Consider the following 40,411-nt stretch of genomic DNA (forward strand, 5'->3'; position numbering starts at 1 on the left):
TGGACAAAGCATTTCAAATAATAAAAATAAAAAAATACAAGATGACAATACTCAAAAATCTTTTAAACCCATCCAAGCAGAAAGTAAAAACAAAGAAACTTATAAAGATGATAATATAAGAAATGAACTCATAAAAAAACTTCTCGAAAACAAATTTGATTTAGCAAAAGAATTAGAAATTCTTTTTAAAGTAAAAATAGATAATGACAATACAAATAACAATTCTAATAGCAATGATAATTCCAACTCTAATCATCTTAGTAAATTAAGTTCTAAAACTAAAACTAAACATAGAAGTGTGAATATTAAGGTTTAGAAGTTTGTTGAGTTTTTTGCTTAATAATAAAGTCTTATTAAGTTTTATTCCAAGTATTTATTTTTTTGTTTTTAAAGATTAAATATTTAAATTATAGGAGTTGTTTTAACTCCTATAAATAATCTTTTTAATATAAGCTAAAAGGATTAAAATCGAAATTCAAAGATTTAGGTATATTAAGCTTATATTCTTTTAATTTCTTTTTAGGAGCAATGATTAAAGCATATCCTCCTTTTTTATATCTATCTCATACACTAAAAAATTGTCTTTTAGAACTGATATATTCTCCATAACTTGGATCAAGTACTTGTAAAAAATCACCCCTATGATTTATAATCACCACAAAATGTGGAAAACGTGGATCATCTTCAATCTTTACTAAAATAGGAATTCCTGCAAGTTTTTCTAAACTCTTTCTATCTATCCTATAAGATTTGCTTTCATAGCCTAGTTTTTTAACCGCATCATTTAAGTCTGCAAAACTTACCATATCTGTATATAGTTTTTGCCCACTCATGGTTTTTAAAAGATCTAGTTCGCTTAATTTTTTATCATCAAGTATATTGATAAGTGTTGCTAAAGATGAAGCACCGCAAGATTCTTCATAGCTTTGTCTTATGACGTTTTTATTTTTAATTTCAGAATAGGATTTAACTATAAAGTCTGCCTTTAAAAATAAAGGCAAAATAATGAGTATTGATAATAATTTTAGAATTTTTTCCATAGGCTTAATCCAAAAATTGCATCAGGTGCGGCTGAACTTCCTCCTAAACTAGCACTTACGGATACTGCCGTATCAGAGTCTATGCTATAAGTTGATCCTGCACTGATTGTAGGGATTGATCTGATTTCTGAATTTTTGATCCCATTGATTTTTTGTTCAGTTTGAAATCTTTGTTCAGCTCCTAGATCTAAAGTGATTTTAGGACTTAAAATTATAGATAAATTACCCCCAATATAAATGCTATGTCCATATTCTATATTAGCAATTTTAAATTTTCTTTTTGCATTATAACCAAATCCTGTATAAATGCTATATACCACAGGATCGCTATACCCTCTTAAACTAGCTTGCAAGCTTTGTGATTTTAAATAAAAGTTTTTTGTTTGATTGATCGCTTTTTCTCTTTGAACAATAGCGGTTTGAAAAGTGATTTGTGGAACAAAATCTGCTATGCTATCGCCTGTATAAATAAAACCTAACCATAAATTATCAAAACCTATACGATTTTTAGCTGAATATTCGTTTGTAAAAAATTTGTATATTCTTGTCTGGCATAACTTCCTCCTCCTGAAATTAATATGTCGAATTTAGGAGTTAAAGTATAGATAAAAGTTTGAGTTAGAAAAACTTGTTTTGTGTCATTCCATACTGTAGGATCTCCGCCTATGGTAATATTGGGGTAAAGTGAGTATGAATTTGCATTACCTGTGCTAAGAAGTGAAAAGCTTGTAATACTTCTTAATCCGATTTGCTTTTTAAAGAGTGTATCAATATTTAACTCATCATTAGCAAACAAAGAGCTTATTAAAACTGCCAAAATAAGAAAAATTTTTCTCATTACTATCCCTTTCAAAATTTATTGCTTAGAAAAAGATTAAGCAAAGAGTGTTCCAAGTTTTGAATGAGTAAAAATTTTTTAGTTATTTTTTTTGGATATAACCTCTTTTTATCTTTGATTTTATTTAGAAGAGATAAAGCTTCATCATAATGAAGAAATTCATTACATCTTTTTCCTGTGCAGGCTTGAAATCTTATATTACCATATACTCTTTCAACAATGAATTTATTAAATAAAGTGGGTATAGTTTCTATGGAATAATATCTTGCGTTGCCATTATTAGTTGTTTTGTGAAGTAATACAAGACACTCTGATATTAAAACTACTACTATATATTCTAAAGCAACAAATGATACTATAAAAGCAGCATTGCTTCCTGGAGAATAAATTTTGTGCACCAGAGCAGACTCTAAATAAAGTCTACTCTGATATTTTGCTTACTTTATTTCAGTTAGCAAAAATTTAGGTTCTCCTCCAAGAGTTTTTATAAACTTTGCTATTCTTGATAAAACCAGTTCTGTAGGAAATGTAAAAATATTTGCAAGTAGAAAATATAAATCTTCAAGAATGTCTTCTTCTTTGTATTCAATATCTTCAATATCAAAAGTAGAATCTTTCTTGTATTTATTAATTTCTTTGTAAATTTGAATTAGAATTTGAATTTTTCGTTCATTTTTGTCTGTTTTTGAGAACAAATATAACTTTTCAATTAATTCCTCGATTAATTTATTTCTATTCTTTTGCTCATTAAAAAACTCAAAAAACTCAATCCTATCCCATATTTTTTTACTATTCATAATATTCCTTTTAATTGATCGATATAATCACTTCACCATTGCATTAAAAACTTCCTATCGTTTAATCTTAAGCTTCTATTATTAGGTAGCTTTTACTTTGTTTCTTTCTCTATGATTTAAGCATAATTCTATGACTCCACTATTTTACTTATGTAAATTTTTAAGAGTTGAAGCCGTTATTCTAAAACCATTAGCTTGATTAATGTGTTTTCACTCATGGTTTTAGATTTGCTTATATCGCTCAGAAAAACATATTTTGAATGATGAAATGAAAAAGGGTTTGATAAATTCAAACAATTTTATAACGTTTCTACTTAATAATATGATAAAATCTTCACCTCCTTTCATTTTATTTATTTTTGAGTTTTTAAAATCAATTTCACTCCATTCTAAATTTCTAATATTGGCGCTTCTTAAAAACAAATATGGACTGATTTGTAAAGCTACTTTTGTAAATATATTTCCATTGTAATTTTCTATCGCTAATAATAATTTTTTAAATTTTTCTTCATTAACAATAGCTCTAAGATTTTGCTTTTTGTGAGAACCATAAATAGCTTTCATATCTAAATTCATAATATTATTATATTCTGTATATTCTCTATTTATTGTATATAAAATAATTCTTTTAAAAGCTTCTCATCAAAAGCATTCTGCAAAGTAATAATATGAGTTTGCGTTTTTGTTAGAGATTTTTTTGGATCTTCTAAAACCAACATAGAACTAAAATTTATTTGCTCGTTCTCTTGCGTCTTTAATAAAGGTATGTGCAAAATTAAAAAATATTTTTTACACACATTATTACACATATTTTTTAAATTGTCAAAAGGTTCTAATAGATTCTAATCAATATCCTTTCAAAAACTGATTTATCGGATTTCGTTTGTTAGTTTAGGTAATTTGTGCTAAATTTAATCAATAAAAAGGACTTCATTTGTTTTTAGGTATGCTTTTAGCTATAAGAATTCTAAGGCATGCGAATTTAAATACAATAAACTATATATACAAAAGTAATAAATGATACAATCAAAGCTACATTATTAAATAATTGAAAAAAGAATTTTCTATGATAAGTGAAAGTATTAAAAGCAATATAATCTAACATAACAAGAATTAAATTAAATTGTAAATGCAGAACAAAAAAAACAAAAAAACAATACTTTTTATATAAAATCAAGCAAAACAAAATCTTTTAATTTTGGGCATATTTCGCACAAATAATCACTATACCATTGTATTAAATCTTTTCTCTCTTTTAGGTTTTGAGCAAAATTATACGAAGCTTTAACTTTGTTTTTTTCTGTATGAGCTAGACACATTTCTATGATATTACTATTAAATTGATGATTTTGAATATTCTCATGAGCTAGGGCGCTAAACATAGATCTGAAGCCATGTGGAGTAAATTCTTCATTTGAATATCCCATTCTCCTAGATACCATTCTTATTGTATTGTCGCTTAAAATCTCATTTAGCGGAATACCTCTCTTTTTTGTTCTAATAGACTTAAATAAAAATTCGTGATGGCTTATTTGTCTATATTCTTTTAATAATCGCACCACAAGATCACTTAGATGTATGCAATGTGCTTTTTTTCATTTTCATTTTTGAGGCAGGTATATTCCATACACCATTTTCTAAATCAATGTCATTCCAAGTAGCACTTCTTATAGTAAAACTTCTTTGAGCAGTAAGAAGTGATAATAAAATTGCCATTTTTGTATTTATATCACATTGAACAATATTTTCAATTAGTTCTTTAACCTTTGAAATTTCTGTGATAGTTACAAAATGTTTTGTTTTTTTTATTATAAATAAGATCTTTTCTTTTTATACCAAGCATAACATTATTTTCAATTATTTCTCTATTAACCGCATAGGTTAGTATAGAATCTAGTGTTGTGAATATTTTTTTACCAACTTCAGATTTTTTTGTAATTTAATTTTTCAAGTACGTTTAAAATATCACTTCTTTTGATGGAACTAATAGGAATGTCGCCTATAAGATCATAACAATGATTTTCCATCCTTTTAATAGATTCATTGAGAGTACGTTTTGTTATATCATTTCTTTGAGCAAAATATTGCTCAGCAATATTTCTAAAGCTCGTCGTACATTCTATTCTTTCTTTTATGCTTTCACTGTTTTTTAAAGAAATTTTTATCTCATTTTTTCTATCTCGAGCTTCTTTAATTGACATTTGCGGAAATTGTCCCAAAGTTATTCTTTTCAGTTTTCTTGTTTTTGGATCTTTATAATCAAAAACAAAAGATTTGTTTCCACTAGGATAAACTAAAACAAATAAATTATCACCATCACCAACTAAAAATTTTTTAGCTTTTAGACTAATATTTATTATATCTTTTTGTGTAAGCATTAAAAATTGATTCCTTGAACTGATTTTATCCTAACTTTTTATTTTTAAATCAAAAAGTTAGGAAAAATTTTTCAAAATAGATTTTAACGGAAAAAACTTTAATTTAGGTTTCAAGTAGCTTCAAAGTCCTATTTTATAAATATTTTTTTTGAGTTTGATATTTATAGTAGTTTATATTTGCTTATAGTAAATTATAGTATAAATGGTGCGGTTAGCGAGATTTGAACTCGCACACGCTGAGCGCACCACCCCCTCAAGATGGCGTGTCTACCAGTTCCACCATAACCGCACAGAAGCCCAAAATAGGGCTTAATCTTTTAAGATGCAGCGGGAATAAATTTTATAAAAGGGTTTGCATAAAGTGCTATAAGAGCGATAACAAGTGCATAAATTACTTGCGCTTCAATCATAGCTAAAGCAATAAACATTGTAGTCATTAGTTTTCCTGCAAGTCCAGGGTTTCTAGCTGTTCCTGCTATAGTTGCCGCAGCTGTACTTCCCATACCAATAGCACCACCAAGAGCCGCAACACCTAATCCTAAACCGGCAGCTAAAACAGAAAAAGCTTTAATCCATGTATTCATAGCTTCTTGTTCTACCAAATTATTTGTTTCAGCTGCAAAAGCTACCGCTGCAAAAGCTAAAAGTAGAAAAAATATTTTTTTCATAATAAAATACCTTTATCCTAAATAAAAATTTATTTCAAATCTTTAAGATTAAATACTTTCGGCTTGCGTATCCCTACTTGATATCTATGTTAAAGATTTAAAATTAATTCCGAAATGCTATCATGTTTTATCTTTATTTTTATTGAAATAATTATTAATTTTTATATTCTTTCATAAAAGATTAAAACTTTTTTTGCTTTAATAAGCGTTTTAAAATATATTTTAAGGTTGTATTTTGAGTTCTAAATTTTCAAAAATAGGTTTTATTTTAGCCGTTGCAGGTTCGGCTGTAGGTTTGGGAAATGCATGGAAATTTCCAACTCTTGTAGGACAAAGCGGAGGATCTGCATTTATTTTGCTTTATATTATTTTAACTTTAGGGGTTGGTTTTGTTATTTTTTTAGCTGAATTGAGTATTGGTAAAATCAGCGAAAAAGATCCTGTTAATGCTTATAAGAAATTAGCACCTAAATATAAAAAAGCTTGGTCTTTTGTAGGTTTTACTATGATAGGATCGATTTTAATTGTCTCTTTTTATGCTTTAGTGATCGGATGGGTGGTAAAATATGCATATTTAAGTGTGATTGGACAATTACCAAATAGTTTAGAGCTAAGCAAAATTGAATTCGAAAATCTTACAGCGCATGATTTTTTAAGTCAATTTGTTTGTTTTACTTTAGTATTTTTTGTTATTTTTTATATTGTTTCCAAAGGGATTAAAAACGGCATTGAAAGATTAAATGTATGGATGATGCCTTCTTTGTTTATTTTATTAATTTTAATGCTTATTTATGCGATGAGTAAAGATGGGTTTGTATTGGCTTTAAAATTCCTTTTTATTCCTGATTTCCATAAAATCAATATTTCAAATACTCTTGAAGCTTTAGGACTTGCCTTTTTTAGCTTATCTTTGGGAGTTGGAACTATCATCACTTATTCTGCAAGTTTGCCAGATCGGACTAATTTTATTACAAGCACTTTAAATATTATTTTTATCAATCTTTTAGCAGGTCTTTTAATGGGTCTTGTTGTTTTTACCTTTATTTTTGAATTTGGATATGATCCAAATCAACAAGGCCCAGGTTTTGTTTTCGTTTCTTTAGCTACCTTGTTTGAAAAACTTGGTTTAGTTGGTCATATTTTTGGAGCAGCCTTTTTTATTTCTTTGGTGTTTGCAGGTATTACTTCAGCAGTTTCTATGATAGAACCTTCAGCTTTTTATCTGATCAATACCTTTAAAATGAGTCGCAAAAAAGCTTTGGTTTTAATAGGTATTTTTGTATATATTTTAGGTATTTTATGTATTTTATCTTCTTTGGATACTACGCAGTTTAAAATTTTAGGGATGAGTTTTTTTGAGTTATTAGATAGCTTTTCTAGTAAAATTATTATGCCATTGGGTGGAATTTTAATTGCAATTTTTGTTGGCTTTGTGATCAAAAGAGAAACTTTAGAAATTTTATTTAAACCTTATATGAGGGGTGTATTTTTTAAAATTTGGTATATTTTTGTAAGATTTATATCTCCTTTAGCAGTTTTTGTAGTTTTAATAACAAAACTTATAGGATTTTATATAAAATTTTAATCCAAAATTGGGCAAATTTTGCCCAATTAAAAATTTTTTCTCCAGTTTCTTTTGCTTGATTTTTATATTAAATAATTTTTTATTTGATTATTGTTTATTATGCATGAAATGTTATTATTTTCTTTGTATAATACTTTGATATTAATGCTAAGGAAAAAGCATGGCCAAAAAATTTATAGATGTGATGGATACGAGTTTTAGAGACGGCTTTCAATCGGTTTATGGGGCCAGAATTTCAACAAAGGATTTTTTACCTGCCTTAGAGGCCGCAAAAGAGGCAGGAATTAATCATTTTGAATTTGGCGGAGGAGCTAGATTTCAAAGTCTATATTTTTATCTTAACGAAAATGCCTTTGATATGATGGATAAATTTCGTTCAGTTGTGGGCGAAAGTGCTAATTTGCAAACCTTAGCAAGAGGAGTTAATACTGTTGCTTTAGATACTGGAAGTAGAGAACTTGTGGAATTGCATGCAAAGCTTTTTGCAAAACACGGAACAACAACTATTCGAAATTTTGATGCTTTAAATGATGTTAACAATCTTAAATTTAGCGCAGAATGCATTGTTAAATATGGATTAAAACATGAAATTTGCATTACTTTAATGGATTTACCTCCGCAATGTCACGGAGCTCATGATGTGCTTTTTTATGAGAAGATTTTAAAAGAAATTTTACTTTCAGAAATACCTTTTCACAGCATTTGCTTTAAAGACGCAAGCGGAACTTCAAATCCTAATAAAATCTATGAAACCATTAAGATGGCAAAAAGAATTTTACCTTCAAATACCCATGTAAGACTTCATACTCATGAAACAGCCGGAGTGAGTGTGTCTTGCTATTTGGCAGCTTTAGAAGCAGGTGCTGATGGTATTGATTTAGCTGCAGCTCCTGTTAGCGGAGGTACTTCACAACCTGATATCTTAACTATGATACATGCACTTAAAGGAAAAGATTATGATTTGGGTGGTTTAGATGAGGAGAAAATTTTAAAATATGAAGAAATTTTAAAAGATTGTCTTAAAGATTATTTTTTACCTCCTGAGGCAGGTAAAGTTAGTCCTTTAATTCCTTTTTCGCCTATGCCGGGTGGGGCGTTAACTGCTAATACGCAAATGATGAGAGATAATAATATCTTAGATCGTTTTCCAGAGGTGATTAAAGCAATGCGTGAAGTTGTTGAAAAAGGTGGATTTGGAACATCGGTTACTCCGGTCTCGCAATTTTATTTTCAACAAGCTTTTAATAATGTCATGTTTGGTCCTTGGAAAAAAATTGCCGAAGGATACGGTAAAATGGTTCTTGGTTATTTTGGAAAAACACCGGTTAAACCTGATGATGAAATTGTAAAACTTGCAGCAGAACAACTTAAACTAGAGCCAACAAAAGAATTAGCAATTGATTTAGCAGACAAAGATGAAACAAAAAGAATATTTTATATTAAAAACTTACTAGAAAAAGAAAATATTGAAGTAAATGATGAAAATATTTTTATCGTAGCAACATGCAAAGAAAAAGGGATAAGCTTTTTAAAAGGAGAGGCTAAAATCAATATACGCAAAAATGATTCAGCAACGCTTAAACAAAATGTAGATGAAAATCATTTTACAGTAAAGGTTAATGGAAATAAATACTTTGTTGAAGTGAGCTCTGGGTTTGATGACAAAGTTAAAATTAAAAGCATGGAAAAGGTACAAAATAATATTGAAAACATTAATCCCTCTGAAGGAATTCAAGCTCCAATTTCAGGTGCGCTTTTTAAGATTTATATTGATGAGAATTCTGAGGTTAAGAGTGGTCAGGTCGTGGCTATTTTAGAAGCTATGAAAATGGAAATAGAAGTTAGTGCGCCAAAAGACGGAGTGATTGAAAAGGTAAATATCAAAGTAGGCGATAGTGTTAGCGAAGGTCAAATCATCGCGACTTATAAAAACAATTAAAGGATAAAAAATGAACAAAATAGAAAATTTGGGTTTGAAAAATACGGGAAAAATTTATCATAATTTAAGTTATGAAGAATTGTTTGAACATGAAAATATCAATCAAGAGGGGCAATGTACTCAAAGTGGTGCTTTTAGTGTTGATACGGGTATTTTTACTGGCAGAAGTCCAAAAGATAAATATTTTGTTAAACAAGAGTCTTCAAGTAAATATATAGCTTGGGGTAAGGTAAATCAAGCAATAACTAAAGATTTGTTTGACAAACTTTTAAATAAGGCTAAAAATCAACTCAATGGAAAAGATATTTATGTGCAGGATGTTTTTTGTGGAGCTTCTTTAAAAAGCCGTAAAGCTGTAAGATTTGTAACCGAAGTGGCTTGGCAAGCTCATTTTGTAAAAAATATGTTTATTGAGCCTAATCAAGAGGAATTAGAAAATTTTAATCCCGAATTTATTGTTTATAATGCTTGTAAATGTAGCAATGATGAGTTTAAAAAAGATGGATTAAATTCTGAAGTTTTTGTTTTATTTAATATAGAGGAAAATATCGCTGTTATTGGCGGAACTTGGTATGGTGGAGAAATGAAAAAAGGTATTTTTTCCATGATGAATTATTGGCTACCTCTTGAAAATAAACTTTCAATGCATTGTAGTGCTAATGTTGGAGAAAAAGGAGATGTAGCTTTATTTTTTGGATTAAGTGGAACTGGAAAAACAACTTTATCAACCGATCCTCATAGAAAATTAATCGGAGATGATGAGCATGGATGGGATGATGAGGGTGTGTTTAATTTTGAAGGAGGTTGTTATGCTAAAACTATTAATCTTGACCCTAAAAATGAACCAGAAATCTATGCAGCTATTAAAAGAAATGCACTTTTAGAAAATGTGGTTTTAAAGGAAGATAAGAGTGTTGATTATAGTGATGCAACTAAGACTGAAAATACAAGAGTATCTTACCCAATAAATCATATTAAAAATCATGAACCAACTTTAAAAGCAGGACATCCTAAAAATATCATTTTTCTAAGTGCGGATGCTTTTGGAGTTTTACCTCCTATTAGTAAATTAAGCAAAGAACAAGCAATGTATTATTTCTTAAGCGGATATACTGCAAAGGTGGCTGGAACAGAGCGTGGAGTTACGGAACCTCAGGCTACATTTTCAGCTTGTTTTGGTGAGCCTTTTATGCCGCTTCATCCTACTGTCTATGCGAGATTATTAGGAGAAAAAATCGATCAACATGGAGTGAATGTTTTTCTAGTCAATACTGGTTGGACTGGCGGAAGTTATGGGGTAGGGCAAAGAATGAGTATTAAAGCTACTCGATCTTGTATTAATGCGATTTTAGATGGAAGTATTAATGATTGTGAATTTGAAAATTTTGAAGTATTTAATTTGGCTATCCCTAAAAAAATCACAGGAGTTGAAAGTTTGCTTTTAAATCCTATTAATACTTGGAAAGATAAAGAAGAATACTGTTTAAAAAGAAACGAACTTGCAAAAATGTTTATAGAAAATTTTAAACGTTATGAAGATGTAAAAGAAGGTTTGGAATTTAGCAAATTTGGTCCAAAAATTTAATGTTTAGATGAAAATCTAAACATTAAACCTAAAATGCATCACATCTCCATCATTTACAATATAATCTTTTCCTTCAAGCCTTAATTTACCAGCTTCTTTTGCTTTTGTTTCTCCGCCGTATTCTATATAATCTTGATAAGAAATTACTTCAGCTTTTATAAAGCCTTTTTCGAAATCATTATGGATAACACTTGCCGCTTTTGGAGCCTTCCATCCTTTTTTTATAGTCCAAGAACGTACTTCTACAACTCCGGCTGTAAAATAGCTAATAAGTCCAAGTTTAGAAAAAGCTGTGCGTATAATTTGATCAAGTCCGCTTTCACTAACACCTAAAGAATTTAAGAATTCATGACTTTCTTCATCGCTTAAGCTAACTAATTCTTCTTCGATTTTTGCACAAAGCTTTATAACTTCATGATTATTTTTTTTTGCGTATTCTTTTAAAGCCTTTACATATTGATTATCTTCACTAATTCCTTCTTCATCAACATTGGCTCCATAAATGACTTCTTTTGCAGAAAGCAATCTTAATTCTTTGATTAAATTTTTATAGGATTCATTTTCTCTATCTGGATAGGAACTAGCTGGTAAGCCTTTATCAAGATGTTCCAGTAATAAAGTGGCAAATTCTAAATTTTCTTTAGCGCCTTTTTGATTTGATTTAGCTTCTTTGGTAAGTTTTTCTATTTTTTTATTGAGTTGTTCAATATCTGCCAAAATAAGCTCGGTATTGATAATTTCTATGTCCCTTATAGGATCTACTTTGCCTTCAACATGGGTTATATTTTCTTCATCAAAACAACGCACTATATGCAAAATCATTTCGGTTTCGCGTATATTAGAAAGAAATTTATTTCCTAAGCCTTCTCCTTTACTAGCTCCTTTTACAAGTCCTGCTATATCTACAAATTCAATTAAAGAATGCATAATTCTTTCAGGATTTACAATTTTTGCAAGTTCATTAAGCCTAGCATCTGGAACTTCTACCATTGCTTTATTAGGTTCTATTGTACAAAAAGGATAATTAGCACTTTGGGCATTTTGTGCTTTGGTTAAAGCATTGAAAGTTGTTGATTTTCCAACATTTGGAAGTCCTACTATCCCAACTGAAAGACTCATTTATTTTTCCTTAAAAGATGAATTAAAAAATTAACACACATTCTAACACCAGCACCGCTAGCACCAAAATTTGAATATCCCCAATTTTTTTCCACATAAGCAGGTCCTGCTATATCAAGATGGAGCCATTTATCTTTGTATTCTTGTCGTATAAATTTATCCAAGAAAAGTCCTGCTGTTATCGCACCGCCATAACGGCTTGATGCAACATTGCAAACATCAGCGATGTTGGATTTAATCAGATCTTTAAGATAGGGATTAAAATGTAAAATTGTTGCGTATTCTCCGCTTTTTTTAGAGCTTTGATAAAATTCATTTTGTAAATCTTCATTATTACCCATGATACCGCTAGTAAATTCTCCAAGACCCACCACACATGCACCTGTTAGAGTAGCCATATCAATTAAAAGATCGGGCTTTAGATCTTGTGCATATGAAAGACAATCAGCTAACACCAAACGACCTTCTGCATCAGTGTTTCTTACTTCTATGCTGACTCCTTCTCGAGAAATTAACACATCATCTGGTTTATAAGCATTTCCACCTATCATGTTTTCTGTCGCACCTAGAATACAATGAATTTCCAAATCCAAATTGAGTTCTGATACAGCTTTAATAATTCCCATTGCAGCAGCAGCACCGCTTTTATCAGCTTTCATTGTTACCATATAATCAGAAGGCTTTAAGCTTAAACCACCACTATCATAAGTAAGACCTTTTCCTACAAAGGCAACTCTTTTTTTAGAATTTTTAGCTTTATAGCTTAAGTGAATTAAGCGAGGAGGAAGACTTGAAGCTTTATTTACAGCTAAAAAAGCATTCATCTTTTCTTTCATAAGAAATTTTTCATCGTAAATTTTACAAGAGATATTTTTATGATCTTTGGCTAATTTTTGTGCATCTTCAGCCATTTTTAAAGGTGTATAAATTTCAGGAATTTCATTGACTATATCTTTTGCAAAATTAGTAGCGTGAGCTAAAATTTGCCCCCGTTCTAAACCTATCTTAGCTTCATTTAAATCAAATTTTTTTCCATTTAATTCTTGGCTTGAGATAATAATTTTTTCAAGCGTACTTGTTTGTTTTTCCTTTTTATATTTATTAAAATTATAAGCTCCAAACAACACGCCTTCTACCAAAGAGCAAAAACTTCTTACGGTGCAGTCTCCAATAACACTAGGTAATTTAATACTTTTAATATTTAATTTTTCTAAATTTTTATAAATATTAAAAAAGCACAGTCTGATATCTTCATAAGATAAACCTTTTAATTCTATAAAAAGCTTATAATTTCTTGTATCCAATAGGACACCTTCGCCTTTGAAATTATTTAATTTGAAAAAATTTTTTTCTTCGTTATATGGTTTTAAATTTTTATCTTGAATAAAAATAACTTCAAAATCTGCTTTAATAGAGTTGAGTTTTTTATCTTCAAAAATAAATTGCATTATTTTTTTCTCCTTTCTCTTAATATCGCTTTTTCTATGCGTTTGAAAATAAAAATCATTCCTGATAAAAAGGCAATGACAATAATGACAGCGAGATACCAATATTCTTTAATCCATTCTTTTGACCAGTGAAGAAAGGTTTGAATTAGGCTGCCAAAATACCATGCTAAAAGTATAGTGATACTAGCCCAAACCCACGCACTTAAGAGATTTATAAGGGCAAATTTTTTACTATTGTATCTAGTTATACCAATACTCATAGGAATAATTGTTCTAAATCCATACATATAGCGTTGTATGAAAATAATAGGCCAACCAAAACGTTGCAAAAGAAGGTGTGCTACGGCAAATTTTCTTCTTTGAGATCGAAGTTTCTTTTGAATATATTTTTTATTATATCTTCCAATATAAAAATAAATTTGATCGCCAACAAATCCTCCAAGTCCTGCTACAAAAATAGCCAAAGCCACATTCATTTTTCCATCGTGTGCTGCAATTCCAGCTAAAATAAGTCCAATTTCTCCTTCTAAAATACTCCAGCAAAAAAGTATTAGATAGCCCCAAGTTTCAACATGTTTATCCCATATTTTTATAATAAAATCTTCTAAAGAAAAATCGTTTTTAGTAAAGTTATAAATAACATAAATCGCAATAGCGATTAAAATTGCAAAAGCAAATATTTTAAGCCATTTTTTCATTTTTTTCCTTAAAAATCTAATACACTATAGGCTGTGCAATATTTTTCTAATTTTTTCATTCCGCCTAAGTCTTTTAAGTTGATTAAAAAGCAAGATTCTATACACTTGCCACCCGCTTGTTTTATTAGCTCCAAAGAGGCAATAGCTGTACCTCCAGTAGCAATTAAATCATCCATAAGTAAAACTTTTGCATTTTTTACATCCCTAAAAGCATCTTGATGAATTTGTATTTTATCTGTACCATATTCTAATTCATACTCGCAAGTAAAAACAGATGATGGGAGTTTGTTGGGTTTTCTAATTGGCACAAAAGGTAGATTGAGTTTTGCACAAAGCATTGCTGCAAAGATAAAACCACGACTTTCGGTTCCAGCTATGAAATCTAATTCCATACTTTTATAACGTTCGCTTAAATGATCGAGTAAAAAAGATAAAACTTTTTTATTGTTTAATAAAGTAGTGATATCTCTAAAAATAATTCCCTCTTTTGGAAAATTTGGAACAACTCGTATGCTTTCGGATAAAAATTTTTTTTCTTCTTCTGTAAGTTTTTTCATAATAACGCCTCAATTTTTGCTTCTAGTTCTTTGATTCTTTGTCTTAATTTATCATTTTCTAAACGATATTGAGAGTTTCTCGTCCTTAAAGAGCTTAAGTCAGTTTTGATTTTGTTTAATTCTTCTGTTAAAATATCTATATTTCCCAAGCTACGTTGAAGTTGAACCTGAAGTTTTCTAATGATAATCTCTGTATCATCGAGATTAGTTTTTATAAAATCTTTAGAATTTTTTTCTTTGCTTAATAAGGTTTTATAATAAAGTAGCATTACAACAAGATAAAGTGTTGCACATATGAGAATAGTTAAAACAAACCAATTTGCAAACATTGTTAATTTACCTCGATTTTTTGAATTCTTCTTAAATGTCTGTCTCCATCAAATGGAGTTTGAATAAAATTTTCTACTATATTAATAGCCATTTCTAATCCGATTAATCTCCCACCTAAAGCCAATACATTTGCATCATTATGTTGTCTAGATAATTTTGCACTTAAACCTTCGTGACACAAAGCACAACGAATATTTTTATGTCTATTAGCGGCTATGGAAATACCAATACCTGTTCCACAAATTAAGATTCCAAAGCAGTTTGAGTCTATTTTAGAAGCTAATAAATGTGCAAAGTCTGGATAATCACAACTTTGAGCATTATTTGTTCCTAGATCTTCAAAGCTTATATTTTTTTCTTTAAGATAGGTGCAGATTTTTTGTTTAAGATCAAAACCGGCATGATCACTAGCGATATAAATTTTTTCTTTAAGCATAACACAAACCCGAAACTTTAGTAATATTTATAGCTAATAATATTAGCATAATAAAATATAAAAATAGCTTTTTAAAATAAATTCTTAGACTAAGTTTTTATTTTCTTTGAATATGCTAAAATTATAAAATAAATTTTTTAATCAATTTATAACATATTAAAATTTTTAAGGAAATAGATGAAGCTTATACTTATAGGATCTTCTACAGGTGGTCCTAATCAATTAAAGTTTCTTTTAAATGATGTAGATATAAAAAATACGGCTGTGGTCATAGCACAGCACATGAGCGCTAGTTTTATCCCATCGTTTGTGAATCAATTTGATAAAGAAGCTTTAAGCAAGGTGGCTCCTTTAAATGATAAGGAAGTTTTGGCAAATAAAATTTATATTTGTCAAAAAAATACTACCCTATCGGGAAATTTAAATCTTATAGCAAATTGGAAAGATGTTACTACAAGTTTTAAACCAAGCGTTGATTTATTATTTCACTCTGCAATTCCTTTGGTTAAGACAAATAAAATTCTTGCGATTATTTTAACCGGAATGGGCGATGATGGAGCTAAGGGTTTATTTGAGTTATATAAGGTTGGGGTAAAATGTTTGTGTGAAAATCAAACAGATAGCGTTGTTTATGGTATGCCTAAAAAAGCAAAAGATATGAATCCAAATTTAAGACCTATGAGCTTAAAAGAAATTAAACAAGAAATTATAAATTTTATAGAATAGGGGTGGTTTTTGACTATGGAAGAAAAAATTAATCCTACGGAATTAGAATTAAACGAGTTTATTCAAATCATCAATGAAATTAGCGGTATAGATTTGAATGAAAAAAGAAATATCTTAGCTTTAAAACTATCTAAATTTGTTTCAGGAACTCAGGCAAAAAGTTTTGCTGAATTTTTAAGCAAGCTTAAAATCAATAGGCAACTCAAGCAAGATACCTTAGATTTTGTTACCATAGGTGAAACTTATTTTTTAAGAGAGTTAGCACAACTTAGAGAGATTATTTTTTATGTAAAAAGCCTTGAAAAGCATGTTAATATTTTAAGTGCGCCTTGCTCTAGCGGAGAAGAAGTTTATTCTATGGCGATATTAGCAGCTCAAAATTTTATAAAAGATTTATCCATTACAGGAATTGATATCAATTCAAATGTTATTGAAAAAGCAAAAATGGGTCAATATCAAGGAAGAACATTGCATCGTTTAAGCGAGAGTGAAAAGAGACGGTTTTTCACTAACGATAATCAAGAAATTTTTACCATCAATAAACATGAATTATGCAGATGTAATTTTGAGCTTTGTAATGTTTTTGAGGATAAATTTTTAAGATTGAATAAATTTGATATTATAGTTTCAAGAAATATGATAATTTATTTTGATTATGATTCAAAAATTAAGCTTATGGAGCGTTTTCATAGAATTTTGTCAGATAAAGGGAGATTGTATATTGGAAATGCAGATTTAGTTCCAGAAAATGTTTTTTTTAAGAAAGTTTTTTCATCGCATGGAACTTATTATGAAAAAATCTAAAATTAATTTTTAGAATTTTAAAAATAAAAATATAGTTTTTCTAGTTTATATTAGGATTTTTTAACGTTTGTTTTATTAAAATCAATTTCTTGATTATTATTAAAAATATTAAGGTTATTTTATGAGAGGTTATAAAATTTTTTCAGGTTCAGCGAATGTAGAATTTGCAAGGCAAATTTCAAAATATCTTTCCTTGCCTTTAAGCGATGCAGGTATTAAGCGTTTTAGCGATGGTGAAATTAGTGTGCAAATTGATGAAAGCGTTCGAGGAAAAGATGTTTTTATAATACAAAGCACTTGCGTTCCAACAAATGACAATCTTATGGAACTTTTGATTTTAACTGATGCACTAAAACGCTCAAGTGCAAATTCTATTACAGCTATTGTTCCATATTTTGGTTATGCAAGACAGGATAGAAAAGCTAATCCTAGAGTTCCTATTACTGCTAAATTGGTTGCAAATTTAATTCAAACTGCAGGAATTAACCGTGTGGCAACTATAGACTTGCATGCGGGGCAAATTCAAGGTTTTTTTGACATTCCAGTGGATAATCTTTATGGAAGTATAGTCTTTAATGATTATATTAAAAGCAAAAATTTTAAAAATGCTATCATTGCAAGTCCTGATATTGGTGGTATTGCTAGAGCAAGAAGCGTGGCTAAACACTTAGGCCTTGATATTGTTATAGTGGATAAAAGAAGAGAAAGAGCCAATGAAAGCGAAGTGATGAATATCATCGGTGATGTAAAAGACAAAGAAGTTGTTTTAGTAGATGATATTATAGATACTGCTGGAACTATTGTAAAGGCAGCAGAAGTTTTAAAAGATAAAGGGGCAAAATCAGTAATGGCTTGCTGCACTCACGCGGTTTTAAGTGGCCCTGCTTATGATAGAATCGAAAATGGTGTTTTAGATGAACTTGTGGTAACTGATACTATTCCTTTAAGAAAAGAACTTCCAAATATTAAAGTTTTAAGTGTAGCTCCAATTTTTGCTGAAGTGATACGTCGAGTTTATCATAATGAGAGTGTGAATTCTTTATTTCTTTAAAAATTTTCCTATAGATTTAAATCTATAGGTTTTTCTACAAAACTACTCTCTAAATTTTTATAAAAATATTTTTCATCTCCTTGATAATTTAAAAGAAATTAATATCTTATTTATTATAATTTATTTTTCATTTTAAAAAGGAGTTAGAGTGTTGAAAAAAATTTTATGGTTTTTCGTTGCCTTATTGGGTGGCGCTTGTTTTTGCTATTTGGCTTTGCAAAATGGCGAAAAAGTTTCAGCTATCTATTTGGTTGTTTCAGCCGTCTGTATTTATATGATAGGATATAGACTTTATGGACGTTTTATTGCTTTTAAGGTTGTTGGGCTTGATAAAAATCGAGCTACTCCAGCTAAAATAGAAAACGATGGACAAAATTTTGTTCCAACAAATAAAATTGTTTTATTTAGTCATCAATTTGCTGCCATTGCTGGAGCCGGACCTTTAGTAGGGCCTGTTTTAGCGGCTCAAATGGGTTATTTGCCTTCTATGATTTGGATTTTAGTTGGTGGGGTTTTAGCTGGAGCTGTGCATGATTTCTTAGTTCTTTTTATTTCTATGCGTAGAAAAGGACGCAGCCTTGGAGAAATGATCAAGGATGAAATGGGAGGATTTACTGGCGGCGTTGCTATGCTTGCTATTTTTGGAATTATGATTATTATCATTGCTATTTTGGCTATGGTGGTTGTTAAATCTTTGGCTAATTCTCCTTGGGGATTATTTACTATAGCAATGACTATTCCTATAGCAATATTTATGGGAATTTATATGCGTTTTATTCGCCCAGGAAGAGTAGGGGAAGCTTCGATTATTGGATTTATTTTATTACTTCTTTCTATCCATTATGGACATGATGTATCTCTTAATCCAACTTTAGCACATTTTTTTACTTTCGATCAACCTACATTAGCATTTATGATTATGGGTTATGGTTTTATTTCTTCATTATTGCCAGTTTGGTTTTTCTTAGCGCCAAGAGATTATCTTGCGACTTTTTTAAAAATGGGTGTTATTGTTGTAATGGCTTTGGCAATTTTATTTGTTGCACCTGATTTTTTAATGCCGAAAATTAATTATCAATACCTTGATGGAACTGGTCCTGTTTTTGCGGGTTCTATTTTTCCATTTTTATTTATAACTATAGCGTGTGGAGCTATAAGTGGTTTTCACGCTTTAATTTCAAGTGGTACAAGTCCAAAAATGCTAGAAAATGAAGAACATGCTTTATTTGTAGGATATGGTGCTATGCTTGCTGAAAGTGGCGTGGCTATCATGGCTTTAATTTGTGCTTGTATTTTGCATCCTGGAATTTATTTTGCTGTTAATTCTTCTTCTGCTTTAATTGGTACTGATTTAGCCCATGCGGCTAAGGTAATTAGTGAATGGGGATTTTTAGTGACTCCAGAAGAAATTACACAGCTAACTAAGGATATAGGTGAGCAAACTATATTATCAAGAACAGGTGGAGCTCCAACATTTGCATTAGGAGTAACTTTAATCTTACATAAAATTTTTGGTGGCGTTGAATTTATGGGATTTTGGTACCATTTTGCGATTTTATTTGAAGCTTTATTTATTTTAACAGCCGTTGATGCAGGAACTAGAACTTCTAAATTTATGATTCAAGATATATTGGGCAATGTTTATAAACCTTTAGGAAATATACATAATGTTTGGGCTGGTTTATTAGCTACTATTATCAGTGTTTCTTGCTGGGGATATTTCTTGTATCAAGGGGCTATCGATCCTAATGGAGGAATTTATACCTTATGGCCACTTTTTGGAGTAAGCAATCAAATGCTAGCCGGTATGTCCTTGCTTTTAGTGAGTGCCATTCTTGCGAAAATGGGTAAAAAGAAATTCCTTTGGGTTACTTTGGCTCCAGCAATTTTTGTATTAATTGCCACTCTTTATGGAGGTATCCAAAAGATATTGCCTTATGAAGAAGGAGCAAAAATTCAAAATACCGTTAGTCATATCGCTACAGCTCAAATGAATAAAAAAGCTATTGAAAAATTGGAAAATGAAATCGCATCAATTAAGTCTCAAAAGCAACAATCAAGTCAAGAAGATCAAATAAAATTTGAAAAACAAATACAAGAAAAAGAACAGCAAATTTCTAATTTATCTCATTCTTGGTTTGGAAATGTTTTAGATGCAGTTTTATGTATATTCTTTATGCTTACAACTTTGCTTGTTATCATTTCTTGTATAGGAATTTGTATAGGAAAAATCAAAATTCCATTAAAAGAAAGTCCTTATGTTGATCTTAACTCTCTAAATGTTAAGCAAGTTTAAAAAAATTTATGAAAAAACTGAAAGGTTTTTTCATCCTTTGGTAGGACTTTCAAGTTATGATAAATATTTGGAGCATATGGAAAAATCGCATCCAGAAAAAACTCCCAAAACAAGAGGGGAGTTTTTTAAGGATTGCTTAGAAAAAAAGTATAATAGCGGTGGCTTAAATAAATGCTGATAATCTCTAAGGATAAAGTCTTTATCTTACAAATTAGGCATTTAAAAAGCCATGAATTCTTTTTAGTTCTTCACTTATAGGTTTTTTATTTCCTCGTCTATCAACGCTTACATAAGTAACAGTAGCAGAAGTGACATTTACACATATAGTTGAGCCAAATTCATCCACTCTTTGTGCGATAACTTCAACTTCAACGCGTATTGAAGTTGTTCCAACTTTTACTACTTTTGCATAACAAGAGATTATATCTCCAACAAATACAGGTTGCTTAAAAACAACTTGCTCCATAGAAATGGTTACAACTCTTTCAGGAGAAAGTTCTCTTGCTGCTATTACACCTGCTGTATCAATTTGTGATAAGATCCAACCGCCAAAAATATTACCTGCTGAGTTTGTGTCTTTAGGCATGGCAACGATTTTAAGTTTTGGTTCGCCCATATCTTTCATTTTTTACTCCTTATTTTAAATAATAAATTATAATTCAAGAAAGTAAAGAAAGGAAACTAAAAAAATGAATAATTTTAAAGAAGTAGCAAAACTCGTAAAAAAACGTAAGGAAAACATCAATATTTTTTATGAACTTTTGGATTCGGATTCATGGGATGGATATTTTGAATATTTGCTTAATCTTAGTGAATTAAAAAAGGAAAAAAGTACTTTTGTGGCTATTCTTAGGCGATTAGTTGATTTAAAAGAAGAAAATTTAGTTCAAGAATGGAAGAAGAATTTTTTTAAAGAGGAAAAAATTACAGAATTAAAACATAAATTTTATGAAGAAATTAGAAAATTTTATGAAAAAGAACATCAAGAACTTATTGATGAAATTGTGAGTAGAAAATTATTAAGTGAATTCTATGAAATTTTAATTCAAGGAATTCATGAAATAGGAGTGATTATAAATTCTTATGAAATTTCTTGGACTAAAGAAATTATAGAAAAAAATAATAAAATTTTGGCATCGCAATTTCAAAATCTTGATGATGCTATTAATTTTTTACATAAAAATAAATTATATCAAATCACTCCTCAAGGAGAAATTTGCGAAAGAAGTTATGGGGTGCTTGTAAGAATAGGAAATTTATGGAAATTTGTTCCTTATGCAAGATTTTTTGAAAATGAAACATTAAAGCTTGAATTTGCTTTTGAAAAAATGATAGAAAGGTTAAAAAATGTTGCCAAAAAAGAGGATGAGTTAGCTTATGTGGAGTATTTTGAAAAATTAAAAAATGCTTTTTGTCAAAAGGATGAAGATAAAATTATTGGATCATGGCAAGAAGCAGAACTTGCTTGGATGAAGGTTAAGTCACCTTTGCAGGTTGGGCATCCTTTGGAGTATTATGAAGATCACTACACACATGCCGTTGCTTTGGAATGGGATATAAGATTAGAAGATGAAAGTAATTTTGATGCTTTAAAATTCAGTAATGAAATCAAGCAAAGTTTTATAAAAGTATATGAAAATATAAATATTGAAGATGAGAAATTAAAAAAAGAAGTGCTTAATAATATAGACAAAACACAGCTTTATGTTTGTATGCCTATGATTTTTTATGGAGCTGAGCTTAAAGGTTTATTTTCAGCACAGGTTGTTCCTAATGATGAATTTGTAAGTAATATAGCAGGAAAGAAAATTTTTGCATTTTTAAATTTTGTCTATGAAAATACTTTGAGTAAACCTTTTATGAAAATTTCAAGTGAGGTTTTTGAGAAGGATTTTTTAGACTATGGTAGGGAAATTCTTTTTTTTAAAGAAGATATTTGGAAGCGTGTTTATGAAATTTCAACCATAGGTCATGAATTTGGTCATATCTTTTTTATTGCTAGTGATAGCGAGAAAAAGATGAATCAAAGCGGTTTTTTTAAAAATATAGAAGAATATAAAGCAACAACAGGAGGGTTGATAAATTTCTTCCTTCATGAAGATAAAGAGCTTAGATTGCCGGTTTTTCATGAGCTTATCAAAAGAGCAATTTCTCTTATCGCTTGGCAAAAAGTTGATGAGGTGCAACCTTATTATACTGAAGGTTTGATACATCTTTCTTTGCTTTTTAAAAGTGGAGTTTTAAAATTTGAAGATAGATTAAAAATTAATTTTAATTTGGAATTTTATGAAAAATTTAAATTGCTTGTTTTGCAAACTTATCATGATTTGGCTAAACATTATACTTTGAAACTAGATGCAAAAGAATTTTTAAATCGTTTTTGTTTAATTGAGGATAAAGTTTTTATACCTATAGAAGAAGAGTGTAAAGAATTTGTAAAATATTATTATAAACTTTATGAAAAAATCGGCAATGAAATTGATAATAGTGGCGAATTTGAGCTTTATAAAGCCAAAAAAAGCAAAAAAAATGAAAAAAAGTATTTTAATGCTTGATATTGTTTGTTTAATATGCTAGAATTAAGTGTTTTAATAAATAAAAAAAGGAGCTTTTATGACTAAAGCAGATTTTATTTCTCAAGTTGCTCAAACTGCTGGGCTAACAAAAAAAGATGCTACAGCTGCTACTGATGCAGTTATTGCTACAATTACTGATATATTGGCAAAAGGTGATAGCATTAGTTTTATAGGTTTTGGTACTTTTTCAACAGCTGAAAGAGCTGCTAGAGAAGCTAGAGTTCCAAGCACTGGAAAAACTATTAAAGTTCCTGCAACTAAAGTTGCTAAATTTAAAGTAGGTAAAAACCTTAAAGAAGCTGTTGCTAAAGCTAGCGGCAAAAAAAAGAAGTAAGATAAAGGCTAGATTTTCTAGCCTTTCTTAAATTTTTATTCTTTTCTATCTTTTTAAATCAAAATCAAAATGAAATATACTTTTGTTATTATCTAGCAATTCTGCTCTAAATCGCATAGTATGCATCGAGCAAGAAGAAAGTATGAATTGACTTTCATAGTCTGTTTTATTGATTTTATAAATTTTTGGCTTGATTTCCCCCATAAACATATTTAATCCATAAATTTTCAATTCTAAATTTTCATATGTTCCAAGATTTTTAATGAGTAATTTTGTATTTTGCAAAGATTTAATAGGTTTAGGATTTAAAGAAATAATTATTTGTTTATCTTTAAGCTTATAAGCACAATCATTAACATTTAGATCACAATTTAAAGATTTTAAACTATCAATATGAGGTTCTTTTTTTGAAATATTTTGATTAAGAATAAAGTAAAATACTAAAAGTATTAAGGCAAAAATTATAATAGAAAATAATTTTTTCATGAGAATACATCCTAAAAATTAAAATAAAATATTTTTTTGAATTATAATTTAAAAAATTAAATATATTTATTATTTTAAAAAAATATCTGGTTTGTATTTTTGACAATTATTATTTTTTAAGAAAAAAATAATATAATCTCAGTTTAAAAATTCTAAAATAAAGATAAAATCAATTAATTTAAAATTATAAAATTTTAAGGAAGATATATTGTTTAAAAGATTTCTTGTTTTATTTTTTATGGGAGTATCTATAATTAGGGCATCTGATTTAGTTAAGATTTATTTAGATCAGGGTTTAGATGCTGTTGGGGTAGAGATTGAAAAAGAGCTAATGGATAAAAATTTTTGGTTGTCTGAAATAGCGGATAAAAATGTCTCTCTTGGATATTATAGCAGTAAAGTTGATATTGTTCTTACAAATAAAACCGATAAAATTCTCCGCGTGTATTCCTATGATGATGGAAAAATTAAAAAGGATTTTGAACAAAAATCAATTATTACGGGTCTAATGGGAGATAAAAAAGTTGAAGGGGATTTAAAAACCCCTATAGGTTTTTATGAGTTAGGACAAAGATTTAATCCAGGAGATCCTTACTACGGTCCTTTTGCTTTTGCAACGACTTATCCAAATTTATTAGATAAAGTACAGGGAAAAACTGGTGGTGGAATTTGGATACATGGCTATCCTTTAGATGGCACTAGAATTGATGAGTTTAAAACAAAGGGTTGTATAGCTTTATTTAATGAAAATCTTGAGAAATTTGCCAAAGTAGTTCAAGATAAAAAAGTATTTGTAATGACTGAAGAAAAGGATAAAGTTAGAGCAAAAAAAGAAGAGATTGCTTCTTTGTTTGCAGATCTTTTTGCTTGGAAATTCGCTTGGACAAATAATAATATTGATTCTTATTTGGGATTTTATGATCAAAATGAATTTAAACGTTTTGATAAAATGAAATTTGAGCAATTTGCTTCTATGAAAAAAATTATTTTTTCTCGCAAAGAGAATAAAAAGATAAAATTTTCAGATATTAATATTAGCCCTTATCCAAATTTAAATAATGAAGTTATATATAGAATTTCTTTTTATGAAGATTATTATACTAAAAATTATCAATTTAAAGGAAATAAAACCTTATATGTTAAATTAAACGATAAAGGAAAAATGAAAATTTTAGCAGAGCAATGATTTTATGTCTGTTATTAAACTAAATCAAAAATCATACGAGAATAATTTAAAACAAATTATTGAAAAAACTAAAGATCCTTCAAAAATAATTTGTGTTTTTAAAGATAACGCTTATGGACATGGAGCTAAAATACTAGCTCCTATACCTAAAAAATTCGGTATTAATTTTGTTGCGGTTAAAAATGAAAAAGAAGCTTACGAAATTCAAGACTTCTTTAAAAATATTTTAATACTTTCACATAGACCCAACGGAAATGAAAATTCTCAATTTATATACGCTTTAAATGAAATTTCTAAGGTTAGAGAATATAAAATCGGTACAAGAATTCATCTTAAAATAGATACAGGAATGCACAGGAATGGTATTTTTGTAGAAAATATAGAGGATGCTTTTTTTAAAATTGATGAGGCGAGATTAAATTTAGAAGGAATATTTACGCATTTTTCAAGTGCTGATGAGTTGGATGCAAGTTTTTTTATTCAAAAACAAAAGTTCTATGAAGCCAAAATGTTGGCACAAAAAAAATATGATCATTTAATTTTTCATTCTTTTAATTCAGCGGCCTTGTTTAGAGCTAAAGATATTCCTAAAGATGAGTTTTTTAGAATAGGCATTGCTCAATTTGGTTACGGAGATGAAAAATTAGAAAAAATTTTAAGTCTTTATGCTCATAAATTAAGCGAAAGAATTTTAAATTCCGGTCAAAGCGTAGGATATGGTAGATCTTTTAGTGCTGATAAAAAAATAAAAATTGCTACTTATGATTTAGGTTATGCTGATGGGTTATTTCGTTACAATGGAAAAGGCAATTTGACTTTAGCAAATCATAAAAATATTTTAGGCAAAATTTCGATGGATAGTTTTTCTTGTGAAGATTGTGGCGAGGAAATTTGCGTTTTTAATGATGCTAATATTTGGGCTGATTTTTTCAATACAATTTCATATGAAATTTTAGTTAAACTTCATCCAGATATTCCAAGGATTTTGGTGTAATGTTTAATATAGTTTTAGTTAATCCTAGAATTCCTCAGAATACAGGAAGTATAGGAAGGATGTGTTATAATGCAGGTTTTAAACTTCATATTATTAAGCCAATTGTCTTTGATATTTCGCAAAAGGCTGTTCGTAGAGCAGGACTTGATTATTGGGAAAAATTAGAGCCGATAATTTGGGAAAATTTGGAACTTTTTTTAGACCAAAACTTAAAATTTAAAGATCGTTTCTTTTTTGCTACAACAAAGAGTAAAAAACCATATTTTGATGCCAAATTTAAAGAAAATGATTTTTTATTTTTTGGAAGTGAGAGTTATGGTTTGCCTATGGAACTTATGCAAATTAATTGGCAAAATGCTATTACTATTCCGATGAAATCTTGTGGAAGAAGTTTAAATTTAGCTACTAGTGTTGGTATTGTTTCTTATGAGGCCTTAAGGCAAAATTTTAAATATTTTATTTCCTAGGGTAACAAATTTATATTTTTTTATTATATTTTTTCATAAGTAAATGTGTTTTTCATCAAAAATATGTTAAAGTAAATTGAAATTAAGATGAAAGGATACACATGGGAGAACAAAATTTAAATATTTCATTCAGTGAAAAAATTATCAATTATTTAGGATACATTACTCCTTATACAGATACAATAATGGTTATTTTGCTTATTGTTTGCGGAATTTATTACAGTTTTTTGACAGGTTTTGTGCAATTTCGTATGCTTAAATCCGTATTTTCAATTTTAACAGAAAGAAATGGTGAGGGTTCTAAAGAACATATTTCACCTTTTCAAGCTTTGATGATATCAACAGCTTCTAGAGTTGGAATAGGTAATATTGCAGGGATTTCGTATGCACTTACAACAGGGGGTGCTGGAGCTTTATTTTGGATGTGGATTATGGCGTTTTTTGGCGGAGCTTCAGCGTTTGCAGAAAGTACTTTAGCGCAAATTTATAAATCCAAAGATGAAACAGGTGGCTTTAAAGGAGGCCCTGCTTATTACATAAGAAAAGCTTTGGGTTCACATTTTTTTGGATCTTTCTTCGCTTTTATATTGATTATTACTTATGCTTATGGCTTTAATGGCTTGCAAAGTCAAACGATGACATCTGCATTTAAAGTATATTATGATATGTTTAATCCAAATTCTACAACAGGATTTGCTTCAAGCTATTGGCCTATTGTTATTGGTATTGTTTTAACAATTTTTGGTTCTTGGATGTTTTTTTCTCACCATACAAAAATTGGCAAAATAAGCTCTTTAATTGTTCCTTTTATGGCTATGGCTTATATTTTACTTGCAATTATTGCTGTTTTAATGAATTTTGACAAAATTCCTTCTGTAATTCATATGGTTTTATTGAGTGCTTTTGATTTTAAAGCAATTTTTGGCGGTTTTGCTGGTTCTGTTTTGGTTATAGGAATAAAAAGAGGACTCTTCTCAAATGAAGCAGGGATGGGATCTGCACCAAATGCAGCCGCAGCAGCTCTTACTAGTCATCCTGTTAAACAAGGTATTATTCAATCTTTTTCAGTATTGATCGATGTTGTCGTTTGTACTAGTTCTGGATTTTTAGTGCTTTTTTCTATGGCTTATTTAAATTTTCACGGAAGTAATGTTGGAGATGGTATGCCTTTAGTGCAAGAGGCTATGAGAGAATATTATGGCGGCTTTGGAATCCATTTTGTTACTATTGCTATCGTTCTTTTTGCTATTACATCATTGATTGGAAATTATTATTATGCGCAAACTAATGTAAAATATTTGACAAATTCTAAGTTTGTGATGAATTTATTTAGAGTAAGTGCAGTAGCTATGATATTTGTAGGATCGCAGATGAATTTAAAACTTGCTTGGAGTTTAGCAGATCTTACTATGGCTTTTATGGCGACAACAAATATTATTTCTTTACTGCTTTTAGGTGCTATTGTAAATAAAACATTAAAAGATTTTAACACTCAGCAAAAAGCAAAAAAGGATCCTCATTTTAGCGCGTCTAAATTAAATATAAAAAATGCAGAATGCTGGAGTTAATCAGTCTTGATTTTCAAGACTGATTAAATACTGATTAAATTTAGTGATTTAAAACTTTATTTAAAAATTCTTTTAATCTTTCATTTTTTGGATGTTCAAAGACCTCTTTAGGGGTGTCATCAATTGCTATATTTCCTTTGTCCATAAAGAAAATTCGATTGGCAACGTTTTTGGCAAAACCCATTTCATGAGTAACTACAAGCATAGTTAAGCCTTCTTTTGCAAGATCTTTCATGATGCTTAAAACTTCTCCTATCATTTCAGGATCGAGTGCTGAAGTGGGTTCATCAAATAAAATAACATCCGGATTCATCATCAAGCTTCTTGCAATAGCTATACGTTGTTTTTGCCCACCTGAAAGTTGGTGAGGCATAGCATCTTCTTTATCACAAAGTCCAACTTTTTTAAGTAAATTTCTAGCTTTTTTGATGGCTGCTTCTTGATTTAAAATTTTAGTTTTTACAGGGGCTAGGCATAAATTTTGCATAATGGTTTTATTGGCAAAAAGATTAAAATGCTGAAAAACCATGCTGACTTTTTGGCGTATTTTATTTATGTCTGTTTTAGGATCTAATATATTTTCACCTTTGATAAAAATTTCCCCACTGTCGGCTAATTCTAGTCTATTAATACAACGTAAAAAAGTACTTTTTCCACCTCCACTTGGCCCTATAATAGCTATAATATCGCCTTGTGAAATTTCAGTATTGATATTTTTTAAAACTTCTAAATTGCCATATTTTTTATGTAAATTTTTTATTTTAATCATTTTTATTAATCCTAGTTTCAAGTTTTTTAGCAAAATAACTGAAAATTTTAACGCTGATATAATAAATTAACCCTGTAAATATAATAGGCTTAGGATTATAAAAAATTGCTTGTAAGCTTTGACTTTGCATGGTAATATCAATGACGCTGATAAAACCAACCACGGAGGTTTCTTTAAATAAAGAAATAAATTCATTTGCTAGGGCAGGTAAAATATTTTTTATAGCTTGCGGAAGGATAATTTCTTTCATAGAGGTTTGATAATCAAGTCCCATAGCACGAGCAGCCTCCATTTGCCCTTTGTCTATGCTATTAATCCCACTTCTAACTATTTCTGCAATATAAGCAGAGCTATTTAGCCCTAAAGCGAAAATAGCTGCGTATAGATTATCAATAAAAGTTAAAATCACAAAAGAAAAAATCATAAGTTGTAAAATAACAGGGGTTCCACGAATAATATCAATATATTCATCGATAATAAAATTTAAGGCTTTAATATTAAAAAATCTTAAAATGGCTAAACCAAAGCCAACGATTATTCCAATAAAAACGGCACAAACGGTAAGTAAAAGAGTGATGCCATAGCTTTTTAAATATGCATTTGCATTAGCTGTGTAACCATAGCTTATTTCTCCATTGGAATTTTTAATTTGTAAAATTTCAATAGGAAAAGAAAAATAAGCCCATAAAATTATAATGACAAGAAATACAAAAATTCTGATATTTTTCTGATTCAAAATCAATCACCCCTTAAAATAATCTCAAAAACTTAAATTCTATAAAATTATCTTTGATTTTTCTTTAAATATTTATAAAATTATGTTAGGATTTTTAAAGGGGGCTTATATATGTCAATTTTAGATTTTATTTTTGTAGCTTTTTTTGTCTTTTTTATGATTTTTTTAATTATAGGTTTTAATCGTCAAATGAGTGAAAAAGCTAAAGAAAAAGAAAAAAGATTTCAAAAATATAAAACAAGGAGAGATGATGAGTAAAAAAATTTTAGTTCCAATGGCACAAGGTTTTGAAGAGACTGAATTGATAAGCGTAGTTGATGTTTTAAGACGTGCTAAAGAAGTGGGTGGGGATTTGGAAGTAATCACGGCTTCTTTAAATTCTGATCTTTTTGTAAAAGGATCCCACGGAGTTATCATTAAGGCTGATTATTTGCTAAAAGACATTACGCATATGGATTTTGACGCTATTGCTTTAGCGGGTGGATATGAAGGTATGAATAATCTTAAACAATCAGATGAAATTTTAAATATCATTAAAAAACTTCATGATAATAATAAAATTGTCGCTGCTATTTGTGCATCCCCTATAGTTTTAGATGCTGCAGGAGTTTTAAAGGATGAATTCACCTGCTATCCAGGTTGTGAGATTGGACTTAACGGTACTCGTCTTAATCAAGCTATAGTTGTAAATAAAAATATCATCACTTCAGCAGGCCCTGCAACAGCTATTCTTTTTGGTTTAGAATTAGCAAAACATCTATGCTCTAATGAAATTTATGATAAATTACATGAGATGATGTTGATGCCTTTGGTAAAATAATTTATTGCTTTTGTGGGGTTGTAAAACCTCCAAGCATATGAAAATGCAAATGAAACACTTCTTGTCCGCTATCTTTTCCACAATTTGTTATCAATTTATACCCGCTTTCATGGATATTTAGCAATATGGCTAATTCTTGGATAAAGCTTGTCATTTTTGCCATAAGTTCTGGATCAAATTCTTGAAAATTTTTAAAATGTTTTTTTGGAATAATAAGCACATGAATAGGAGCTTTTGGAGCGATATCGTGAAAAGCTAGAAAATCATTGTTTTCAAGTACTTTATTGCATGGAATTTTACCTTCAACTATAAGTTCAAAAACTGTTTTTTCTTGCATGCATTCTCCTTGTCATTGAATATTAATAATTTAGAATTATATCTCTAAAAGTTTAATTTTTATGCTGAATTTAAAATACTTTTTAATAAAATTAAAATCAGATTTCACTTTGATTGGGGTAAAAATTGCAAAATTTTATTAAACAAGTTGAAGAGTGTAATAATTTAAATGATTTAGAGGCACTTAGAATTTCAGTTCTTGGCAAAAAAGGTGTTTTAACAGAAAGTTTTTCAAAACTTAAAAATTTAGAAGGCGATGCTAAAAAAGAATTAGCTGCTACTTTAAATTTAGAAAAAGAAGCTTTCAATAAAGCCTATTTGGCCAAATTTAAAATTTTAGAAAATCTTGCACTTGAAGAAAAAATGAAACAAGATGTGCTTGATTTTAATTATTTTGATGAAAATACGACAAAAGGTGCTTTGCACCCTGTAATGAGCACTATGGATAAAATCATAGAATATTTTTTAAGTTTGAATTTTAGTATAGAAAAAGGTCCTTTAATCGAGGATGAATTTCATAATTTTGAAGCTTTAAATTTACCAAAATCTCATCCAGCTAGAGATATGCAAGATACTTTTTATTTTGATGATAAAAGACTTTTGAGAACTCAAACTTCACCAGTGCAAATTAGAACGATGCTAACCCAAAAACCTCCTATTAGAATGATAGCACCTGGTGCGGTTTTTAGAAGAGATTTTGATATAACTCATACTCCAATGTTTCATCAAATAGAAGGACTAGTTGTAGAAGAAGGGCAAAAAGTAAGCTTTACACACTTAAAAAGTATTTTAGAAGATTTTTTACATTTTATGTTTGATGACGTAAAAATTCGCTTTCGTCCTAGTTTTTTTCCTTTCACTGAACCTTCAGCTGAAGTGGATATTTCTTGCGTATTTTGCAAAGGAAGTGGTTGTAGGGTATGCAAACAAACAGGATGGTTAGAGGTTTTAGGATGTGGAATTGTTGATCCTAATGTATTTAATTTTATAGGTTATAAAAATGTAAGTGGTTATGCCTTTGGTCTTGGGGTGGAACGTTTTGCTATGCTTTTGCACCAAATTCCTGATTTGAGATCTTTATTTGAAGGCGATTTAAGATTATTGGAGCAATTTAGATGATAATTACTAAAAGTTGGTTAAGTGATTGGTTAGATCTTGAGAGTATAAGCGCTGAAGAAATTGTTTTTAAATTAAATTCTATAGGTATTGAAGTTGATAAAGTTTGCAATTTAAAAGTTCCTAGCAAAGTTGTAGTGGGTTTTGTAAAAGAGAAAATAAAACATGAAAATTCTGATAAACTCAGCATTTGTCAAGTGGATGTTGGAAATGAGATCTTGCAAATTGTATGTGGTGCTAAAAATGTAGAACAAGGACAATATGTTGCTGTGGCACTTAAAGGTGCTTGTATGCCAAATGGGATGGAAATTAAAGATGCTAAGCTAAGAGGGGTAGATTCTCATGGTATGCTTTGTTCAAGCTTAGAATTAGGTTTTGGTAAAACTAATGAAGGTATTATGGTTTTAGATGAAAGTATAGGTACTTTAGAACTTGGAAAAGAGTTAAATTCCTATGAAATTTTTAATGATGTATTGATTGAGGTTGAATTAACTCCAAATAGGGGAGATTGCCTTAGTATATACGGCATAGCACGAGATTTAGCCGTAGCTTTTAATTTAAATTTAAAAGAGCTTAAGTCTTTCAAAGAGAATGAAAATGTGTTAGGTATAGGAAGAGTTTTGCGTCTTAATGCGCAAAAAGATTTACATAGTTTTTATAATTACAGAGCTATAGAGATTAAAGATGATTTGCAACTAGATTTGATCATTTCTTTACGTTTAGCTCAAATTGAAAATTTAGAAAATAATCCTATACAAAATTTATTAAATTATGTTATACATTCAACAGGTGTTTTGTTTAATGCTTATGATTTAAGCGATTTTACTAAAGAAAATGAGGAAATCACTTTAAATTTGAGTAAAGAAAAATTAGGAGAAACAAAAATTTCTTGCCAAAATAAAACTTTAAGTATTAGCGGCTTTTATCAAGAGCAAGAATATAAATGTAAAGAGACTTCTAAGCTAGTAATTATTGAAGCTAATTATACAGATCCTAATGTGATAGCTAATGCAAAGTTAAATTATAAAAAACAAGATGAAAAAATTTTTTATAGAAGTTTTAGGGGGAGTGAGCCTAAATTATATTTAGGAATGGATTTTTTACTTAATATTCTTAAACAAAATCCTAATTTAAGTATATATAGTTCCTCTCAGCAAGTTTTACTTGATAAAAAACTTTTAACCATACCTATAAATATTGATCATATTAATAATATCATAGGCCAAGATATTGATAAGGATGATATCTTAAATATTTTGAAAAAATTAGGTTTTAAAATAATACTTTTAGATGATAAATTAATGAATGCTGAAGTTCCAATACATAGACCAGACGTAAGTAATTTGGCAGATATTTGTGAAGAAATCGTTAGGATGATAGGGATTAATAATATAGTTTCTAAAAATTTAGAATTTTTAGGAAAAAATCGTCTTAATTTAACTTATTTTTCTTATAAAAAACTTTTAGAATTAAGAAAAAATGCTGTAAATAATGGCTATTTTGAAAGTTTGCACTATGTTTTAGATAATAGCGAAGAGCTTGAAAATTTAGGATTTGATACTGTAAAAATAAAACTTTTAAATCCGATAACTAATGAGTTAAATACCTTAAGAACGACTTTGTTAAATCATCTTTTAAATGCTGTTAGCTTAAATACAAAAAATTCAAAAAAAATCATTAAACTTTTTGAAGCAGGATCTATTTTTTCTAAAGACACAGAGGAAATCAATAAAATCGCTTTTGTGCATTCAGGTTATAAAGAAGAGCCTAAAATCGCAAATAAGGCCAAACCAAGATTTGTGAATTTTTATGATTTTCTTTTAGATATTAAAAACATTATCGGTGATTTTAAACTCAAGCTTTCTCATTATAGTTTTTTAAGTCCTTATGAGCAAGCAGAAATATTTATAGGTGATAAAAATATAGGTTTTATCGGTCGTTTGCATTTGAAATTAGAAAATGAAAAAGACTTAATGAAAACATATGTTTGTGAGTTAAATTTAGATCTCATCAAAGAAGAGAAAAAGGTTGCCAAAAATTATTCTAAATTTCCTGCTGTAAATAGGGATCTTAGCGTATTGGTTCCTAAAGGATATGCGTATGAGGGTATTAAAAAAGCTATAGAAGAATTAAATTTAGAAATACTTGAAAATTTTAGATTGGTGGATTTATATAGCGATGAAAACCTTAAAGATTTTTATAGTTTAACCATAGCCTTCGTTTTTAGAGATATGAATAAAACTTTAGAAGATAATCAAATTGTAGAAAGTATGGATAAGATTATACAAAAATTAAAAGAAATGGGTCTTGATTTAAGATGATTATTCATGCTTTATCTGATAGCTTTGAAATAGAAATTTCAGATATTGCAGCAGATAAAAGCATTTCTCATCGTTTTGCGATCTTTTCTCTTTTAACAAAAAAAGAAAATAAAGCTAAGAATTATCTCTTAGCTCAAGATACTTTAAACACACTCGAAATCTTAAAAAAGCTAGGTGCTGAAGTTAAGATTTATGGATCAAATGTAAGTATAATTCCGCCTAGAAAAATTTTATCCCCTAAGGATATATTATATTGCGGGAATTCTGGAACTCTTATGCGTTTAATGATAGGATTTTTATCAGGAATTTCTGGTTTTTTTGTCTTAAGCGGAGATACATCTTTAAATAACCGCCCTATGAAAAGAATTTGCAATCCTCTTAAAAATATCGGAGCAAAAATTTATGGCAGAGAGGACGCAAATTTAGCGCCAATTTGCATAGAGGGACAAAAATTATATTCTTTTAATCACGAGAGTCAAATTTCATCAGCTCAAGTTAAAACGGCTATGATTTTATCGGCTTTAAATGCAAATGGAAATTCTGTATTTAAAGAACCAAAATTGAGTAGAAATCATAGTGAGAATATGTTAAAAGCAATGGGTGCTCCTTTAAAAATAAGTGAAGATGGTTTAAAAATTGAAATATCAAATTTAAAAGAGTCCCTAAAAGAACAAGATATCGAAATTCCTAACGATCCATCTTCAGCCTTTTATTTTGTACTTGCAGCAATAATTATCCCCAATTCAAAAATAAAAATAAGCAATGTTTTGTTAAATCCTACTCGCATAGAAGCTTATAAAATTTTACAAAAAATGGGAGCTAAAATAGAAATAAAAATCACTCAAAATCATTTTGAGAGTATAGGAGAGATTGAAGCGAGTTTTAGCAAACTGAAAGGAATTGAGTTTAAAGAAAATATAGCGTGGCTTATAGATGAAATTCCTGCTTTAGCTATCGCTTTTGCTTTAGCCAATGGGGTTTCTATACTTAAAAATGCACAAGAGCTTAGAGTTAAAGAAAGCGATAGAATTCATGCTATAGTTTCAAATTTGAGGCTTTGCGGAGTTAAGGTTGAGGAATTTGAAGATGGTTTTAAGATAGAAGGTGGAAAAGTAAATAAAGCTAAAATAAAAAGTTATAAGGATCATCGTATTGCTATGAGTTTTGCTATTTTGGGTATGATTTGCGGAATGGAAATTGATGATTTTGAATGCATTGAAACTTCTTTTCCAAATTTTATAGAAATTTTAAAAAGATTAGGGGTAAAAATTGATTATTGAATTAGCCAAGAACTATGGTTTTTGTTTTGGGGTAAAAAGAGCAATTAAAAAAGCTGAACAAATTAAGGATGCTGCAACTATAGGCCCACTTATACATAACAATGAAGAAATTTTACGTTTGCAAAAAGATTTCAATGTGAAAACCTTAGAGGATATTAATGCATTAAGTAATGAAAAAAAAGCCATTATAAGAACTCATGGTATCACAAAGCAAGATTTGGCTGATCTAAAAAAAAGAAACATTGAAATTTTTGACGCAACGTGTCCTTTTGTAACAAAGCCTCAGCAAATTTGCGAACGCATGAGTGATGAAGGTTATGAAGTCGTTATTTTTGGTGATGAAAATCATCCAGAGGTGAAAGGTGTGAAAAGCTATGTAAGTACAAAAGCTTACGTTGTTTTAGATAAAAAAGAACTTGAAAATATTAAGTTGCCAAATAAGATTGCTGTGGTAAGTCAAACAACTAAAAAACCTGAACATTTTATGGAAATAGTTAATTTTTTAATGCTAAGGGTTAAAGAAGTTAGGGTTTTTAATACCATTTGCGATGCAACATTTAAAAATCAAGATGCCATTAAAGAACTTTCTGCAAAAAGCGATGTGGTAGTGGTTGTAGGTGGTAAGAATTCGGCCAATACTAAGCAACTTTTTTTAATAGCAAAAATGCATTGTGAAGATAGCTATCTTATTGAGACAGAAGAAGAATTAAAAAAAGAATGGTTTTTGGATAAAAAACATTGTGGAATTAGTGCAGGTGCTAGCACTCCAGATTGGATTATAGATAAGGTAATTGCTAAAATTAAAACTTTTGTTGATTAAAGCACAATATTTTATTTTTTTAAAAGCTAAATAAAACTACAATTTAAAAAATTAACAAAAGCTAAATTTTTAATATTTAGAATGAGGAAATTTAAAATTATTTTAAAGGACAGTGATGATTGAGGCGAACAATAAAGTTCAAAGTGGTTTGGATGATTTTTTCGAGGAAGAAGATTTTGGACAACTTTTAGATGCTTTTGACAAATCAAAAGAAGAGGCAATGGCAGAAGGAGTGATCGTAGAGATCAAGAATGATGAAGTTTATGTTGATATAGGTAAAAAATCCGAGGGAATTTTGCCACTTGCTGAAATTCAAAAAGACGATGGACAATTATTGTTTAAAACTGGAGATAGGATCAAAGTTGCTGTAGTAGGTTATTATGGCGGAAGATCTTTATTGTCCCATAAAAAGGCTTTGAGAAAAGAAAAAGCGATTGAATTTATTAAAAATTACAAAGAAGAAGATTCTGAAAATATATTTAATGTTAAAGTAGTTGGAAAAAATAAAGGCGGGCTTATTGTTGTTGATGACAATGATATCGAATTCTTTTTACCTAGATCTCAATATGGTTTTAAGGAAAGTAATAATGTTTTAGGTAAAACCTTTAAAGTGAAGATTATTAAAATCGATCATGAGGAACAAAGCATCATTGTTTCTCGAAAGAAAACTTTAGATGATGAAAGAAAAAAACGTAAAGAACTGATCAATAATATCGCTCAAGAACAAGGAGTGATTGAAGGCATAGTTAAAAAAATTACTACTTATGGTATGTTTGTTGATGTAGGTGGGATTGATGGATTGGTTCATTATAGTGAAATTTCTTACAAGGGTCCAGTAAATCCAAGTCTTTTTTACAAAGAGGGCGATAAAGTTCCAGTTAAAGTTATAAGTTACAATAAAGAACGTAAGCACCTTTCATTATCTATTAAAGCAGCTTTGCCTGATCCTTGGAGTGAAATAAAAGATAGTCTTGAGGTAGGCGATACAATTAAAGTTATCGTTTCAAATATAGAGCCTTATGGAGCTTTTGTGGATTTGGGCAATGATATTGAAGGATTTTTACACATCAGTGAAATTTCTTGGGATAAAAATATTAAAAACCCAAAAGATTATATAAGCAAGGGACAAGAAATTGATGTAGAAGTTATTGAAATAAATTCCGATGAAAGACGTTTAAGAGTTTCTTTGAGAAATTTACTTTCAAAGCCTTTTGATGAATTTTTGAAAAAATATAAATTATCAGATGTTTTAGAAGGCGAAGTTACTTTAACAACTGCTTTTGGAGCATTTATAAATCTTGGTATGATTGAGGGATTATTGCATAATGAAGATGCCTCTTGGTCAAGAAGCGATAAGTGTAAAGATAAATTTAAAGTTGGTGACAAGGTTAAGGTAAAAATTATAAAAATAGATACAGAAAATCAAAAGATTTCTCTTAGTACAAAAGAACTTTGTGAGTCACCAGTTCAAGAATATGCTAAAAATCATAAAGTTGGAGATATCGTTAAAGGTAGAATTCGCGATATTAAAGATTTTGGTATTTTTGTAGAGCTTAGTCAAAATGTTGATGCGCTTATTCATAAAGAAGATATTAGCAATTCAACTTTAGAAAATTTGAAAATAGATGATGAAATTGAAGCAGCTATTGTTTTCATCGATGAAAAGAAAAATAGAATTCGCTTAAGTGTTAAAAATTTAGTTAAAATGAAAGAACGTGAAGTTTTAAATGAAATAAATGATAATGATAAAATCACTTTAGGTGATATCATAAAAGATCAATTAGCTTAATGATAAAAAAATATCTAACCATAGGCATTTTAAGCATATTATTGCTTAGTTTATTTGTAGTGGTTTTGGTATTAATCTCTAAATTTAAAGCAAATTCAGATTTCATTCCTGAATTTGCTCATAATGTAAGCATAGAAAAAGAAGGCCAGCAAAAAAATAATGAAGATTTTACTTGGCAAGAAGAGCTTGCTAAGTGGCCAAGCAAAAATTTCACTCCTGCAGCAGAGCAATTTAATCTTTATGTTGATGTTGATACTAGCGATTTAAAAGAAAAAAGCAAATATTATCAACTCATTGTAGATAAAAATGATATTTATTCAGTATTTTGTCTAAAGCAAACTTTAAAATCTTTTGATGTGAAATACTTTTTATTAAAATCTAGCGGTAGTCCAGAAATTTTTTTAGATACTGACAATAAAGAACTTATTGATGAAATTATTAAAGAACTCAAAAAATATAAAATTAGCACTCAAGCTAAAGAAATTTGGCTCTAATTTATTTCTTATTCATTGATTTATTTTTCTAGGAAGTATTATAATGGCACTTATTGATCTAATTGATGCGAATAAAAGATTTGATGAAAAAATAGTTTTAAATGAAGCAAATTTTAGTGCCAATGATGGCGAAAAAATAGCTATTATTGGTAAAAATGGAGAAGGAAAATCCACTTTTTTAAAGATACTCTTTGGTGTCTTAAATTTAGATAGCGGTCGCGTTATAAGACAAAATGGAAAAAGCATTGCAATGCTTTCTCAAAATGTAGATTTTCATGCAAATTTAAGCGTTAGGGATGCTATCAAACAAGAGCTTTCAGAAATTTATACCGCTTTAGAAGAATATGAAGAACTCCATTTAAAATTAGAACAAAATCCAGAAAACAAAGAATATTTAAAACAAATGGATTTGATTATGGCTTTGATAGAAAGCAAAGATGCTTGGAATATAGAAGCTAAGATAAATCGCGTTTTAAAAGAATTTGATCTATTAAAATACATTGATCGTTTAGTATGTACATTAAGTGGCGGTGAGATACGCAGGGTAGGGCTTTGCATACTCATATTAAAAAATCCTGATATTTTATTGCTTGATGAGCCAACAAATCATTTAGATGTTTATATGACGAGTTTTTTAGAGGACTTGTTAAAAGAATCTAAAATGTGTGTTATTTTTATTTCGCATGATCGTTATTTTATTGATGCTATTGCTGATAAGTGTGTGGAAATTGAAAATGGAAAATTAAGTGTTTTTAAAGGAGGATATGCAAACTATCTTGAAAAAAAGGCACAAATTTTAGAAAGTCTTACTAAGAGTCATGAGACTTTATTAAAGCAGTTAAAAAGTGAAGAAGAATGGTTAAGACGCGGTGTTAAAGCAAGGCTAAAAAGAAATGAGGGAAGAAAAGAGCGCATTTTAAGAATGCGAGAAGAGGCTAAAAAAAATCCAGGGGCTATAAAACGTTTGAGACTTGAAATTTCAAGATCTACGCTTAATTTTAATGCTGATAAGGTAATGAACCGAAAAAAAATGTTATTTGAGATTAAGAATGTGAGTAAAAGTATAGAAGATAAAATGCTTTTTAGAGATTTTTCAGCCCGTATTTTACAAGGAGAGCGTATAGCTATAGTGGGAAAAAATGGTTGTGGAAAATCTACTTTTTTAAAAATGCTTTTAGGGCAAATTAAGCAAGATAGCGGAGAGATTAAAAGAGGGGAAATTAAGATAGGGTATTTTGATCAAGCTAGAAATTTGGTAAATTCAGATAAAACCTTGCTTGAAATTTTTTGTCCTAATGGTGGAGATAGAGTTCAAGTAAGAGATAAAAATATGCATGTTTATGGATATTTGAAAAATTTTTTATTTCCTAAAGAATTTTTAGATAAAAGTGTTTCTGTATTAAGTGGAGGAGAAAAAAATCGAGTAGCTTTGGCTTTACTTTTTACTCAAACTTATGATATTTTAGTGCTTGATGAGCCAACCAATGATTTAGATATCTCAACGATTAATATTTTAGAAGAGTATTTGTTAAATTTTGAGGGAGCGATTTTATTTGTATCTCATGATAGGTATTTTGTTGATAAAATAGCGAATAAAATTTATGCTTTTGAGGGAAATTCTTCGATCAATATTTTACATACTCTTTATACGGAATATCTTGAAAATGAAAAAGAATTGCACGAATTTGATAATTTTACCTTAAGTCTTGAAAATTCAATTTCAAACAGCAATCAAAAAGAGAAAAAAAGCCAAAAATTAAGCTATAAAGAAAATGAAATTTTAAACCATCATCCAGAAAAAATAGAAATCATTGAAAAACAAATTGAGCAATTAAATAAAGATTTGTCAAATCCTAGTGTTTATCAAAATATCGGTATTAATAAACTTTATGAAGAGTTGCAAAAGGCACAAGAAGAGTTGGAAACACTTGAAATGGAGTATTTTGCAGTTTTAGAAAAAAGCGAAAATTTGCAAAAAGAAATATAAAATACACTATTTATAAAAATACATATATCCATAAAAA

The 40,411-nt window shown here is 29.1% G+C and carries 41 protein-coding genes, 1 tRNA gene and 3 pseudogenes; 24 read left to right on the forward strand and 21 right to left on the reverse strand.

The genetic code is table 11. The features are described 5' to 3' along the window. A pseudogene (locus H2279_RS05910) lies at nucleotides 1-316 on the forward strand (hypothetical protein); the annotation flags it as partial. A gap of 127 nt (nucleotides 317-443) precedes the next feature. Here the strand turns inward: H2279_RS05910 and H2279_RS05915 are convergent. From H2279_RS05915 to H2279_RS05955, 10 genes and pseudogenes are all read right to left on the reverse strand, one after another. Next, nucleotides 444-1,040 (reverse strand): annotated as a pseudogene (locus tag H2279_RS05915) (cysteine peptidase family C39 domain-containing protein). Further along, nucleotides 1,025-1,878 (reverse strand): annotated as a pseudogene (locus H2279_RS05920) (hypothetical protein). The pseudogenes H2279_RS05915 and H2279_RS05920 overlap by 16 nt, the downstream one beginning before the upstream one ends. Before the next feature lie 11 nt (nucleotides 1,879-1,889). Next, a complete protein-coding gene (locus H2279_RS05925; RefSeq protein ID WP_337195928.1) occupies nucleotides 1,890-2,276 on the reverse strand; it encodes a hypothetical protein in 387 nt (128 codons plus the stop codon). A 39-nt stretch (nucleotides 2,277-2,315) separates the two neighbouring features. Further along, complete coding sequence (locus H2279_RS05930; protein WP_337195906.1) at nucleotides 2,316-2,675, reverse strand: hypothetical protein; 360 nt, start codon at nucleotides 2,673-2,675, stop codon at nucleotides 2,316-2,318. A 222-nt stretch (nucleotides 2,676-2,897) separates the two neighbouring features. Next, nucleotides 2,898-3,239, reverse strand: coding sequence for a hypothetical protein (locus tag H2279_RS05935; RefSeq protein WP_337195907.1), 342 nt, complete (start codon nucleotides 3,237-3,239; stop codon nucleotides 2,898-2,900). 599 nt (nucleotides 3,240-3,838) lie between these two features. Next, complete coding sequence (locus H2279_RS05940) at nucleotides 3,839-4,255, reverse strand: tyrosine-type recombinase/integrase (protein WP_442862188.1); 417 nt, start codon at nucleotides 4,253-4,255, stop codon at nucleotides 3,839-3,841. Beyond that, nucleotides 4,242-4,496 carry a tyrosine-type recombinase/integrase gene (locus H2279_RS08900; RefSeq protein ID WP_442862189.1) on the reverse strand — a complete coding sequence of 85 codons (255 nt, stop codon included), beginning with the start codon at nucleotides 4,494-4,496 and terminating at the stop codon, nucleotides 4,242-4,244. The genes H2279_RS05940 and H2279_RS08900 overlap by 14 nt, the downstream gene beginning before the upstream one ends. Before the next feature lie 101 nt (nucleotides 4,497-4,597). After that, nucleotides 4,598-5,053: an Arm DNA-binding domain-containing protein gene (locus tag H2279_RS05945; protein ID WP_337195908.1), complete on the reverse strand. Its 456-nt coding sequence runs from the start codon at nucleotides 5,051-5,053 to the stop codon at nucleotides 4,598-4,600. Nucleotides 5,054-5,256: 203 nt separating this feature from the next. Continuing rightward, nucleotides 5,257-5,342, reverse strand: a tRNA-Leu gene (locus H2279_RS05950). A 28-nt stretch (nucleotides 5,343-5,370) separates the two neighbouring features. Further along, nucleotides 5,371-5,721, reverse strand: coding sequence for a F0F1 ATP synthase subunit C (locus H2279_RS05955; RefSeq protein ID WP_137624354.1), 351 nt, complete (start codon nucleotides 5,719-5,721; stop codon nucleotides 5,371-5,373). A gap of 235 nt (nucleotides 5,722-5,956) precedes the next feature. On the opposite strand from H2279_RS05955, the gene H2279_RS05960 reads away from it, so the two are divergent. From H2279_RS05960 to pckA, 3 genes are all read left to right on the forward strand, one after another. Continuing rightward, a complete protein-coding gene (locus H2279_RS05960; protein ID WP_337195909.1) occupies nucleotides 5,957-7,306 on the forward strand; it encodes a sodium-dependent transporter in 1,350 nt (449 codons plus the stop codon). A gap of 160 nt (nucleotides 7,307-7,466) precedes the next feature. Continuing rightward, nucleotides 7,467-9,245 (forward strand): biotin/lipoyl-containing protein, encoded by a 1,779-nt coding sequence (locus tag H2279_RS05965; protein WP_337195910.1) that lies wholly within the window; start codon nucleotides 7,467-7,469, stop codon nucleotides 9,243-9,245. A gap of 10 nt (nucleotides 9,246-9,255) precedes the next feature. Continuing rightward, nucleotides 9,256-10,830, forward strand: a complete 1,575-nt coding sequence (gene pckA, locus H2279_RS05970) for a phosphoenolpyruvate carboxykinase (ATP) (protein WP_337195911.1) — start codon at nucleotides 9,256-9,258, stop codon at nucleotides 10,828-10,830. A gap of 15 nt (nucleotides 10,831-10,845) precedes the next feature. On the opposite strand, the gene ychF is transcribed toward pckA, so the two are convergent. From ychF to rpiB, 6 genes are read right to left on the reverse strand one after another with little or no spacing between them, the layout of a single operon-like run. Then, entirely contained in the window at nucleotides 10,846-11,949 is a 1,104-nt protein-coding gene (gene ychF / locus H2279_RS05975) for a redox-regulated ATPase YchF (RefSeq protein ID WP_337195912.1), read from the reverse strand. Then, the gene (locus H2279_RS05980) at nucleotides 11,946-13,397 is read right to left on the reverse strand and encodes a leucyl aminopeptidase (protein WP_337195913.1); all 1,452 of its coding nucleotides are present in this window, start codon (nucleotides 13,395-13,397) and stop codon (nucleotides 11,946-11,948) included. The genes ychF and H2279_RS05980 overlap by 4 nt, the downstream gene beginning before the upstream one ends. Next, nucleotides 13,397-14,095: a DedA family protein gene (locus tag H2279_RS05985; protein WP_337195914.1), complete on the reverse strand. Its 699-nt coding sequence runs from the start codon at nucleotides 14,093-14,095 to the stop codon at nucleotides 13,397-13,399. The genes H2279_RS05980 and H2279_RS05985 overlap by 1 nt, the downstream gene beginning before the upstream one ends. A gap of 8 nt (nucleotides 14,096-14,103) precedes the next feature. Continuing rightward, nucleotides 14,104-14,652 carry an adenine phosphoribosyltransferase gene (apt, locus tag H2279_RS05990; protein ID WP_337195915.1) on the reverse strand — a complete coding sequence of 183 codons (549 nt, stop codon included), beginning with the start codon at nucleotides 14,650-14,652 and terminating at the stop codon, nucleotides 14,104-14,106. Next, nucleotides 14,649-14,981 (reverse strand): hypothetical protein, encoded by a 333-nt coding sequence (locus H2279_RS05995; RefSeq protein ID WP_137624346.1) that lies wholly within the window; start codon nucleotides 14,979-14,981, stop codon nucleotides 14,649-14,651. The genes apt and H2279_RS05995 overlap by 4 nt, the downstream gene beginning before the upstream one ends. A 2-nt stretch (nucleotides 14,982-14,983) precedes the next feature. Continuing rightward, nucleotides 14,984-15,418, reverse strand: coding sequence for a ribose 5-phosphate isomerase B (rpiB, locus tag H2279_RS06000; protein ID WP_137624345.1), 435 nt, complete (start codon nucleotides 15,416-15,418; stop codon nucleotides 14,984-14,986). A 177-nt stretch (nucleotides 15,419-15,595) separates the two neighbouring features. Here rpiB and H2279_RS06005 point away from each other — a divergent pair, with 177 nt between their 5' ends. The 5 genes from H2279_RS06005 to kcuS all read left to right on the forward strand — a co-directional run bounded on the left by H2279_RS06005 (nucleotide 15,596) and on the right by kcuS (nucleotide 20,473). After that, on the forward strand, nucleotides 15,596-16,144 hold the full coding sequence (locus H2279_RS06005; RefSeq protein ID WP_137624344.1) for a CheB methylesterase domain-containing protein: 549 nt from the start codon (nucleotides 15,596-15,598) through the stop codon (nucleotides 16,142-16,144). 15 nt (nucleotides 16,145-16,159) lie between these two features. Further along, nucleotides 16,160-16,948, forward strand: coding sequence for a CheR family methyltransferase (locus tag H2279_RS06010; RefSeq protein ID WP_337195916.1), 789 nt, complete (start codon nucleotides 16,160-16,162; stop codon nucleotides 16,946-16,948). A 121-nt stretch (nucleotides 16,949-17,069) separates the two neighbouring features. Next, a complete protein-coding gene (locus H2279_RS06015) occupies nucleotides 17,070-17,999 on the forward strand; it encodes a ribose-phosphate pyrophosphokinase (protein ID WP_137624342.1) in 930 nt (309 codons plus the stop codon). A gap of 148 nt (nucleotides 18,000-18,147) precedes the next feature. Next, nucleotides 18,148-20,295 carry a carbon starvation CstA family protein gene (locus H2279_RS06020; protein WP_246023786.1) on the forward strand — a complete coding sequence of 716 codons (2,148 nt, stop codon included), beginning with the start codon at nucleotides 18,148-18,150 and terminating at the stop codon, nucleotides 20,293-20,295. After that, entirely contained in the window at nucleotides 20,279-20,473 is a 195-nt protein-coding gene (gene kcuS / locus H2279_RS06025; RefSeq protein ID WP_137624341.1) for a KCU-star family selenoprotein, read from the forward strand. The genes H2279_RS06020 and kcuS overlap by 17 nt, the downstream gene beginning before the upstream one ends. 33 nt (nucleotides 20,474-20,506) lie before the next feature. Here the strand turns inward: kcuS and H2279_RS06030 are convergent, their stop codons facing one another. Further along, nucleotides 20,507-20,920, reverse strand: a complete 414-nt coding sequence (locus H2279_RS06030) for an acyl-CoA thioesterase (RefSeq protein ID WP_137624340.1) — start codon at nucleotides 20,918-20,920, stop codon at nucleotides 20,507-20,509. Between the two features lie 64 nt (nucleotides 20,921-20,984). Between H2279_RS06030 and ciaB the strand changes: the two genes are divergently transcribed. Then, nucleotides 20,985-22,850: an invasion protein CiaB gene (ciaB, locus tag H2279_RS06035; RefSeq protein ID WP_337195917.1), complete on the forward strand. Its 1,866-nt coding sequence runs from the start codon at nucleotides 20,985-20,987 to the stop codon at nucleotides 22,848-22,850. A gap of 58 nt (nucleotides 22,851-22,908) precedes the next feature. Then, nucleotides 22,909-23,205 (forward strand): HU family DNA-binding protein, encoded by a 297-nt coding sequence (locus tag H2279_RS06040; RefSeq protein ID WP_137624338.1) that lies wholly within the window; start codon nucleotides 22,909-22,911, stop codon nucleotides 23,203-23,205. A gap of 45 nt (nucleotides 23,206-23,250) precedes the next feature. Here H2279_RS06040 and H2279_RS06045 read toward each other — a convergent pair whose 3' ends face one another. Then, nucleotides 23,251-23,691 carry a hypothetical protein gene (locus H2279_RS06045; RefSeq protein WP_337195918.1) on the reverse strand — a complete coding sequence of 147 codons (441 nt, stop codon included), beginning with the start codon at nucleotides 23,689-23,691 and terminating at the stop codon, nucleotides 23,251-23,253. 238 nt (nucleotides 23,692-23,929) lie between these two features. Here H2279_RS06045 and H2279_RS06050 point away from each other — a divergent pair, with 238 nt between their 5' ends. The 4 genes from H2279_RS06050 to H2279_RS06065 all read left to right on the forward strand — a co-directional run bounded on the left by H2279_RS06050 (nucleotide 23,930) and on the right by H2279_RS06065 (nucleotide 27,906). Further along, nucleotides 23,930-24,877: a L,D-transpeptidase family protein gene (locus H2279_RS06050; RefSeq protein ID WP_337195927.1), complete on the forward strand. Its 948-nt coding sequence runs from the start codon at nucleotides 23,930-23,932 to the stop codon at nucleotides 24,875-24,877. A 4-nt stretch (nucleotides 24,878-24,881) separates the two neighbouring features. After that, nucleotides 24,882-25,871 carry an alanine racemase gene (locus H2279_RS06055; RefSeq protein WP_337195919.1) on the forward strand — a complete coding sequence of 330 codons (990 nt, stop codon included), beginning with the start codon at nucleotides 24,882-24,884 and terminating at the stop codon, nucleotides 25,869-25,871. Next, a complete protein-coding gene (locus H2279_RS06060) occupies nucleotides 25,871-26,338 on the forward strand; it encodes a tRNA (cytidine(34)-2'-O)-methyltransferase (RefSeq protein ID WP_137624334.1) in 468 nt (155 codons plus the stop codon). Before H2279_RS06055 ends, H2279_RS06060 begins: the two co-directional genes overlap by 1 nt. Before the next feature lie 101 nt (nucleotides 26,339-26,439). Then, a complete protein-coding gene (locus H2279_RS06065) occupies nucleotides 26,440-27,906 on the forward strand; it encodes an alanine/glycine:cation symporter family protein (RefSeq protein WP_137624333.1) in 1,467 nt (488 codons plus the stop codon). 40 nt (nucleotides 27,907-27,946) lie between these two features. Here H2279_RS06065 and H2279_RS06070 read toward each other — a convergent pair whose 3' ends face one another. Both H2279_RS06070 and H2279_RS06075 read right to left on the reverse strand, forming a co-directional pair. Continuing rightward, the gene (locus H2279_RS06070; RefSeq protein ID WP_337195920.1) at nucleotides 27,947-28,675 is read right to left on the reverse strand and encodes an amino acid ABC transporter ATP-binding protein; all 729 of its coding nucleotides are present in this window, start codon (nucleotides 28,673-28,675) and stop codon (nucleotides 27,947-27,949) included. Continuing rightward, nucleotides 28,668-29,411 (reverse strand): amino acid ABC transporter permease, encoded by a 744-nt coding sequence (locus tag H2279_RS06075; protein ID WP_137624331.1) that lies wholly within the window; start codon nucleotides 29,409-29,411, stop codon nucleotides 28,668-28,670. Before H2279_RS06075 ends, H2279_RS06070 begins: the two co-directional genes overlap by 8 nt. Nucleotides 29,412-29,522: 111 nt before the next feature. Between H2279_RS06075 and H2279_RS06080 the strand changes: the two genes are divergently transcribed. Then, a complete protein-coding gene (locus tag H2279_RS06080; protein WP_337195921.1) occupies nucleotides 29,523-29,669 on the forward strand; it encodes a hypothetical protein in 147 nt (48 codons plus the stop codon). Beyond that, nucleotides 29,662-30,231: a DJ-1 family glyoxalase III gene (locus H2279_RS06085; RefSeq protein ID WP_337195922.1), complete on the forward strand. Its 570-nt coding sequence runs from the start codon at nucleotides 29,662-29,664 to the stop codon at nucleotides 30,229-30,231. Before H2279_RS06080 ends, H2279_RS06085 begins: the two co-directional genes overlap by 8 nt. Nucleotide 30,232: 1 nt before the next feature. Here the strand turns inward: H2279_RS06085 and H2279_RS06090 are convergent, their stop codons facing one another. Continuing rightward, nucleotides 30,233-30,568 (reverse strand): histidine triad nucleotide-binding protein, encoded by a 336-nt coding sequence (locus H2279_RS06090; RefSeq protein ID WP_137624329.1) that lies wholly within the window; start codon nucleotides 30,566-30,568, stop codon nucleotides 30,233-30,235. Between the two features lie 125 nt (nucleotides 30,569-30,693). On the opposite strand from H2279_RS06090, the gene pheS reads away from it, so the two are divergent. The 7 genes from pheS (at nucleotide 30,694) to abc-f (ending at nucleotide 40,374) form a co-directional block, all read left to right on the forward strand. Further along, entirely contained in the window at nucleotides 30,694-31,686 is a 993-nt protein-coding gene (gene pheS / locus H2279_RS06095; protein ID WP_337195923.1) for a phenylalanine--tRNA ligase subunit alpha, read from the forward strand. Then, the gene (pheT, locus tag H2279_RS06100; RefSeq protein ID WP_337195924.1) at nucleotides 31,683-34,004 is read left to right on the forward strand and encodes a phenylalanine--tRNA ligase subunit beta; all 2,322 of its coding nucleotides are present in this window, start codon (nucleotides 31,683-31,685) and stop codon (nucleotides 34,002-34,004) included. Before pheS ends, pheT begins: the two co-directional genes overlap by 4 nt. Further along, nucleotides 34,001-35,284, forward strand: a complete 1,284-nt coding sequence (aroA, locus tag H2279_RS06105; RefSeq protein WP_337195925.1) for a 3-phosphoshikimate 1-carboxyvinyltransferase — start codon at nucleotides 34,001-34,003, stop codon at nucleotides 35,282-35,284. The genes pheT and aroA overlap by 4 nt, the downstream gene beginning before the upstream one ends. After that, nucleotides 35,274-36,104: a 4-hydroxy-3-methylbut-2-enyl diphosphate reductase gene (locus H2279_RS06110; RefSeq protein WP_337195926.1), complete on the forward strand. Its 831-nt coding sequence runs from the start codon at nucleotides 35,274-35,276 to the stop codon at nucleotides 36,102-36,104. Before aroA ends, H2279_RS06110 begins: the two co-directional genes overlap by 11 nt. Before the next feature lie 115 nt (nucleotides 36,105-36,219). After that, a complete protein-coding gene (locus tag H2279_RS06115) occupies nucleotides 36,220-37,893 on the forward strand; it encodes a 30S ribosomal protein S1 (RefSeq protein ID WP_137624324.1) in 1,674 nt (557 codons plus the stop codon). Further along, nucleotides 37,893-38,387, forward strand: a complete 495-nt coding sequence (locus H2279_RS06120; protein WP_246023785.1) for a hypothetical protein — start codon at nucleotides 37,893-37,895, stop codon at nucleotides 38,385-38,387. The genes H2279_RS06115 and H2279_RS06120 overlap by 1 nt, the downstream gene beginning before the upstream one ends. 43 nt (nucleotides 38,388-38,430) lie before the next feature. Next, nucleotides 38,431-40,374, forward strand: coding sequence for a ribosomal protection-like ABC-F family protein (gene abc-f, locus H2279_RS06125; protein WP_137624323.1), 1,944 nt, complete (start codon nucleotides 38,431-38,433; stop codon nucleotides 40,372-40,374). Nucleotides 40,375-40,411: the final 37 nt, after the last annotated feature.

The organism is Campylobacter sp. B0100352/1 (assembly GCF_020135855.1).
Lineage (GTDB): Bacteria > Campylobacterota > Campylobacteria > Campylobacterales > Campylobacteraceae > Campylobacter_D > Campylobacter_D taeniopygiae.

Excerpts from the sequence above, each read along its gene's own strand:
- H2279_RS05930 (WP_337195906.1), bottom strand. The coding sequence starts at position 2,675 with ATGAATAGTAAAAAAATATGGGATAGGATTGAGTTTTTTGAGTTTTTT.
- H2279_RS05935 (WP_337195907.1), bottom strand. The coding sequence starts at position 3,239 with ATGAAAGCTATTTATGGTTCTCACAAAAAGCAAAATCTTAGAGCTATT.
- H2279_RS05945 (WP_337195908.1), bottom strand. The coding sequence starts at position 5,053 with ATGCTTACACAAAAAGATATAATAAATATTAGTCTAAAAGCTAAAAAA.
- H2279_RS05955 (WP_137624354.1), bottom strand. The coding sequence starts at position 5,721 with ATGAAAAAAATATTTTTTCTACTTTTAGCTTTTGCAGCGGTAGCTTTT.
- H2279_RS05965 (WP_337195910.1), top strand. The coding sequence starts at position 7,467 with ATGGCCAAAAAATTTATAGATGTGATGGATACGAGTTTTAGAGACGGC.
- pckA (WP_337195911.1), top strand. The coding sequence starts at position 9,256 with ATGAACAAAATAGAAAATTTGGGTTTGAAAAATACGGGAAAAATTTAT.
- ychF (WP_337195912.1), bottom strand. The coding sequence starts at position 11,949 with ATGAGTCTTTCAGTTGGGATAGTAGGACTTCCAAATGTTGGAAAATCA.
- H2279_RS05980 (WP_337195913.1), bottom strand. The coding sequence starts at position 13,397 with ATGCAATTTATTTTTGAAGATAAAAAACTCAACTCTATTAAAGCAGAT.
- H2279_RS05985 (WP_337195914.1), bottom strand. The coding sequence starts at position 14,095 with ATGAAAAAATGGCTTAAAATATTTGCTTTTGCAATTTTAATCGCTATT.
- apt (WP_337195915.1), bottom strand. The coding sequence starts at position 14,652 with ATGAAAAAACTTACAGAAGAAGAAAAAAAATTTTTATCCGAAAGCATA.
- H2279_RS05995 (WP_137624346.1), bottom strand. The coding sequence starts at position 14,981 with ATGTTTGCAAATTGGTTTGTTTTAACTATTCTCATATGTGCAACACTT.
- rpiB (WP_137624345.1), bottom strand. The coding sequence starts at position 15,418 with ATGCTTAAAGAAAAAATTTATATCGCTAGTGATCATGCCGGTTTTGAT.
- H2279_RS06005 (WP_137624344.1), top strand. The coding sequence starts at position 15,596 with ATGAAGCTTATACTTATAGGATCTTCTACAGGTGGTCCTAATCAATTA.
- H2279_RS06010 (WP_337195916.1), top strand. The coding sequence starts at position 16,160 with ATGGAAGAAAAAATTAATCCTACGGAATTAGAATTAAACGAGTTTATT.
- H2279_RS06015 (WP_137624342.1), top strand. The coding sequence starts at position 17,070 with ATGAGAGGTTATAAAATTTTTTCAGGTTCAGCGAATGTAGAATTTGCA.
- kcuS (WP_137624341.1), top strand. The coding sequence starts at position 20,279 with ATGTTAAGCAAGTTTAAAAAAATTTATGAAAAAACTGAAAGGTTTTTT.
- H2279_RS06030 (WP_137624340.1), bottom strand. The coding sequence starts at position 20,920 with ATGAAAGATATGGGCGAACCAAAACTTAAAATCGTTGCCATGCCTAAA.
- ciaB (WP_337195917.1), top strand. The coding sequence starts at position 20,985 with ATGAATAATTTTAAAGAAGTAGCAAAACTCGTAAAAAAACGTAAGGAA.
- H2279_RS06040 (WP_137624338.1), top strand. The coding sequence starts at position 22,909 with ATGACTAAAGCAGATTTTATTTCTCAAGTTGCTCAAACTGCTGGGCTA.
- H2279_RS06045 (WP_337195918.1), bottom strand. The coding sequence starts at position 23,691 with ATGAAAAAATTATTTTCTATTATAATTTTTGCCTTAATACTTTTAGTA.
- H2279_RS06050 (WP_337195927.1), top strand. The coding sequence starts at position 23,930 with ATGGGAGTATCTATAATTAGGGCATCTGATTTAGTTAAGATTTATTTA.
- H2279_RS06055 (WP_337195919.1), top strand. The coding sequence starts at position 24,882 with ATGTCTGTTATTAAACTAAATCAAAAATCATACGAGAATAATTTAAAA.
- H2279_RS06060 (WP_137624334.1), top strand. The coding sequence starts at position 25,871 with ATGTTTAATATAGTTTTAGTTAATCCTAGAATTCCTCAGAATACAGGA.
- H2279_RS06065 (WP_137624333.1), top strand. The coding sequence starts at position 26,440 with ATGGGAGAACAAAATTTAAATATTTCATTCAGTGAAAAAATTATCAAT.
- H2279_RS06070 (WP_337195920.1), bottom strand. The coding sequence starts at position 28,675 with ATGATTAAAATAAAAAATTTACATAAAAAATATGGCAATTTAGAAGTT.
- H2279_RS06080 (WP_337195921.1), top strand. The coding sequence starts at position 29,523 with ATGTCAATTTTAGATTTTATTTTTGTAGCTTTTTTTGTCTTTTTTATG.
- H2279_RS06085 (WP_337195922.1), top strand. The coding sequence starts at position 29,662 with ATGAGTAAAAAAATTTTAGTTCCAATGGCACAAGGTTTTGAAGAGACT.
- H2279_RS06090 (WP_137624329.1), bottom strand. The coding sequence starts at position 30,568 with ATGCAAGAAAAAACAGTTTTTGAACTTATAGTTGAAGGTAAAATTCCA.
- pheT (WP_337195924.1), top strand. The coding sequence starts at position 31,683 with ATGATAATTACTAAAAGTTGGTTAAGTGATTGGTTAGATCTTGAGAGT.
- aroA (WP_337195925.1), top strand. The coding sequence starts at position 34,001 with ATGATTATTCATGCTTTATCTGATAGCTTTGAAATAGAAATTTCAGAT.
- H2279_RS06115 (WP_137624324.1), top strand. The coding sequence starts at position 36,220 with ATGATTGAGGCGAACAATAAAGTTCAAAGTGGTTTGGATGATTTTTTC.
- H2279_RS06120 (WP_246023785.1), top strand. The coding sequence starts at position 37,893 with ATGATAAAAAAATATCTAACCATAGGCATTTTAAGCATATTATTGCTT.
- abc-f (WP_137624323.1), top strand. The coding sequence starts at position 38,431 with ATGGCACTTATTGATCTAATTGATGCGAATAAAAGATTTGATGAAAAA.